This window comes from Pseudomonas sp. ANT_H12B, assembly GCF_008369325.1.
Taxonomy (GTDB): Bacteria; Pseudomonadota; Gammaproteobacteria; order Pseudomonadales; family Pseudomonadaceae; genus Aquipseudomonas.
Window position 1 is genome coordinate 1 of sequence record NZ_VOBI01000015.1, and the last position, 57671, is coordinate 57671.

Annotated in this window: 46 protein-coding genes, 1 tRNA gene, 2 pseudogenes and 1 riboswitch (1 of these 50 running past the window's edge); of the genes and pseudogenes, 33 read left to right on the forward strand and 16 right to left on the reverse strand. The window is 59.5% G+C overall.

Annotated elements, in window-relative coordinates:
* From FQ185_RS31130 to FQ185_RS21210, 5 genes are all read left to right on the forward strand, one after another.
* The coding region (locus tag FQ185_RS31130) for an IS3 family transposase (RefSeq protein ID WP_346243103.1) at positions 1-76 on the forward strand (76 nt) is incomplete at its 5' end.
* An 89-nt stretch (positions 77-165) separates the two neighbouring features.
* A riboswitch (cobalamin riboswitch) is annotated at positions 166-378 on the forward strand.
* 98 nt (positions 379-476) lie between these two features.
* Positions 477-1550, forward strand: a complete 1074-nt coding sequence (cobW, locus tag FQ185_RS21195) for a cobalamin biosynthesis protein CobW (protein ID WP_149419124.1) — start codon at positions 477-479, stop codon at positions 1548-1550.
* Positions 1551-1553: 3 nt separating this feature from the next.
* A complete protein-coding gene (gene cobN, locus FQ185_RS21200) occupies positions 1554-5420 on the forward strand; it encodes a cobaltochelatase subunit CobN (protein ID WP_149419125.1) in 3867 nt (1288 codons plus the stop codon).
* 69 nt (positions 5421-5489) lie between these two features.
* Positions 5490-6497 carry an ATP-binding protein gene (locus FQ185_RS21205; protein ID WP_149419126.1) on the forward strand — a complete coding sequence of 336 codons (1008 nt, stop codon included), beginning with the start codon at positions 5490-5492 and terminating at the stop codon, positions 6495-6497.
* A 101-nt stretch (positions 6498-6598) separates the two neighbouring features.
* On the forward strand, positions 6599-7162 hold the full coding sequence (locus FQ185_RS21210; protein WP_306108880.1) for a VWA domain-containing protein: 564 nt from the start codon (positions 6599-6601) through the stop codon (positions 7160-7162).
* 220 nt (positions 7163-7382) lie between these two features.
* Here FQ185_RS21210 and FQ185_RS21215 read toward each other — a convergent pair whose 3' ends face one another.
* On the reverse strand, positions 7383-8924 hold the full coding sequence (locus FQ185_RS21215) for an MFS transporter (RefSeq protein WP_149419128.1): 1542 nt from the start codon (positions 8922-8924) through the stop codon (positions 7383-7385).
* 165 nt (positions 8925-9089) lie between these two features.
* On the opposite strand from FQ185_RS21215, the gene FQ185_RS21220 reads away from it, so the two are divergent.
* Positions 9090-9956 (forward strand): LysR family transcriptional regulator, encoded by an 867-nt coding sequence (locus tag FQ185_RS21220; RefSeq protein WP_149419129.1) that lies wholly within the window; start codon positions 9090-9092, stop codon positions 9954-9956.
* A gap of 403 nt (positions 9957-10359) precedes the next feature.
* Complete coding sequence (locus tag FQ185_RS21225) at positions 10360-11919, forward strand: TerC family protein (RefSeq protein WP_149419130.1); 1560 nt, start codon at positions 10360-10362, stop codon at positions 11917-11919.
* Between the two features lie 130 nt (positions 11920-12049).
* On the opposite strand, the gene FQ185_RS21230 is transcribed toward FQ185_RS21225, so the two are convergent.
* On the reverse strand, positions 12050-12481 hold the full coding sequence (locus FQ185_RS21230; protein ID WP_149419131.1) for a co-chaperone YbbN: 432 nt from the start codon (positions 12479-12481) through the stop codon (positions 12050-12052).
* Positions 12482-12825: 344 nt separating this feature from the next.
* Here FQ185_RS21230 and FQ185_RS21235 point away from each other — a divergent pair, with 344 nt between their 5' ends.
* The 8 genes from FQ185_RS21235 (at position 12826) to FQ185_RS21270 (ending at position 19602) form a co-directional block, all read left to right on the forward strand.
* Positions 12826-13674, forward strand: coding sequence for a transporter substrate-binding domain-containing protein (locus FQ185_RS21235; RefSeq protein WP_149419132.1), 849 nt, complete (start codon positions 12826-12828; stop codon positions 13672-13674).
* 52 nt (positions 13675-13726) lie between these two features.
* Entirely contained in the window at positions 13727-14389 is a 663-nt protein-coding gene (locus FQ185_RS21240) for an amino acid ABC transporter permease (RefSeq protein ID WP_109636084.1), read from the forward strand.
* A 9-nt stretch (positions 14390-14398) separates the two neighbouring features.
* The gene (locus tag FQ185_RS21245; protein ID WP_149419133.1) at positions 14399-15061 is read left to right on the forward strand and encodes an amino acid ABC transporter permease; all 663 of its coding nucleotides are present in this window, start codon (positions 14399-14401) and stop codon (positions 15059-15061) included.
* Positions 15058-15864: an amino acid ABC transporter ATP-binding protein gene (locus FQ185_RS21250; protein WP_149419134.1), complete on the forward strand. Its 807-nt coding sequence runs from the start codon at positions 15058-15060 to the stop codon at positions 15862-15864. Before FQ185_RS21245 ends, FQ185_RS21250 begins: the two co-directional genes overlap by 4 nt.
* 30 nt (positions 15865-15894) lie before the next feature.
* Entirely contained in the window at positions 15895-16284 is a 390-nt protein-coding gene (locus FQ185_RS21255; protein ID WP_149419135.1) for a RidA family protein, read from the forward strand.
* Positions 16285-16506: 222 nt separating this feature from the next.
* A complete protein-coding gene (locus FQ185_RS21260; protein WP_149419136.1) occupies positions 16507-17271 on the forward strand; it encodes an IclR family transcriptional regulator in 765 nt (254 codons plus the stop codon).
* Positions 17272-17311: 40 nt separating this feature from the next.
* Entirely contained in the window at positions 17312-18529 is a 1218-nt protein-coding gene (locus FQ185_RS21265; RefSeq protein WP_149419137.1) for an amino acid deaminase, read from the forward strand.
* A 140-nt stretch (positions 18530-18669) separates the two neighbouring features.
* Positions 18670-19602: a sugar kinase gene (locus FQ185_RS21270; protein ID WP_149419138.1), complete on the forward strand. Its 933-nt coding sequence runs from the start codon at positions 18670-18672 to the stop codon at positions 19600-19602.
* A gap of 140 nt (positions 19603-19742) precedes the next feature.
* Here FQ185_RS21270 and FQ185_RS21275 read toward each other — a convergent pair whose 3' ends face one another.
* Entirely contained in the window at positions 19743-20018 is a 276-nt protein-coding gene (locus FQ185_RS21275; protein ID WP_149419139.1) for a peptidylprolyl isomerase, read from the reverse strand.
* A 55-nt stretch (positions 20019-20073) separates the two neighbouring features.
* Positions 20074-22611: a PAS domain S-box protein gene (locus tag FQ185_RS21280; RefSeq protein WP_149419140.1), complete on the reverse strand. Its 2538-nt coding sequence runs from the start codon at positions 22609-22611 to the stop codon at positions 20074-20076.
* 121 nt (positions 22612-22732) lie between these two features.
* Between FQ185_RS21280 and FQ185_RS21285 the strand changes: the two genes are divergently transcribed.
* Complete coding sequence (locus FQ185_RS21285; protein ID WP_149419141.1) at positions 22733-23842, forward strand: PilT/PilU family type 4a pilus ATPase; 1110 nt, start codon at positions 22733-22735, stop codon at positions 23840-23842.
* 112 nt (positions 23843-23954) lie between these two features.
* Here the strand turns inward: FQ185_RS21285 and FQ185_RS21290 are convergent, their stop codons facing one another.
* From FQ185_RS21290 to FQ185_RS21335, 10 genes are all read right to left on the reverse strand, one after another.
* Positions 23955-25910, reverse strand: a complete 1956-nt coding sequence (locus FQ185_RS21290; protein ID WP_149419142.1) for an acetoacetate--CoA ligase — start codon at positions 25908-25910, stop codon at positions 23955-23957.
* 148 nt (positions 25911-26058) lie between these two features.
* Positions 26059-26832: a 3-hydroxybutyrate dehydrogenase gene (gene hbdH, locus FQ185_RS21295; protein WP_149419143.1), complete on the reverse strand. Its 774-nt coding sequence runs from the start codon at positions 26830-26832 to the stop codon at positions 26059-26061.
* Between the two features lie 7 nt (positions 26833-26839).
* Positions 26840-28231 (reverse strand): GntP family permease, encoded by a 1392-nt coding sequence (locus FQ185_RS21300; protein ID WP_149419144.1) that lies wholly within the window; start codon positions 28229-28231, stop codon positions 26840-26842.
* A 309-nt stretch (positions 28232-28540) separates the two neighbouring features.
* Positions 28541-29956: a sigma-54-dependent Fis family transcriptional regulator gene (locus FQ185_RS21305; protein WP_149419145.1), complete on the reverse strand. Its 1416-nt coding sequence runs from the start codon at positions 29954-29956 to the stop codon at positions 28541-28543.
* A 109-nt stretch (positions 29957-30065) separates the two neighbouring features.
* Positions 30066-31640: an ABC transporter ATP-binding protein gene (locus tag FQ185_RS21310; protein WP_149419146.1), complete on the reverse strand. Its 1575-nt coding sequence runs from the start codon at positions 31638-31640 to the stop codon at positions 30066-30068.
* 14 nt (positions 31641-31654) lie between these two features.
* Positions 31655-32677, reverse strand: a complete 1023-nt coding sequence (locus tag FQ185_RS21315; protein ID WP_149419147.1) for an ABC transporter permease — start codon at positions 32675-32677, stop codon at positions 31655-31657.
* Complete coding sequence (locus tag FQ185_RS21320) at positions 32677-33738, reverse strand: microcin C ABC transporter permease YejB (RefSeq protein WP_149419148.1); 1062 nt, start codon at positions 33736-33738, stop codon at positions 32677-32679. Before FQ185_RS21320 ends, FQ185_RS21315 begins: the two co-directional genes overlap by 1 nt.
* A complete protein-coding gene (locus FQ185_RS21325; RefSeq protein WP_149419149.1) occupies positions 33738-35606 on the reverse strand; it encodes an extracellular solute-binding protein in 1869 nt (622 codons plus the stop codon). The genes FQ185_RS21320 and FQ185_RS21325 overlap by 1 nt, the downstream gene beginning before the upstream one ends.
* Before the next feature lie 135 nt (positions 35607-35741).
* Positions 35742-36023, reverse strand: coding sequence for a peptidylprolyl isomerase (locus FQ185_RS21330; RefSeq protein WP_149419150.1), 282 nt, complete (start codon positions 36021-36023; stop codon positions 35742-35744).
* A gap of 108 nt (positions 36024-36131) precedes the next feature.
* Complete coding sequence (locus tag FQ185_RS21335; protein ID WP_149419151.1) at positions 36132-37013, reverse strand: triacylglycerol lipase; 882 nt, start codon at positions 37011-37013, stop codon at positions 36132-36134.
* Positions 37014-37350: 337 nt separating this feature from the next.
* Here FQ185_RS21335 and FQ185_RS21340 point away from each other — a divergent pair, with 337 nt between their 5' ends.
* Positions 37351-38397, forward strand: coding sequence for a hypothetical protein (locus FQ185_RS21340; protein ID WP_149419152.1), 1047 nt, complete (start codon positions 37351-37353; stop codon positions 38395-38397).
* A gap of 62 nt (positions 38398-38459) precedes the next feature.
* Here the strand turns inward: FQ185_RS21340 and FQ185_RS21345 are convergent, their stop codons facing one another.
* Positions 38460-39548, reverse strand: a complete 1089-nt coding sequence (locus tag FQ185_RS21345) for a 3-deoxy-7-phosphoheptulonate synthase (protein WP_149419153.1) — start codon at positions 39546-39548, stop codon at positions 38460-38462.
* 680 nt (positions 39549-40228) lie between these two features.
* Between FQ185_RS21345 and FQ185_RS21350 the strand changes: the two are divergent.
* The 8 genes and pseudogenes from FQ185_RS21350 to FQ185_RS21385 form a co-directional block, all read left to right on the forward strand.
* Positions 40229-40584: pseudogene (locus FQ185_RS21350) on the forward strand (nitrilase-related carbon-nitrogen hydrolase); the annotation flags it as partial.
* A complete protein-coding gene (locus FQ185_RS21355) occupies positions 40584-41027 on the forward strand; it encodes an N-acetyltransferase (protein ID WP_149419154.1) in 444 nt (147 codons plus the stop codon). The pseudogene FQ185_RS21350 and the gene FQ185_RS21355, both read left to right, overlap by 1 nt.
* A 127-nt stretch (positions 41028-41154) precedes the next feature.
* Positions 41155-41796, forward strand: coding sequence for a UvrY/SirA/GacA family response regulator transcription factor (uvrY, locus tag FQ185_RS21360; protein WP_008015884.1), 642 nt, complete (start codon positions 41155-41157; stop codon positions 41794-41796).
* Between the two features lie 2 nt (positions 41797-41798).
* The gene (gene uvrC, locus FQ185_RS21365) at positions 41799-43622 is read left to right on the forward strand and encodes an excinuclease ABC subunit UvrC (RefSeq protein ID WP_149419155.1); all 1824 of its coding nucleotides are present in this window, start codon (positions 41799-41801) and stop codon (positions 43620-43622) included.
* Between the two features lie 32 nt (positions 43623-43654).
* A complete protein-coding gene (pgsA, locus tag FQ185_RS21370) occupies positions 43655-44215 on the forward strand; it encodes a CDP-diacylglycerol--glycerol-3-phosphate 3-phosphatidyltransferase (RefSeq protein ID WP_149419156.1) in 561 nt (186 codons plus the stop codon).
* A 63-nt stretch (positions 44216-44278) separates the two neighbouring features.
* A tRNA-Gly gene (locus FQ185_RS21375) sits at positions 44279-44354 on the forward strand.
* A gap of 224 nt (positions 44355-44578) precedes the next feature.
* The gene (locus FQ185_RS21380; RefSeq protein WP_149419157.1) at positions 44579-45676 is read left to right on the forward strand and encodes a carboxynorspermidine decarboxylase; all 1098 of its coding nucleotides are present in this window, start codon (positions 44579-44581) and stop codon (positions 45674-45676) included.
* Positions 45677-45703: 27 nt separating this feature from the next.
* Positions 45704-46948, forward strand: coding sequence for a saccharopine dehydrogenase family protein (locus FQ185_RS21385; protein ID WP_149419158.1), 1245 nt, complete (start codon positions 45704-45706; stop codon positions 46946-46948).
* Positions 46949-47036: 88 nt separating this feature from the next.
* Here FQ185_RS21385 and FQ185_RS21390 read toward each other — a convergent pair.
* A pseudogene (locus tag FQ185_RS21390) lies at positions 47037-47592 on the reverse strand (D-glutamate cyclase family protein); the annotation flags it as partial.
* A 402-nt stretch (positions 47593-47994) separates the two neighbouring features.
* Between FQ185_RS21390 and nirB the strand changes: the two are divergent.
* The 8 genes from nirB to nosZ form a co-directional block, all read left to right on the forward strand.
* Positions 47995-50556: a nitrite reductase large subunit NirB gene (nirB, locus tag FQ185_RS21395; RefSeq protein WP_149419159.1), complete on the forward strand. Its 2562-nt coding sequence runs from the start codon at positions 47995-47997 to the stop codon at positions 50554-50556.
* Entirely contained in the window at positions 50556-50933 is a 378-nt protein-coding gene (gene nirD, locus FQ185_RS21400; RefSeq protein ID WP_149419160.1) for a nitrite reductase small subunit NirD, read from the forward strand. Before nirB ends, nirD begins: the two co-directional genes overlap by 1 nt.
* Positions 50934-50973: 40 nt before the next feature.
* A complete protein-coding gene (locus tag FQ185_RS21405; protein ID WP_149419161.1) occupies positions 50974-51414 on the forward strand; it encodes a CBS domain-containing protein in 441 nt (146 codons plus the stop codon).
* A gap of 237 nt (positions 51415-51651) precedes the next feature.
* Entirely contained in the window at positions 51652-52095 is a 444-nt protein-coding gene (locus FQ185_RS21410; protein ID WP_149419162.1) for a CopD family copper resistance protein, read from the forward strand.
* Between the two features lie 116 nt (positions 52096-52211).
* Complete coding sequence (locus tag FQ185_RS21415) at positions 52212-53555, forward strand: coproporphyrinogen III oxidase (RefSeq protein ID WP_149419163.1); 1344 nt, start codon at positions 52212-52214, stop codon at positions 53553-53555.
* 22 nt (positions 53556-53577) lie between these two features.
* Positions 53578-54966 carry an oxygen-independent coproporphyrinogen III oxidase gene (gene hemN, locus FQ185_RS21420; protein WP_149419164.1) on the forward strand — a complete coding sequence of 463 codons (1389 nt, stop codon included), beginning with the start codon at positions 53578-53580 and terminating at the stop codon, positions 54964-54966.
* 216 nt (positions 54967-55182) lie between these two features.
* Complete coding sequence (nosR, locus tag FQ185_RS21425; RefSeq protein WP_178113573.1) at positions 55183-57363, forward strand: transcriptional regulator NosR; 2181 nt, start codon at positions 55183-55185, stop codon at positions 57361-57363.
* 56 nt (positions 57364-57419) lie between these two features.
* Positions 57420-57671, forward strand: the beginning of a protein-coding gene (nosZ, locus tag FQ185_RS21430; RefSeq protein WP_149419166.1) for a TAT-dependent nitrous-oxide reductase. Its footprint extends 1668 nt past the window's final position; the window shows 252 of its 1920 coding nt (coding positions 1-252); it begins with the start codon at positions 57420-57422; its stop codon lies off the right edge, out of view.

Here is a 57671-nt window from a genome sequence, read left to right on the forward strand (position 1 = left end):
CAATCACTCGCGTATCAGACTGAAGCTAAACGGCCTGAGTCCTGTTGAATACAGAACTCAGGCCGCTCAGGCATAGATGGGTAAACGTCCAACTTTGTGGGGTCAGTTCAGAGCGTGGGAACGATCAAGAACTCAGGTGAACATTGACCCGCCCCGAGACGATGCGTAGCCTTGCGCTTTCGAGGTTCTTCGGCGTTTGCCGAAGCTAAGAAGGGAACGCGGTCGATGCCGCGGCTGCCCCCGCAACTGTGAACGGTCATGTTCGCTGCCATGCCACTGCACACCCTGTCCATCGGGTCGCGGGAAGGCGCAGCAAACGCCAGTCGAACGACAGGCAAACCGTCAGCCAGGAGACCTGCCTCGACACAGATTCTCACTACAACCGGGCGGGGTGATCCGGAGGCGGAACTCTTGCGCGCGCATCCGTCGCAGCGATTGTCGTCCCGTATGCCCGCCACCTTGCCAAAGGGCATCCGATGAAAACACTGGCCAAACTCCCCGTCACCATCGTTACCGGCTTCCTCGGCTCGGGCAAAACCACGTTGCTGCGCCACATGCTCGACAACGCTCAGGGCCGTCGCATTGCGGTGATCGTCAATGAATTCGGCGAGCTGGGCATCGATGGCGAAATCCTCAAACAGTGCTCCATCGGCTGCACTGAAGAAGAAGCCAATGGTCGCGTCTACGAACTGGCCAACGGCTGCCTGTGCTGCACCGTTCAGGAAGAATTCTTCCCGGTGATGCGCGAACTGGTCGCCCGTCGCGGCGACCTCGACCACATCCTCATCGAAACTTCTGGTTTGGCGCTGCCAAAGCCTTTGGTTCAAGCCTTCCAGTGGCCGGAAATCCGCAGCGCCTGCACCGTTGACGCGGTGATCACCGTAGTCGACAGCCCGGCCGTTGCCGCGGGCACCTTCGCCGCGTTTCCGGATCAAGTGGATGCCCAGCGCAAACTCGACCCGAACCTGGACCACGAATCGCCGCTGCACGAACTGTTCGCCGACCAACTGGCCAGCGCCGACCTGGTGATCCTCAACAAGGCCGACCTGATCAGCCCGGAAGACCTGGCCCGCGTGCGCCTGGAAGTCGCCGAAGAACTGCCGCCAGCGGTCAAAGTCATCGAAGCCAGCAGTGGTCGCGTGCCGCTGGACGTGCTGATCGGCCTCGGCGCTGGTTCCGAAGAACACATCGACAGCCGTCACAGTCATCACGATCACCACCATGATGGTGAAGACGGCCATCACGATGAGCATGACCACGATGCCTTCGACTCCATCTCCATCGAACTGCCGCAAGCCGACGAAAGCCTGCTGCTGGACGCGTTGACCCAACTGGTCGTGCAACACGGCATTCTGCGCGTCAAAGGCTTCGCGGCGATTCCGAATAAGCCAATGCGCTTGCTGATCCAGGGCGTGGGCACGCGTTTCGACAAGCATTTCGACCGTCAGTGGGGCGTCGATGAAGCGCGTACCACTCGTCTGGTGCTGATCGGCCAGGAACTGGACGCCGCTCGGCTCGAAGCGCAATTGCGCGCCGCGCTCAGCGTTTAAGCCATGCACCTGCTCAGGACCCAGCCCGGCGGTTTCGTGTCGGATGACAACATCGCCGACCTTGGACAAACCCCCGCCGAGCTGGTGATCCTGTGCAGCGGCGATTCCAGCCTGGCGCTGCTCGCCGAAGCCGCGCAGCAGTTGCCCGACGACTATCCGAGCGTGCGCCTGGCCAATCCGATGCAGGTGCAAAATCATGCGTCGGTCGATTTATACGTCGATGAAGTGTTGCGTCACGCCAAAGTGATCCTGATCTCGCTGCACGGCGGCATCGCTTATTGGCGTTACGGCGTTGAGCAGCTGGTGCAGCTGTCGGAACGCGGTGTGCGGTTGATTCTGGTGCCCGGCGATGATCGCCCGGACCCGGAACTCAGTGATCTGAGCACCGTGCCCCCCGAAGATCGCGACCGGCTCTGGCAGTTTTTGCGTCAGGGCGGGATGGGCAATGCCCTGGACTTTTTCCGTTGCCTGGCCAGTCGTTGGCTGGATCGCGACTATTCGTGGGCCGAGCCACAAACCCTGCCACGCACAGCGATTTACCATCCGCACAAAAGCCCCGCTGAACTGAAAGATTGGCAAGCCGACTGGCATGCCGATCAACCGGTGGCAGCGGTGCTGTTTTACCGCTCGCATTTGCAGGCGGCCAACACCGCTTTCATCGATGTTTTCTGCCAGCGTCTGCAGGCGGCGGGGTTGAACCCGTTGCCGATTGCCGTGGCCAGTTTGAAAGAGCCCGGCTGCCTTGCGGTGGTCGAGGACTTGCTGGATGAAACCTGCGCCTCGGTGATTCTCAACACCACCGGCTTCGCCCAATCGAGCCCCGAAACGCCGCATCTGCGACCGTTTCGCCGCAATATCCCGGTAATCCAGGCGATTTGCGCCCAGGACAACGAGCCCGGCTGGCGTGCCAGTGAGCAAGGCCTCGGTCCGCGTGATCTGGCGATGCACATTGCGTTGCCAGAACTGGACGGGCGAATCATCAGCCGGCCGATCAGCTTCAAGGACCTGGCCTGGCGCAGCGAGCGCAGCCAGTCCGATGTGGTGTGTTATCGCGCGCAACCCGAGCGTATGGATTTTGTCGCGGAACTGGCGCGGCGCTGGATCGATCTGGCGCGGGTGCCCAACGCTGAAAAACGCATCGCTTTGATCCTTGCCAACTACCCGACTCGCGATGGTCGCATCGGCAACGGTGTCGGCCTCGACACACCGGCCGCTGCGCTGAATATCCTTCGAGCGCTGCACACCGAAGGTTATCCGCTGCCGGCTGAGCTGCCGGGCAGCGGCACCGCGTTGATCCAGCAATTGCTCGGTGGCGTCAGCAACGACCTCGACACCCTCGATCAGCGCCCCTGCCAGCAAAGCCTGGCAATGGGCGACTACCTGCTGATGTTCAACGCCTTGCCCCAAGCTAATCGCGAAGCCGTGCTGGAACGCTGGGGCGCACCTGAAAGCGACCCAATGTTCCGCGGTGGACGAATGATGATCGCCGGGCTGCGTTTCGGCCTGACCTTCGTCGGCATTCAACCGGCGCGTGGTTATCAGGTTGACCCAAGCGCGGTCTATCACGACCCGGATCTGGTGCCGCCGCATGGCTATCTCGCGTTCTACTTCTGGTTGCGCAACACCTACGGCGCTCACGGGGTGATCCACGTCGGCAAGCACGGCAACCTCGAATGGTTGCCGGGCAAAGGCGTCGGGCTTTCGCAGAATTGCTGGCCGGACGCATTGCTCGGGCCGCTGCCGAACATCTATCCGTTCATCGTCAACGATCCGGGGGAGGGCGCCCAGGCCAAGCGTCGCACGCAAGCGGTGATCATCGATCACCTGATGCCGCCGCTGACGCGCGCCGAAACCTATGGGCCGCTGCGCAATCTTGAGTTGTTGGCCGACGAATATTACGAAGCCCAATTGCTCGATCCGCGCCGCGCCCGAGAGTTGCAGCGCGACATCCTGCAACTGGTGCGCGACTCACATATCGACCGCGAACTGCAACTGGATGAAACACTCGACAGTGACGCTGATGCGGCGATCTGGCTGCCGCGTCTGGATACGTACCTGTGTGACTTGAAGGAGTCGCAGATTCGCGACGGCCTGCATGTGTTTGGCGAATCGCCGACCGGGCGTTTGCGCATCGACACCTTGCTGGCACTGCTGCGCATTCCCCGTGGTGATGGCCGTGGTGCGCAATCGAGTTTGCTGCGGGCTTTGGCCAAGGCGTTTGCGTTGGGCTTCGATCCGCTGGATTGTGCGCTGGCCGAGCCGTGGACCGGACCTCGACCGGTGGAACTGCAAACCCTCAACGATGAAGTCTGGCGCACTGCCGGTGACACACGCGAACGACTGGAACTGTTTGCCGCTCAACTGATCTCGCAGACGTTGAACGCGCCTCAAACCTGGCCCGAACCCTGTGGGAGCGAGCTTGCTCACGAAGGCGGAGTGTCAGTCGACATTGATTTTCCTGACCCTCCGCTATCGCGAGCAAGTTGGCTCCCACAGGAGGTGTGTTGGTTCGACGTCCGCGCCATCCTCGACAGCCTGCGCGAAGTGGTCGCGCCACGGCTGGACGCCTGCGGCCCGGCGGAAATGCGCGGTCTGCTTGACGCCCTCAACGGTCGTTTCGTCCCCGCAGGCCCTAGCGGCGCGCCGAGTCGCGGTCGTCTGGACGTACTGCCGACCGGGCGCAACTTCTATTCGGTGGACGTGCGCAACCTGCCGACCACCACCGCGTGGCGCATCGGTTTTCAGTCGGCGAACCTGATTCTTGAGCGGCATTTGCAGGACCACGGCGATCACCTGCGCCAGCTCGGCTTGTCGGTCTGGGGCACAGCGACCATGCGCACCGGCGGCGACGATATTGCTCAGGCCATGGCATTGATGGGCGTGCGGCCGGTCTGGGCCACCGGCAGTCAGCGGGTCGACGATTTTGAAATCTTGCCGCTGAGCCTGCTCGACCGTCCGCGAGTGGACGTGACGTTGCGAGTGTCCGGATTCTTTCGCGATGCCTTTGCCAACCTGATCCGCCTGTTCGACGCCGCCGTGCAAGCAGTCGCCGCGCTGGACGAGCCGGACGATCTCAACCCGTTGGCCGCCAAAGTCCGCGCCGAGTGTGAAACGCTGTTGCAATCGGGTCTCGATGAAGACGCGGCCCGGCGTCAGGCGGGGTGGCGAATCTTCGGTGCCAAGCCCGGTGCTTATGGCGCGGGTGTGCAGGGCGCCATTGATGGTCGTCTGTGGCAAAGCCGCGAGGATCTGGCCGAGGTCTATCTGAACTGGGGCGGCTACGCTTACGGCGGATCGGACGAAGGCACCGCCGCCCGCGAGCAATTCGCCCAGCGCCTGAGCCAGGTTCAAGCGGTGCTGCAAAACCAGGACAACCGCGAGCACGACTTGCTCGATTCCAACGACTATTACCAGTTCCAGGGTGGCATGCTCGCCGCCGTGGAAAGCCTCAGCGGCGAAGCAGCGGCCAGTTACCATGGCGATCATAGTCAGCCGGACTTGCCGAAGATCCGTACCCTGAAAGAAGAGTTGAACCGGGTGATCCGTTCCCGGGCGGCCAACCCGAAGTGGATCGACGGGGTCAAGCGTCATGGCTACAAAGGTGCGTTCGAACTGGCGGCCACGGTCGATAACCTGTTCGCCTTCGACGCCACCACGCAGTTGATCGACGATCACCAGTACGCGTTGCTGGCCGATGCCTATTTGCTGGACCCGGCGACGCGGGATTTTGTTCGCGAGCATAATCCGCATGCGTTGCGCGATATGACTGAGCGGATGCTCGAAGCACAGCAGCGCGGGATGTGGAAGGAACCGGGTGAGTATCGCGAGGCGCTGGAGAATTTGTTGTTGGATATAGAAGAAGACAGCTAACCGGATCGTTCCCACGCAGAGCGTGGGAACGATCAACGATCACATTACCGACCACAAACGAGACCCGACATGACCGACACCCCGCATTTCCCGCTCTCCGCCGTGGTCGGCGCCGACGACTTGAAACTCGCCCTGTACCTGACCGCCATCGACCCGAAGATCGGCGGCGTGCTGATCGAAGGCCCGCGCGGCATGGCCAAATCAACCCTGGCCCGCGGCCTCGCAGACTTGCTCGCCAGCGGTCAATTCGTCACCTTGCCCTTGGGCGCTACCGAAGAACGACTGGTCGGCACGCTCGACCTGGACGCCGCCCTGAGCGAAGGGCGAGCGCAATTTTCCCCTGGCGTACTGGCCAAGGCTGACGGTGGCGTGCTCTACGTCGATGAAGTGAACTTGCTGCCCGATCACCTCGTCGACTTGCTGCTCGACGTGGCTGCCAGCGGCACCAACCTGATCGAACGCGACGGCATTTCCCATCGGCACTCGGCGAAGTTCGTGCTGATCGGCACCATGAACCCGGAAGAGGGCGAGCTGCGTCCGCAACTGCTCGACCGCTTTGGTCTGAATGTCGCCCTCAGCGGCCACACCGCACCGGTCGAGCGCGGCCAGATCATCCGTCGGCGACTGGATTTCGACAGCGATCCCCAACGCTTCTGCGCCGAATGGGAGTACCAGCAGCAGTCGCTGCGCGAGCGTTGCCAACAGGCGCGCGGTGCACTGGCGAGCATCCCTCTCGACGATCAAGCGCTGGCGCAGATTACCGAGCGCTGCTTTGCTGCTGGCGTCGATGGGTTACGGGCCGATCTGGTCTGGTTACGTGCGGCTCGCGCCCATGCAGCGTGGCGAGGGGCGAGCGCCATCAGTGAAGAGGATATCGACGCCGTTGCGGAGTTCGCCTTGCGTCATCGCCGCCGCGAACATTCGCCACCGACGCCGCAACAATCTCAGGCACCGCAACAGCCGTCCACCCAAAAACCCAACCCCGGCGAAGGCCAGGGCCAATGGGGCGAAATGCCCGCTCAGCCGCTGCCGGTCGGTACCCGACGCGAAGTACCGAGCTGGCCAAAAAAGCCCTAGGCATTCGCCCTCGATCTGACGCGGGGGCGAATGCCAGACCCCGCGCCGGACGACTGGACAACGGCAAGCAGGGCAAGCGTCACGCCGCACGCAGCGGCTCGATCAATTGGCCCGGCACGTTACTCAACGGTCGCCCGCGTTTGCGTGATGACGTGCTGTTTCACCTGCGTACCCGTTCGCCCCATGAACTGTGGCTGGTGATCGTCGACGCTTCCGCATCGACTCGCCGCCATCAGGCATTGAGCGATGCCAAGGGCCTGCTGGCGCAACTGTTCGACGACGCCTACCGCCAGCGCGCACGCCTGGCCTTGCTGACCGCCAGTGGAAATGTGCCGATGTGGCAGGTGCAAGGGTTGAAGGCTTCTGCCGGTTTGCGCGACTGGCTCAATGGCTTGGGCGCCGGTGGCGGCACTCCGTTGCTGGCGGCGCTGGGTGAGGCGGGGCGATGGCTGACGGCAAGGCGCAAGCGCTTTCTGGCGGAGCAGCAAAGGTTGTTGTTGGTGACCGATGGACGACTGAAAGAGTGGCCGACGTTGCCGGCGCTTGATTGTCCAGGGCTGGTCATCGACATCGAGCGCGGTCCGGTTCGCCTCGGGCGCAGCAAGGTGCTGGCTGGGCAACTGCAGTCCGAGTATCGACATATCGACGAACTGCTTCCGGGTTGAGCGGTGGGTTGCTTGTGCGGGCCTCATCGCGGGCAAGCCCGCTCCCACAGTGTCATGTGTCGAACACCGATACTGAGTAAACAAACTAACTCTGTGGGAGCGGGATTGCCCGCGATAGCAATATGTCAGGCACCATCAATGCTGGATGTCAGTCCGCCTTCGTGAGCAAACCCTGCAGATCATCAGTGCGCGCAACAGGCCGGTTTCACGCTGGAAGAGCTCAAGCATGAGTCCTGAGAGCAGCAGGCCCGGGGGCAGGAATCGGATTGCGCATCAACGTGCCCACCACCCATGCACCCAACAAGGCCAGTAAACCCGCGACCAACAGCAACAGGCTGAAGCCGCCGACGAAAGCCTGCCGAGCCAGCGGTTCAACCAGCGAGCGCGCGGTTTCCGGCAGCAAGCTCATCGCGGCCGTCATGTCACCGGCCACCACCCGCGAGGCGATGTTCTGGGTTTGGTCGAGCCATTGCGCACTCTGTGCCGACAGGCTGGTGCGCAACAACTGTTCGGTATGGCTGGACAGCAACGCACCAAACACACCGATGGCCAGCACAATGGCGCTGAAGCGCATGGTGGTGCTCATGCCTGAAGCCATGCCGGTGCGCTCACGTGGCACGCAGGCCATGATGTTCTTTTGCGTGTCGCCATTGAGCAGCCCGGCTCCGGCGCCGGTCACGGCAATCGCCAGGGCGAAGGGCAGGTAACCGCCGCTGCTGACCGCCCAGGCACTGAGCAGATTGCCGCTACCCACCAGGGTCAGACCGGCGGCCATGATCGTTGCCGGCGCAAATCGGCTGGCCAGGCGTACGCCGATGCGCGGGCAAATCAGCATGGTCAGGGCGAACGGCAACATTCCCAGGCCCGACGCAATGGCCGAGAAACCCAGGCCGTTTTGCAGGTAGAACGGCAGCAGGGTCATCATCACCTGAGCACAACCGGCGTAGGCGAACATCCCCAGCAGGGCGCCGATGAAGCGCGGGTGTTTGAATAATTGCAGGTCGACCATCGGCCGCTGCTGCATCCGTTCAATTACCACGAACAGCCCCAGCAACAGGGCACCGCCGAGGAGTCGGGCGTAGGTCAGCGGGTTGCTCCAGCCGATCCGGTTGGCCTCGATCAGGCCCCAGATCAGGCACAGCAAACTCGCACTGAAGGCCAGGCTGCCCCAAGGGTCGAGACGTGCAGATTGGGTGTCCCGGGACTCTGGCACCGCGCGCCAGACCATCGCCATCAGGAACAGGCCTACCGGCAAATTGAGGTAGAAAATCCAGCGCCATCCCATGTATTCGGTGATCAGCCCGCCGACCGTCGGCGCGGCGGTCATCGCCACCCCCATGCAGGCGCCCCAAAACGCCCAAGCCTTGGCCCGTTCGACTTCATCGTGAAAGGTATGACCGATGGAGGCTAGCGCCGATGTCAGCAGCAACGCGGCGCCGACACCCTTGATCGCCCGTGCAATATCGAGGAACAACGCGGTGGGCGCCGCCCCGCAGCCGATAGACGCAAGGATAAAAATGCTCAAGCCCCAGAGCAGCGTTTTCTGCCGGCCAAAGCGGTCGGCAATGCTTCCCGCCGGCAGCAATAGCGCAGCGAAGGCCAGCATGTAAGCACTGACCACCCATTCGATGTCGGCAAAATTGGCGCCCAGATCCCGGGCGATCGTCGGCAGCGTGACCGCGACGATGTTGGTGTCGAGGACGATCAGCGAGCAGACGCCGCTGGCCGTCAGCAGTGTCAGACGAGGACTGACCCGGCTCATGGGGTAATTGCCTTTTGGGCAAGATGATCGACTGCACGGTCGATAAGGCGTTTGACGTACATGGCACTGGCTCTCTACTGTGATTGCCGAGTGAGCTTATCGCGACCGATTGGAGGCTTCGTTAGCCAACAACCGGGATTTCATTACCTTTGAGCTAATACAGCGATGGACATACGGCATTTCCGCTACTTTCTGGCCGTTGCCCGGCAAGGCAACTTCACCCGCGCCGCCGAACAACTGGGTATCGCACCGCCGACCTTGACTCGACAGATCCAGGACATGGAGAACGAACTCGGCACGCGATTGTTCGTGCGCCAGACACGTGAAGTCAGCCTGACCGAGGCCGGCGCCGCATTGGTGATCGAAGCCGAAGCGACAGTGCGGCAATTTGAATACGCGCAGTACAATGCCCAGCGTGCCGGGCGCGGGGATATCGGTCATATCGAACTGGGTTACGTGGCCTCGGCGGTGTACTCGGGCGTGCTGCAAAAACAGGTGCAGGCCTTCAGTCGCGTGTGTCCCGACGTCAGCCTGAATGTTCGGGAAAGCCCCATGGCGTCATTGCCGGCAATGGTGGTCGAAGGTCGATTCGACATTGGTTATGTCCGCTCACCGATGACCTTTCCCGAGGGGCTGGAGGCCATTCGCCTGGACGCAGAAGGTTTTGTGCTGGCGCTGTCGAGCGAGTCCTGGCTGTGTCGTTTGCCGGAGATCAGCCCGGAGCATCTGAGAAGCGAAACATTCATCCTGCCGGAACAAATCAGCGGCACGTTGCAAGTCGCTGCCGAGGGAGGGTTTGCACCGAAATTGGGTGCGCAACCGGGCGGATTGGTGGCGGTAATTGCGCTGGTTTCGTTGGGGCAGGGCGTGGCGGTGGTGCCGGAGTCGGTGGTCGGGCATGTCGGTTTACCCAGCGTCTTGTACCGATCGATCAAGGGTTGTGAAGCGAGTTCGTGGTTGTCGTTGATCTATCGGCGGTTCGAGAAATCAGCAGCGGTGTCGCGGTATATCGAGCAGGTCAGAAAAGGCTAGAAGCAAAAGCTTCACGAGCAGGATCGCTCCCACAGTGAACGTCCTTTTGTCACAGATTTAGTGAGCATCGAAAATCCATCGTGGGAGCGAGCCTGCTCGCGAAAGCGCTCCCGCGAACAGCGACTCTCCTTAGGTTCTACAGATTTTGTAATGATTTTCGACTGTAGGAATTGTCGCGTTCGACTGTACGATCCAAGTCCTTTTTCCTTTCAGGACTTGCATGAACACCCTTCTGGAGCCTCCCGGTTATCCTTTCCCCTCGCGCTACCGCGCAGCCTTGATGCACGCGAAACATCCGGTCTTCCGAGTTCTGAGCGTCTTTGACATTGCACTTCCACGGCCTCTGCGCCGCGCCTTGCCGTGCCCGGCATTCTGAATTCACTGAAGAGATTGAGACGTTTTTATGGAATGGTTAGCTGACCCCACCGCGTGGCTGGGCTTGTTGACGTTGATTGTGCTGGAGTTGGTGCTGGGCATCGACAACCTGGTGTTTATCGCGATCCTCGCGGACAAATTACCGCCCGAGCAGCGCGACCGTGCGCGGATCATCGGTTTGTCCCTGGCGTTGATCATGCGCCTGGGCTTGCTGGCGAGTATTTCCTGGCTGGTGACGCTGACACAGCCGCTGTTCGAGGTGTTCGACAAGAGCTTCTCCGGCCGTGACCTGATCATGCTGTTCGGTGGTGTGTTCCTGTTGTTCAAGGCCACCATGGAATTGCACGAACGACTCGAAGGGCATGTCGGGCAGCGCTCGACCAACGCGGCTTACGCACTGTTCTGGCCTATCGTGGCGCAGATCGTGGTGCTCGATGCGGTGTTCTCCCTGGACGCGGTGATTACCGCCGTGGGCATGGTCGATGAGCTGGCGGTGATGATGATCGCGGTGATTATTTCCATCGGCCTGATGATCGTCGCCAGCAAGCCGCTGACCCGTTTCGTCAACGCGCACCCGACGGTGATCATGCTCTGTCTGGGCTTTCTGATGATGATCGGCTTCGCGCTGACCGCTGAAGGCCTTGGCTTCCACATTCCGAAGGGCTACCTGTACGCGGCCATCGGCTTCTCGATCCTGATCGAGGTGTTCAACCAGATTGCCCGGGCGAGGCGCAAACGATCGATGCAGGGCCTGCGGCCAATGCGTGAGCGCACGGCTCATGCGGTGATGCGTTTGCTCGGTGGGCGCAAGCTGGCGGTGGAAGAAGTCGGCGAGGACATTGCCGACATGCTGGACAACGGTGAAGCGCCGGGCGAGGCGCTGTTCGACCGCCGTGAGCGGGTGATGATCAGCGGCGTGTTGCAACTGGCTGAGCGACCGATCCGCAGCTTGATGACCGTGCGTGCCGACGTCGATCACATCGACCTGTCCGACGGTGTCGAAGCCATTCGTACGCGACTGATGCATTCGTCCTACTCGCGCCTGCCGCTGATTCGCGATGGCGCGGTGGATGAGCCACTGGGCTTCGTGCACAAGAAGGAGTTGTTGAAGGAATACCTGGCCGGCAACCAGCCTGGTCTTGAACACCTGGCGCGCAAGACCATCAACTTGCTGGACAGTTACACGATCCTCAATGCCCTGGAACAGATGCGCAAGGCGTCGACCCACATTGCGTTTGTGGTCAACGAATTCGGCGACTTCGTGGGCATATTGACCATGACCGACATTCTGGAGTCGATTGCCGGCGAGTTACCAGACGCCAGCGAAATCGAAGGCCCGGATGTGGTCGAGGAGACGGGCGGGTTCATGGTCAATGGTGCGTTGAACCTGGCCCGGGTTCGGCAGCGGACCGGGTTCGCTGCAGAACCTACCGACGACTATCAGACCCTGGCCGGGTTGGTGGTGAGCTTGCTGGATCGTCTGCCGATGATCGGTGACAGTCATGAGTGGGAAGGTTGGCGGATGACGGTGGTGGCGGTTGAAGAGCGGCGGGTGAAGCGGGTGTTGCTGGCGCGGATCGACGGGTGATTATTCGCTGAATTCAAGGGCCCCTTCGCGGGCAGGCTCGCTCCACCGTTGACCGTGTTGTCCAGACAGGCACTGTTCTAATGTGGGAGCGAGCCTGCTCGCGAAAGCTTTTACCCAGACAAAGGACAACTCAAACCCTGCCCACCTGACGCGCCCGAGACACGGTGCACAGAGTACGCAGGGTTTGTCGCAACCATGTCAGATCATGCTGCGGTTTGCGCGCGATGTGCTTGGGTCGGAGCCTGCCAATGTGGCTGGCGAAGTCTTCCTCCAGCGTTTCCTGAGTGCCAATCCCCTTGAGCTTTTTCAACAATTTCCCATTCTTGTAAAACAGCACGGTCGGCGTGCCGGTGACATCCGGATGCCGGGGCGATTCGCTGGTGTTCAGCATGTAGATTTGCGCGTGATGCCGATACGGCTCGGCGATCTGGCGGAAAATCGGTCCGGCCATTTCGCAGGCATAACAATGTTGATCGCCGAAATACAAGATCACGGGGCGCCAGGTTTTCAGGGCCTTGCGGTAGACCGGGGCCAGCGTTGAATGGGCGGTCATCGAGCTCATTGAAATCTCCTTTTTCACTCGCGCATCGTGGGTGTGTTGACGTTAAGGGAGAGGGGGCGGCCGGTCTACTGTCAGAAATTACAGGTACCGCGCTGCTTCATTTTGAATCGCTACCCTTTCAAATGTGGTGCAAGTACCCGTTCGTTGTGGCCCACGGTAGCGGTTCTCGCGTTGTGCGTGAGGTAACAGGTCTGTCTGTGCTTTACGCATCTTATTGATTCACCTTGCTTTTCAATCTCACCAACATTCCTCCCGCATCCTGTGGCACACTTTCTGCTGTCTATTCCGTTGTTACATACCAAGTTCCGGTATAGCGGAATAAACATCACCCTGGAGTGCTTGCCATGCATCGCCGACCTTCCTTGTTCAAAGCGTGTGTTTTTCTTTTCGCGGCTTCGGCCGCTGCCGTGGGTGTGGCCCAGGCGGCGGACAATAAGCTCGATAGCGTGCTGGCCCGCGGGAAATTGATCGTGGGCACGGGCAGTACCAATGCGCCTTGGCACTTCCAGGGAGCGGACGGCAAGTTGCAGGGGTTTGATATCGACATCGGGCGGATGGTGGCCAAAGGGTTGTTCAACGACCCGACGAAGGTCGAGTTTGTGGTGCAGTCCTCCGATGCGCGGATCCCCAACCTGCTGACCGACAAGGTCGACATGAGCTGTCAGTTCATCACCGTGACCGCCAGCCGTGCCCAGCAAGTGGCGTTCACGCTGCCGTACTACCGCGAAGGTGTCGGCCTGCTGCTGCCGGCGAACAGCAAGTACAAGGAAATCGAAGACCTCAAAGCTGCCAACGACAGCGTGACCGTGGCGGTGCTGCAGAACGTGTACGCCGAGGAATTGGTGCATCAGGCGCTGCCTAAAGCCAAGGTCGATCAGTACGACAGCGTTGATCTGATGTACCAGGCCGTGAACTCCGGCCGTGCCGACGCCGCAGCCACCGATCAGTCGTCGGTGAAATACCTGATGGTGCAGAACCCGGGTCGCTATCGCAGCCCGACCTACGCCTGGAGCCCACAGACCTACGCATGTGCTGTCAAACGCGGCGATCAGGACTGGCTGAACTTCGTCAACACCACCCTGCATGAAGCCATGACCGGCGTTGAGTTCCCGACCTACGCCGCGTCGTTCAAGCAATGGTTCGGTGTCGATCTGCCGACACCAGCGATTGGTTTCCCCGTCGAATTCAAATGATCCCGTGAGAGCGGGGCGGTTCTAAATCGCCTCGTTCAAGGTACTGCTGACCATGAACTATCAGTTGAACTTTGCCGCCGTGTGGCGCGATTTCGACACCTTGCTGGCGGGGCTCGGTCTGGGCCTTGAGCTGGCGTTGGTGTCGATCGCCATCGGTTGCGTGATCGGCCTGATGATGGCGTTTGCTTTGCTCTCAAAGCACCGCGCGTTGCGGGTGCTGGCGTCGGTGTATGTGACGGTAATCCGTAATACGCCGATTCTGGTGTTGATTCTGTTGATCTACTTCGCCTTGCCGAGCCTTGGGATTCGTCTGGACAAGATTCCCTCGTTCATCATTACCCTGTCGCTGTATGCCGGGGCGTACCTGACTGAAGTGTTCCGTGGCGGGCTGTTGAGCATTCCCAAGGGCCAGCGTGAAGCCGGCCTGGCCATCGGGCTTGGTGAGTGGCAGGTCAAGGCGTACGTCACCGTGCCGGTGATGCTGCGCAATGTGCTGCCGGCCCTGTCGAACAACTTCATTTCGCTGTTCAAGGACACCTCGCTGGCGGCGGCGATTGCCGTGCCGGAGCTGACCTATTACGCGCGCAAGATCAATGTCGAGAGCTACCGGGTGATTGAAACCTGGATGGTGACCACAGCGCTCTATGTTGCGGCCTGTTACCTCATTGCCATGATGCTGCGTTACCTCGAGCAGCGTCTGGCGATTCGCCGATAGGAGGCCCCCATGTACGAATCCCCCAGTTGGTTGCATGAGTTATGGATTGCCCGGGAAGTGCTGTGGCAAGGCTTTTTGACCAGTGTGCAGGTCTCGGCGTTGGCCATTCTGCTGGGCACGATGGTCGGTATTGTCGCCGGCCTGGTACTGACCTACGGCAAGTTCTGGATGCGCGCACCGTTTCGGTTTTACGTCGACATCATTCGCGGCACGCCGGTGTTTGTCTTGGTGTTGGCCTGCTTCTATATGGCGCCGGCGCTGGGCTGGCAGATCAGTGCATTTCAGGCCGGTGCGTTGGGGCTGACGCTGTTTTGCGGCTCGCACGTCGCCGAGATCGTGCGCGGCGCGTTGCAAGCGCTGCCCGGTGGTCAGATGGAAGCGAGCAAGGCGATTGGTCTGACGTTCTTTCAGTCTTTGGGATACGTGTTGTTGCCTCAGGCGTTGCGGCAGATCTTGCCAACGTGGGTCAACTCATCCACCGAGATCGTCAAGGCCTCGACGTTATTGTCGGTGATCGGTGTGGCCGAGTTGTTGCTCAGCACGCAGCAGATCATTGCCCGGACCTTCATGACCCTGGAGTTTTACCTGTTCGCCGGATTTCTGTTTTTCGTCATCAACTACGCCATCGAATTACTCGGCCGGCACATTGAAAAGCGGGTGGCCTTGCCATGACTCAATCTCAGCTCTCTAACGCAAAAGACGCTCAAAACGATCAGCCCCTGCTGGACATTCGCGGGTTGCACAAAAAATACGGCCAGCTCGAAGTGCTCAAAGGCGTCGACCTGACCATGCAGCGCGGCAATGTCGTGACGCTGATCGGCTCCAGCGGCTCGGGCAAGACCACGCTGCTGCGTTGCGTGAACATGCTCGAAGAGTTCCAGGGCGGGCAGATCATGCTCGATGGCGAGTCCATCGGTTATGACGAGGTCAACGGCAAGCGCGTGCGTCACCCGGAAAAAGTCATCGCCCGGCACCGCGCCATGACCGGCATGGCGTTCCAGCAGTTCAACCTGTTTCCGCACCTCACGGCGTTGCAGAACGTGACCCTCGGTTTGCTCAAGGTCAAAAAGCTGCACAAGGATGAAGCGGTGGCCCTGGCGGAAAAATGGCTGGAGCGGGTCGGCTTGCTGGATCGCCGCGATCACTTCCCCGGTCAGTTGTCCGGCGGTCAGCAGCAGCGTGTGGCGATTGCCCGGGCGATTGCGATGAACCCGAGCCTGATGCTGTTCGACGAAGTCACTTCAGCCCTTGATCCGGAACTGGTGGGCGAAGTGTTGAGCGTGATCAAAGGCCTGGCCGAGGACGGCATGACCATGCTGCTGGTGACCCACGAAATGCGTTTTGCGTTTGAAGTCTCGGACAAGATCGTTTTCATGAATCAGGGGCGGATCGAAGAGCAGGGGCCACCCAAGGAACTGTTCGAACGCCCGCAATCGCCGCGTCTGGCGGAATTTCTCAAGAACACGCGTTTTTAATCATTCCATTTTCAATCGGGAGAAACACTCATGAGCATTACTCGTTACGGCGCCGGTAGCACCGCCGGTGGCGGCCAGCCCCGTCCTTTCGCCCGCGCCGTTGAAGCCGATGGCTGGCTGCACGTGTCCGGCCAGGTGCCGGCGGTGGATGGCGAGATCATTGCCGGTGGCATCGTCGAGCAGACTCACCAGACCATGAAAAACCTGATCGCGATTCTCGAAGAGGCCGGTTACGGCCTGGAAGATGTGGTGCGCACCGGTGTATGGCTGGAAGACCCGCGGGATTTCTGGAGTTTTAACAAGGTGTTTTCCGAGTATTTCAAAAGCGAACACGCACCGGCCCGGGCCTGTGTGCAGGCGAACATGATGGTCGATTGCAAGGTCGAGATCGACTGCGTCGCGTACAAGAAAAAAGTTTGAGATTTGCGGTGAGCTGAAGTGCGCCCTCACCCTAACCCTCTCCCGGAGGGAGAGGGGACTGATATGTATCGATGCATATTTTGATGTCAGTCAGATGTTTATGCATCGATACGGTCAGGCTCCCTCTCCCTCCGGGAGAGGGCAGGGGTGAGGGCTGGATCTGACTGACACGACGAGAACGGCCAGTTACCATCCCGGTGAATTTGAAAGGGAACCACTGAAATGACCGAAGACACCATCAAGCGCCGGGCTCGCGGTCTGGACCGGGCGTTCGATATTCTCGATTTCCTCAAGGAGATCGGCCAGCCCCTGCGCCCGAACGAAATCGCCAGTGGCATCGGAAGCCCGAAATCCACGGTCTACGAGCTGGTCGCCTCATTGCTGGAACGACGGATTCTGGAGCCCGTGGGCAAGGACGGTCACGTTTATCTCGGCCGTCAGCTGTACTTCCTCGGGCAGGCGCACTTGCGTCATTTCGACCTGACCCGCGAGGCCGATCACGCCTTGCAGGAGATCGTCAGCCAGACCCGTGAAACCGCCCAGATGTGCCTGCTCAACGGGCGCAAGTACACCGTTGCACTGATGAAAGAGGGCGAGCGGCATTTCCGCATTTCTTCGGACATCGGCGAGAACGCACCGATTCCCTGGACCGCGTCCGGGCGCTTGCTGCTGACGCATCTGAGCGATCAGCAAATCATCGATCTGATCGACCACGACGACTTCATCCTGCCGGGCGGCGAACGCTTGCCGCTGGAGCAGTTTCTCCAGGAAATCCGTCAGGCCGGTATCGATGGGTTCTTCTCCTTCGATAGCGTCGCCGATACCTTCACCCATTGCTTCGCCGCGCCGGTCAAAGACCTCAACGGTGTGGCCATTGCGACCCTGTGCATCGTCGCCCCACGGGCCGATGCCAAGAACAATTACAACGACTATCGCCGGGTGCTGATCGACAGCGCCAACAGCCTCGCCCGGCGTATAAACGAATAAACAGCGGCTGCCTGCGGCCGCGAATGTGAGGAGTTCGAACATGTCATCTGCCAAAAATACTGCCGTCGTGGAAAAGGGCTTTGCCCACACTGGCGCCAACCTGGTGCGCGACGTCAGCCTGCCCGCGCTGGTGCTGCATCGCGAGGCACTGGAACACAACATTCGCTGGATGCAGGCTTTTGTCAGCAACAGCGGCGCCGAACTAGCGCCCCACGGTAAAACCAGCATGACCCCCGCGCTGTTTCGCCGCCAACTCGATGCCGGTGCCTGGGGCATCACCCTGGCCAGCGCCACCCAGACCCGTGCGGCTTACGCCCATGGTGTGCACCGGGTGTTGATGGCCAACCAATTGGTCGGTACGCCGAACATGGCGCTGATCGCCGACCTGCTGGCAGACCCGGCTTTCGACTTCCATTGCATGGTCGATCACCCGGACAACGTCGCTGACCTCGGCGCGTATTTCGCCTCTCGTGGTGTGCGCTTGAACGTGATGATCGAGTACGGCGTGGTTGGCGGTCGTTGCGGTTGCCGCACGGAAGAGGAAGTGGTTGCCCTGGCCAAGGCCATCGCGGGGCAACCGGCGTTGGCGCTGACCGGCATCGAAGGTTACGAAGGGGTGATCCACGGTGATCACGCGGTCACCGGCATCTGCGAGTTCGCCGCCTCCTTGGTGCGCTTGGCCGTGCAGTTGCAGGACAGCGGTGCGTTCGCCATTGCCAAACCGATCATCACCGCCTCGGGCTCGGCCTGGTATGACTTGATTGCCGAATCCTTCGAAGCACAGAACGCCAGTGGTCGCTTCCTCAGCGTTCTGCGTCCCGGCAGTTATGTGGCGCACGACCATGGCATCTACAAAGAGGCGCAATGCTGCGTGCTCGACCGTCGCAGCGATCTGCACGAAGGCCTGCGCCCGGCGCTGGAAGTCTGGGCTCATGTGCAGTCGTTGCCAGAGCCGGGGTTTGCGGTGATCGCCCTGGGTAAACGCGACGTGGCCTACGACGCCGGTTTGCCGGTGCCGTTGCTGCGTTACAAGGCCGGCGTGGTGCCGGCGATTGGCGATGATGTCAGCGCTTGCAAGGTGACGGCGGTGATGGACCAGCATGCATTCATGACGGTAGCGCCGGGGGTTGAGTTGCGAGTGGGGGACATTATTTCCTTTGGTACTTCGCACCCGTGCCTGACGTTCGACAAGTGGCGTATCGGGTGTCTGGTGGATGAGCAGCTGAATGTCATCGAAACCATGGAAACCTGTTTCTAAGGCTTGAGAGCGCGGCGCGGCCATCGCGGGCAAGCCCGCTCCCACAGGGATCTCGTGAACACTGAAGATTCAATGTGGGAGCGCGCTTGCCCGCGATGGCGGCCGCCCAGACAACGTCGACACCAGAGATCCCAACATCGATGAACACCATCAGCACCCTCGGCCCCAACACCCCGCGCATCGCTCTGATCGGCGAGTGCATGATCGAGTTGCAGCAGCGCGCCGATGGCGCTCTGCAACAGAGCTTCGGCGGCGATACCCTGAACACGGCGGTCTACCTGTCCCGGGAATTGGCCGATGGCGGCACGGTGGATTACGTCACCGCCCTGGGTGATGACAGTTTCAGCGATGCGATGTGTCAGCGCTGGGCTGCCGAAAACATCGGGCTGGGCATGGTCCAGCGCTTGCCCGGCCGATTGCCTGGTTTGTATTGCATCCAGACCGATGCTGCCGGCGAGCGACGCTTTCTCTACTGGCGCAACGAAGCGGCAGTCCGCGATTGCTTCACCACCCCGGCCGCCGCGCCGATCCTGGCGGCGCTGCCGGATTACGACGTGCTTTATTTCAGCGGCATCACCCTGGCGGTGCTCGGCGTACAAGGTCGGGAGAAGTTGCTGGAAACCCTGATCGAAGCCCGACAGCGGGATGCGCAGATCGTGTTCGACAACAACTATCGGCCACGTTTGTGGGCATCGATCGAGGAGGCACGGGCGGCCTATCGCAGCGTTCTGTCCTATGTCGACCTGGCGTTGCTGACGGTCGATGACGAGCAGGCGTTGTTTGGTTTTTCTGGTTGCGAGGCGGTGTTTGCGGCGTACGAGCAGATTGGCACGCCCGAGGTGGTGCTTAAACGTGGTGCCGAGGCGTGCTTGATTCGTTGTGGCGGCGAATCCTTCGAAGTACCGGCACAGAAGGTCGAGCGGGTGGTGGATACCACGGCGGCAGGGGATTCGTTTAGTGCGGCGTATTTGGCCAGTCGGCTGAAGGGTGGCAGCCCGGTGGAAGCGGCCGAGGCGGGGCATCGGTTGGCGAGTCGGGTGATTCAGGTTCCTGGAGCACTGATCCCGAAGTAAAGGCTGAATGGCCGCTGGCTGTGCCATCGGATCGCGGGCAAGCCCGCTCCCACAGGATTTGTGTGTTGATCGCGAAAGTGTGTACGACACAAAACTTGTGGGAGCGGGCTTGCTCGTGAAGGGGCCCGAAAGCCAACCGATCAATCCCGGTAAAACACCTGCACCAAGTGATAACCAAATTTGCTCTTGATCGGACCATGCACAACCCGCAGCGGTTTTTTGAAGATCACCGCATCGATCACGCCGACCATCTGCCCCGGCCGTACTTCACCCAGGTCGCCCCCGCGCTTGCCGGACGGGCAGGTGGAGTATTTCTTGGCCAGCACATCGAAGGCCTCGCCCTTGGCGATGCGTTGTTTGAGCTGCTCGGCTTCGTCCGAGGTTTTCACCAGAATATGGCGGGCTTGAGCTTTCATTGGGGCAGGTACCTTGCAACGGTGGTGACAGCGGGGCGCGCGATTATGCCTTAACTCACTCGGGTTGGCCGATCATCGTGCGAATCTTGTTAGCCAGCAGGTCGATGGAAAAGGGCTTGGCCACCATGTCCATGCCTTCCTCCAGAAAGCCCTGGCGTTCGGCGGCTTTCTCCGCATAACCGGTCATGAACAGCACCTTGAGGCCCGGCCGGTGCTGACGAGCAATTTCTGCCAGTTGTCGACCGTTCATCCCCGGCAATCCGACATCGGTCACCAACAGATCCACCCGCAGGTCCGATTCCAGCAAGGGCAGGGCGGTTTTCGCGTCTTCGGCTTCATGGGCGTGATAGCCCAGCTCGTTCAGCAGGTCGAGCACCAACATTCGCACCGCCGGATCGTCTTCCACCAACACCACGGTTTCACCGGCAATCGCTGCTGGCGGCTCACTGGTGACCGGTAACAAGGTATTTTCCGGCTCCGAGACGAACAGTCGAGGCAGGTATAGGCGAACGCTGGTGCCCTGGCCCGGCAAGCTATAAAGGCTGACGTGTCCACCCGACTGCTGGGCAAAACCGTAGATCATCGACAAGCCGAGGCCGGTGCCCTGGCCGATGGGTTTGGTGGTAAAGAACGGATCGAAGGCCTTGGCCAGCACTGACGGCGACATGCCGATACCGTCGTCGCTGACGGCAATCATTACATAATCCCCGGCCTTGACCTGTTCCAGGGTCGTGATGTCACTGCCGTCGAGGTAAATGTTGGCGGTTTCGATCAGCAACTCGCCGCCATCGGGCATGGCGTCCCGGGCGTTGATCACCAGGTTGAGCAGAGCGTTTTCCAGTTGACTGACGTCGGTGCTGACCGGCCACACTTCATCGGCCAATTGCAGTTTGAGCTCGATGTGGTCGCCTTTGGTCCGGCTGAGCAAATCTTCCAGAGAGTGGATCAGCTCGTTGGCGTTCAGCGGCTTGCGATCCAGCGACTGACGCCTTGAGAACGCCAGCAGGCGATGGGTCAGGGCGGCGGCGCGGTTGGCCGAGGACACCGCCGCCTCGGTGAAACGACCGATTTCGGCGGTGCGCCCATCGGCAATGTAGCGTTGCATCAAGTCGAGGCTGCCGATGATGCCGGTGAGCATATTGTTGAAGTCGTGGGCGATGCCGCCGGTGAGCTGGCCCACCGCTTCCATTTTCTGCGCGTGCCGCAACGCTTCTTCGGCGCGCTCGCGTTCGACCATCTCGTTTTGCAGGCGCTGGTTGGCTTCGGCCAGTTGCTGGGTGCGCGCGACGACCCGTTCCTCAAGGGTTTCATTGAGATTGCGCAGGGCTTCTTCAGTCTGTTTGCGTTCGGTTTCGTCGATCACAAAAATGTAGAAACCATTCACTGCACCATCGGCACCGTGGCGCGGCAGGTAATTCATCAAGGCCTGGCGGCTGCTGCCGTCACGGTGCGCGGCGCTGATGCTGAAACAGCAGGGCCTACCGGACAGGGCTTCGCCGATGTATTCGGCGCGCAGGGCGTAGGCTTCATCGCCCAGCACTTCACGGATGGTCCGGCCATAGAGTTCCTGGGGCGTCAGGCCGTACCAGTCGAGGTAGGCGGCATTGTTCAGGCGAAAACGTTCCTCGCTGTCCACGTAGCTGATCAGGATCGGCATGGCGTTGATGATCAATTGCAGCTCGGTCTGACTCTGGCGCAGGGCCTGCTCGGTGAGTTTGCGTTCGGTCAGGTCCAGGGCCGCGCCAAGAAAGCGGATCGGCCGGCCGTGGTGATCCTTGTAGCAACGGCCGCGGGCAAACACCCAGCGCAGTTGGCCGTCAGGTTGCAGCAAACGATATTCCTCGGCGTACTCGGTGCCGTTAGTGATGGAGTGTTTGATGCCGCGCGCGACCATGGCGCGGTCTTCCGGGTGCACTGCATAGAGGTAGTCGCTGATGGGTAACTGACTGGCGAGTAAGGGGTCGACGCCATGTAATTGAGCGAAGTGGGTGTCGGCGATGAAGCGGTCTTCGCTGATGTCCCAGTCCCAGGTGCCGACAGCATCGGTGGCAGCGAGTGCCAGTTGCAGGCGCTCCTCGGTTTCGTGCTGGGCCTTGAGGCTGGCGGCCGAGCGCTGTTCGAGTTCGAGGGCGATGCGTCGGCGTTCGTTGGTTTCAATGGCGGTGACCAGAATTCCGGCGACCTGGGCGCTTTCATCGCGGATCGGGCTGTAGGTCAGGTCCAGCCAGAAGTCCGAATCACCGTCATCGCGCTGCAACGTGAAGCGCTGTTCGCTGTAGGTTCGCACTTGGCCTTGTAGGACGGCGCTGTAAATCGGGTCGGTAAAGTCTTGGAGTTCTGGCCAGATCTGGTGCGTCGGCTGTCCGAAAGCACCTGGATGCTTGCTGCCGGCCAACAGGGCGAAGCCATCGTTGTAGATCTGCGTGAGCTGCGGGCCCCACAGCAGTAACATCGGCATCGGTGAATGAATCACGATGTCCACGGCGGTTCGCAGGCTCTGTGGCCAGGTACTGGCAGCGCCTAGCGGGCTGCGTGTCCAGTCGATTCTGGCAATCAAGGCCTGTGCATCGCTGCCGGTCGGTGATGCATTCATCAAAATGTCCTGCACTTAAGTCGGTGTGGCGGCGTCTACTATCCTTGCAAGGTGGTAGACGCTAGGTGACCCGCGTTGGGTCATATTTTTTTCATTGAATGCTTCGCGGGTGCTTTTTGCCATGGAAATCGATGTGCTGTTGAGGCTCCTGGCTAATCAGGGTGGCTCCGATCTTTACCTTTCTACCGGTGCGCCACCCTGTGCGCGGGTCGACGGTGTACTCAAACCCCTGGCTGATCAGCCTCTCAAGCCGGGAGAAATCTCGGCCATCGCCGAGTCCGTCATGGACGCCGAGCAGCGTCTGGAGTTTGAGCGGGAACTGGAGATGAACCTGGCGATCTCCTTGATCGGGGTCGGGCGCTTCCGGGTCAACATCTTCAAGCAACGCAACGATGTGTCAATCGTGGCACGCAACATCAAGCTCGACATTCCGCGCTTCGAAGACCTCAATTTGCCGGCGGTGTTGCTCGAAACGGTGATGCTCAAACAAGGGCTGATGCTGTTCACCGGTGCCACCGACTCGGGCAAGTCGACCTCACTGGCCGCCTTGATCGACTACCGCAACCGCCACAGCAGTGGACATATCATCACCATTGAAGACCCGGTCGAGTTCCTCCATCGGCACAAGAAGTCGATCATCAACCAGCGCGAGGTGGGCGTCGATACCCGCAGTTTTCATGCCGCATTGAAAAATACCCTGCGCCAGGCACCGGACGTGGTGCTGATCGGTGAAATTCGTGACCGCGAGACCATGGAACACGCGTTGGCGTTTGCCGATACCGGTCATCTGGTGATCTCCACCCTGCATGCTCACAACGCCCATCAGGCGCTGGACCGGATTATCAACTTCTTCCCCGAAGAGCGCCGGGCTCAGTTGCTCCATGACCTGGGCAACAACCTCAAGGCTTTTGTTTCCCAGCGTTTGGTGCGCACCCGCGACGGTCAGCGACGGGCGGCGGTGGAAGTGATGTTGGGCACGCCGACGATTGGCGATCTGATCCGGCGCAATGAGTTTTCCGAACTCAAGGGGATCATGGAGAAGTCGGTGGAGCTGGGGATGCAGACGTTCGACTGTGCGCTTTACGCACTGGTCGTCGAAGGGGTGATTGAAGAGGATGAGGCGTTGAAACATGCGGACTCGGTGAACAACCTCCGACTGCGGCTGAAACTGCACGCCGAAGCATCACCCGGCCCCCACGCACCACCTGGCGAATGGGGATTGATGGATTGAAATAGATTCAATGAGGGAGCGGGCTTGCTCGCGAAGGCGGTGTATCAGCCGACATCGATATTGACTGACCCGGCGCTTTCGCGAGCAAGCCCGCTCCCACACTTGATCTCCGTCAATCAAGGAGTTCTGGGCGGTTTCGGAATTGCTCCAATGCCTCGGGGTTGGCCAAGGCGTCGGTATTTTTCACCTTCTGCCCATGCACCACATTCCTCACCGCCAATTCGACCACCTTGCCGCTTATCGTGCGCGGAATGTCCGTCACTGCGACAATCTTCGCTGGCACATGCCTTGGCGTGGTATTGGCGCGAATGGCCTGGCGAATCTGCTGTTCAAGTCCTTCGTCCAGTTCGACCCCGTCACGCAAACGGACGAACAGCACCACCCGCACGTCATCCAGCCATTGCTGACCGATGGCCACGCTGTCGAGCACCTGCGGGACTTTCTCCACCTGACGGTAGATTTCCGCCGTGCCGATTCGCACGCCGCCAGGGTTGAGTACTGCGTCGGAACGCCCGTGGATCATCATCGCGCCGTGGGGCAGTTGTTCGGCGTAATCGCCTTGAGCCCAGACACCGGGGAACTGGCTGAAGTAGGACGCGTGCAGTTTTTCTCCGGTGGGGTCGTTCCACAGGCCAATGGGCATCGCCGGGAAGTGTCGCGTGCAGACCAGTTCGCCTTTTTCGCCAATGACCGGAACACCTGCGTCATTCCAGACCTCGACGGCCATGCCCAGACTTTTGCCCTGTATTTCCCCTCGTCGTACCGGCTGCAACGGGTTGCCGTTCACAAAGCACGAAACGATGTCGGTACCGCCGGACATCGAGGCCAGGCACAGGTCAGTCTTGAGGTCGCGGTAGACGTAGTCGTAACTCTGGGGCGACAACGCAGAACCGGTGCATAACAGAATTTTCAGACTGCCAAGATCATGGCTTTGCCGAGGCTTCACGCCAGTGTTTTCCAGGGTCGCGAGGTACTTGGGGCTGGTGCCGAAGACGCTGATGCGCTCGTCGTCAATCAGGTCGATCAAACGCTCGGGACCGGGATGAAACGGCGAGCCGTCATACAGCACCACGGCGCTGTCCACGGCCAGGGCCGAGACCAGCCAGTTCCACATCATCCAGCCGCACGTGGTGTAGTAGAACAAACGGTCGCCGGGGCCGAGATCGCCATGCAGGCCATGTTCCTTGACGTGTTGCAGCAGCACGCCGCCGGTGCTGTGAATGATGCATTTGGGCACGCCGGTGGTGCCACTGGAATAGAGGATGTACAGCGGATGAGCAAAGGGCACCGGAACGAAATCCGGTTCGCCGCCAACGTCGTAGAAATCATCCCACAGCGTTACGTTGGCCACGGTGCGCAAATCTACGATGTGCGCCTGCGGCCGTGCGTAAGGCACGACGATCAGCTGCTGCAAGGATGGCAGGCGTTCGAGGATTTCATTGACCTTGGCTGTCTGGTCGATCTCTTTGCCGGCATAGCGATAACCGGCGCAGGTGAGCAGCACCTTCGGCTCGATCTGACCGAAACGGTCGATCACCCCTTGAGTGCCGAAGTCCGGCGAAGAACAGGACCAGATTGCCCCCAGGCTGGTGGTGGCGAGCATGGCTACCAGGGTTTGCCAGGTGTTGGGCATGCACGCGGCCACCCGGTCGCCAACGCCGACGCCCGCCGCTTTCAAACTGTTCTGGAAACCCGCGACATGCTCCGCCAGTTCCCCCCAGCTAAGCTGTTCGCGCTGACCGCTTTCACCGATGGCAACCACCGCCACGGCATCGTCGCGACGGCGCAGCAAGTGCTCGGCGAAGTTCAGGGTCGCGCCGGGGAACCACTGGGCGCTGGGCATTGTTGGGCCTTCCGCCAGCACCGAATCCGGTTGGTCGTGAAAGCGGATGTCGAAGAAATCGACGATGGCCTGCCAGAAGTCCTCGCGCTGATCAATGGACCATTGATGCAGGGCAGGGTAGTCGTCGACGTGAAGATGGTGCCGCTGATTGATGAAGCGCCGAAAGGCCTCCATACGGGTCTTGCTGATGCGCTCGGCGCTGGGTTGCCAGAGGATGTCGGACATGGCTTGCCTCTTCTTCTATCTTCAGATCCATTCGCGGGCAAGCCACGTTCCCACAAGGTTTGTGTAGAACCCTAATCCGGCGCCAACCACAAAAATGTGTGGGAGCGTGGCTTGCCCGCGATGAACGATAACGCGGTCCAGCGTCAGATCACTGCGCCAACCACCCACCATCAATATTCCACGCCGCGCCACGCACCTGGCTACCGGCTTCGCTGCACAGAAACAGCACCAGTTCGCCCAATTGTGGCGGCGTCACAAACTCCAGCGAAGGCTGCTTCTCGGCCAGCAAATCATGCTGCGCCTGCTGCGGGTCGGTGCCCTTGGCGATGCGGTCATCAATTTGCTTCTGCACCAACGGCGTCAACACCCAACCCGGACAGATGGCGTTGCAGGTGACATTGCTGGTGGCCGTTTCCAGACCCACAACCTTGGTCAAACCGATGACTCCATGCTTGGCTGCTACGTAAGCCGCCTTGCCGACCGACCCGACCTGGCCATGCACGGACGCGATGTTGATGATCCGGCCCCAGCCCTTTGCGCGCATGCCCGGCAAGCTCAGACGGGTGCTGTGGAATACCGAGGACAGGTTGACCGCAATGATCGAATCCCAGCGCTCCACCGGGAAGTCTTCCACTGATGCAACGTGCTGGATGCCGGCGTTGTTAACCAGAATGTCGATGCCGCCGAATTCACGCTCGGCGTAGGCGATCATCTCGGCGATCTGTTCAGGGTTGCTGACGTCGGCGGGATGATGGCCGACTTTGCCGCCAAACTGTTCGATTTCGGCAATCACCCTTGAGGCATCGCCAAACCCGTTGAGGACTACGTTGGCCCCGGCCTTGGCCAGGCTGAGGGCTATCCCTAAGCCGATTCCGCTGGTGGAACCGGTGACCAGTGCAGTCTTGCCCGAAAGAGTCGTCATGAATACCTCACACAATGCCAGTGGCGTAGAAAGTACCGATCACTACAAAAACCGCCAGGGTCTTGATCAGCGTAATACAGAAAATGTCTTTGTAGGCCTCGCGGTGGGTCAGGCCGGTGACGGCCAGCAAGGTGATCACCGCGCCGTTGTGCGGCAGGGTGTCCATGCCGCCGCTGGCCATCGCGGCCACCCGGTGCAGCACTTCCAGTGGAATGTTTGCCGCATGGGCTGCTGCGATGAAGTCATTGGCCATGGCCGCCAGTGCAATGCTCATACCGCCCGACGCGGAGCCGGTGATACCGGCCAGCAGGGTCACGGTAATCGCTTCGTTGACCAGCGGATTGGGAATGCTCTTGAGCCAGTCGGCCAGCACCAGAAAGCCTGGCAAAGAGGCGATCACCGCACCAAATCCGTATTCCGATGCTGTGTTCATTGCCGCCAGAAGCGAACCGCTGACTGCACTTCTACTGCCTTCGGCCAACTTGCCGCGAATCGCCTGGAAGCCGAATACCAGCACCATGATGATGCCGACCAGCAAGGCTGCCTGAACCGCCCAGATCGCCGTCAGTTTGGCGATTTCGGTGGTCACCGGTGCAGCCATGCCCGGCAGCGCGAGGCTGTGGGTCTTGCCGTACCACTGTGGAATCCACTGGGTAAACAGCAGGTTCATGATGCCTACAGCCAGCAGCGGCGACAGTGCGATCCACGGATTCGGCAGTTTGATGTCGGTAGCGGTTTCCGGTTCGTTGCGCAACTCGGTGCCATAGCCTTCACCGGCGCGCTGAGCCTTGTTGCGTTGGCGCTGGAGAAACAGCATGCCGGCGCAGACCACGAAGATCGAGCCGATCAGGCCCAGCCAGGGCGCGGCCCAGGCGGTGGTGTTGAAGAAGGTGCTGGGGATGATGTTCTGGATTTGCGGGGTGCCGGGTAGGGCGTCCATGGTGAACGAGAATGCACCCAGGGCGATGGTCGCCGGGATCAGGCGTTTGGGGATGTTGCTCTGGCGGAACATTTCGGCGGCAAATGGATAGACCGCGAACACCACGACGAACAACGACACGCCGCCATAAGTGAGCAGGGCGCAGACGAGCACGATCACCAGCATGGCCTGACGGGTGCCGAGCAGACGAATTGCTGCGGCGACGATAGAGCGCGAGAAGCCGGACAACTCGATCAGCTTGCCGAACACTGCACCGAGCAGGAACACCGGGAAATACAGTTTGATGAAGCCGACCATTTTCTCCATGAACACCCCGGTGAAGGCAGGGGCGACGGCAGAAGGGTCGGTGAGCAGAACGGCGCCGAGGGCGGCAATCGGGGCAAAGAGAATAACGCTGTAGCCACGGTAAGCAGCCAGCATCAGCAGCGTGAGGGCTGCCAAGGCAATGATCACACTCATGGTGTGTCTCCTGGATTTGTTATTTTTGTAAGGTGGAACTTTTGTGGGAGAGGGCTATAGCGGGTTTCGTGCCACAACGTTAACTCGTTGAAATATAAGGATATATATCGGATTTTGGAGTTGAGTTTGAACTTCGTGTCTCCATGTGGAGATATTTATTGGCCGGGCTGACTTCATCTGCGGGCAAATCCGCTCCCACAGTTGACCGAATTCTTCCGGTCGATCCCGTAAACCTGTGGGAACGGGCTTGCCCGCGATGAGCGCGAAGCGCTCCAAAGACATGGTCTACTAATGGAGATTCATGTCTCGTTATAGAGACTCGGCAATTCCCAACGCCACCATCTTCTTGTACAGCGTCGACCGCCCCAGCCCCAACCGCGCCGCGGCTTCAATCACCTTGCCGCCACATTGCGCCAGGGCAGATTCAATCACCTGCCGATCAAACCGCTCCCGAGCCTCACTGAAAGTTTCATGCGCAACCGGCTCGACGCTCAAGGGCGCCACGCGCTCCACGGGTGTGAACGTACCAATCGCCGCACGGATATCCGCTGCGTTCAGCATCACGTCATCACTGAGCAATGCCGCCCGTTCCAGGACATTGCGCAATTCACGAATATTCCCCGGCCAGGCATGTTGACCCAGCAGATCCAGTGCTTCGCGGTTCAGTTCGTGTTGGCTGCGCAATTCCTCAAGAATCGCTTCACTAAGGGCGGGCAAGTCGTCGAGTCGGTCACGCAGCGGCGGGACCTGGATCGGCAGCACGTTGAGACGGTAATACAAATCGGCACGAAACTCGCCACGTTTGATCGCCGCTTCCAGGTCCGTCGAGGTCGCGGCAATTACCCGCACATCGCTCTGGATCACTTCGTTTGAGCCCACCGGCTCGAATTCTTTTTCCTGCAGCACCCGTAGCAGTTTGCTTTGCAGTGGCAACGGCATGTCGCCGATTTCATCGAGGAACAACGTACCGCCCTGGGCGATTTGCAGCTTGCCGGCGCGGCCCTTGCGATCGGCGCCGGTAAACGCGCCAGGGGCGGTCCCGAAGAACTCTGCTTCCAGCAGCGACTCCGGAATCGCCGCGCTGTTGATGCTGACAAACGCTTTGTGTGCGCGCGGCGACGCACCGTGAATGGCTTGGGCCAGCAGCTCCTTGCCAGTACCGGTTTCACCCAGCAACAACACCGGCGACTCGGTACTGGCACTGCGCCGGGCGCGGCGTTTGACTTCGAGGCTGGCGGCGCTGGTGCCGATAAAATGGGCGAAGTTGTACTTGGTCTGACGCGCCCGCAACAACGAGCGGGTGGACGCCAGTTCTGCCTGCATGCTCATGTAGCGCTTGAGCATCGGCGAGAGGCTGCGCAATTCGTCGAACAGCGCAAACCCGATGGCGCCGATCACCACGCCGGCGTCGTCGTGAATTGGCAGACGCATGACCACCAGCGGTTCTTTGGGGGTGTCCTGCATGTCGAGCAAAATCGGCCGGCCGGTGCGCACCACCTCACGCAACAGACTGCCAGGGATCACGCTTTCGCAGGCCTTGCCGATTGCCACTTCCGCCGATTCAAGGCCGAAGCGCCGGGCATAACGCTCATTCATCCAGACGATGTTGGCGTCGCGATCGACAATCACCGTGCCTTCACTCGACTGCTCAATGATCTCGAACAACGAACGGATTGCCAGCAGGCGCACGCGCTGGTAGTCCTTGAGGCTTTCGGTGGTGTTCATAAATGTTGATCCTGATGATGTATTGCCTGTGCGGGCCCCTTCGCGAGCAGGCTGCATTTCAAATGTGGGAGCGAGCCTGCTCGCGAAGGCCGCGCCCCGGTTCAAAGGCCTACCCCGGATGCGCCGCCGCCAACAGCTCTTTGGTATACGGATGCTGCGGTGAATCGAACACGTCGTGGCTGGCGCCGCTTTCCACCACTTTGCCGTCCTTGATCACGATCATGTCGTGGGCCAGGGCGCGTACCACCGCCAGGTCATGACTGATAAACAGATACGTCAGGCCGTGCTTTTCCTGAAGCTGACGCAGCAGGGCGACCACTTGTTTTTGCACCGTGCGATCCAGCGCCGAGGTCGGTTCATCCAGCAGGATCAGTGCCGGTTTCAGCACCAGCGCCCGGGCGATGGCGATGCGTTGGCGTTGGCCACCGGAGAACTCGTGGGGATAGCGATGTCGGCTTTGCGGGTCGAGGCCGACTTCTTCCAGAGCCCGGATCACTTCGGCTTTGCATTCGTCAGCGCTTAACTGGCTATGCACCTCAAGGCCTTCACTGATGATCTGCGCCACGGACATACGCGGGCTGAGGCTGCCGAAGGGGTCCTGGAACACCACCTGCATTTTCTTGCGCCACGGCCGCAGCTGCTTTTGCGTCAGGCCATCCAGTGCTTCACCTTGAAAGCGAATGCTACCTTCGGAGTCGAGCAGGCGCAGGATCGCCTGGCCCAGCGTTGACTTGCCGGAACCGGATTCACCGACAATGCCCAGCGTCTTGCCACGCTGAATATTCAGGCTGATACCGTCCACGGCCTTCAGATAAGTCTTGCGCTGAAACAGCCCGCCACCGAGCGCGAACTGCACCCGTAAATTATCCACTTCCAGCACGTTCTCGCGCTCGTCCCGGGGCAGGGCTTCGCCTTCCGGCTCGGCGTTCAACAATACGCAACTGTAAGGATGTTTCGGTTCGGTGAAGAGTGTCTCGCAGGGCGCTTGCTCGACAATTTCCCCAGCCTTCATCACGCACACTCGCTGGGCAATGCTGCGCACCAGATTGAGGTCGTGACTGATCAGCAACAGCGACATGCCGAGGCGCTGTTGCAGGGATTTGAGCAGCAGCAGGATCTTGCGTTGCACCGTGACGTCGAGCGCCGTGGTGGGTTCGTCGGCGACCAGCAACTCCGGCTCGCAGGCCAGGGCCATGGCAATCATCACCCGTTGTCGCTGGCCACCGGACAATTGATGTGGATAGGCCTTGAGGCGCTCCTGGGGTTTCTTGATACCGACCAGATGCAGCAACTCAAGAATCCGTGCTTGTGCCGCTTTGCCGGCCAGTCCCTTGTGCAGCAGCAGGGTTTCACCGATCTGCTTTTCGATGCTGTGCAGCGGATTGAGGGAGGTCATCGGCTCCTGGAAAATCATCGCGATCCGGTTGCCGCGCAACTCGCGTAGCACCTTGGCGTCGGCGCCCACCAGTTCCTTTGCGCGATAACGAATGCTGCCCGTGGTTTCGGTGCCGATCTCAGGCAGCAGTTGCAGGATTGAGTGGGCTGTCACCGATTTACCGGAACCAGACTCGCCCACCAGCGCCAGGCATTCGCCGGGGCGGATGTCCAGGCACACATTGCGCACCACGGTCTGACCACTGAAGGCCACGCTGAGGTCACGGATTTCGATCAGGTTGTTACTCATATCAGCAGCCCGCTTCAAGATCGTGGATCGAAGGCATCACGCAATGCCTCGCCGATAAACACCAGTAAAGAAAGAATCAGCGCCAGGGTGAAAAACGCCGTCAGACCCAGCCATGGCGCTTGCAGGTTCTGCTTGCCCTGGCCGATCAGTTCGCCCAGTGATGCACTGCCGGCAGGCATGCCGAACCCCAGGAAATCCAGGGCCGTGAGGGTCGAAATCGCCCCGGTCAAAATGAACGGCAGATAACTCAAGGTCGCATTCATCGCGTTGGGCAGGATGTGCCGCACGATGACTTTGCGGTCGGTCAGGCCCAGTGCTCGCGCCGCTTTGACGTATTCCAGATTGCGCCCGCGCAGGAACTCGGCACGCACCACGTCCACCAGGGCGAGCCAGGAAAACAGGGCCATGATCCCCAGCAACCACCAGAAATTCGGTTCGACGAAACCCGACAGGATGATCAGCAGATACAGCACCGGCAGCCCCGACCAGACCTCCAACAGCCGTTGACCGATCAGATCGACCCAACCGCCGTAATAGCCTTGCAGGGCGCCGGCAGCGATACCGATCAGTGCGCTGATAAAGGTCAGCATCAAGGCAAACAGGATCGACACTCTCGCACCGAAAATCACTCGAGCCAGCACATCCCGGGCCTGATCGTCGGTGCCCAGCCAGTTGACCTTCGTCGGTGGGCTCGGTGCCGGTTGATTGAGGTCGTAGTTCGGCGTGTCGTCGCTGAACGGAATCGGCGGGAACAGCATCCAGCCACCGTCCTTGTGAATCAGCTTCTTTACGTAGTCGCTGCGGTAGTCCGCCTGGAACGGCAGCTGCCCACCGAACTCCTGCTCGGTATGACGCTTCAATGCCGGGAAGTACAGCGAGCCCTGATAACTGACGATCAGCGGTTTGTCGTTGGCGATCAGCTCGCCACCGAGGGTCAGCAGGAACAGGCCGACAAACAACCACAGCGACCACCAGCCGCGGCGGTTTTTCTTGAAGCGTTCGAAACGACGGCGACCTAACGGCGAGAGCTTGAGCATCAGGCGTTCCTCGCGGCGAAGTCGATACGCGGGTCGACCAGGGTGTAGCAGAGGTCGCCGACGAGTTTTATCAAGAGGCCAAACAGCGTGAAAATGAACAGCGAGCCGAACACCACCGGATAGTCCCTTGAAACCGCGGCTTCGTAACTCATGCGACCCAAACCATCAAGGGAGAAAATCACTTCGATCAGCAGCGAACCCGCGAAAAATACGCTGATGAATGCCTGGGGAACTCCGGAGACCACCAGCAGCATGGCGTTGCGAAACACGTGCCCGTAAAGCACCCGGCGTTCGCTCAAACCCTTGGCGCGGGCGGTGACCACGTATTGGCGAGTGATCTCGTTAAGGAAAGAGTTCTTGGTCAGGATGGTCAGTGTGGCAAACCCGCCGACCACCAGTGCCGTCACTGGCAACACCAGGTGCCAGAAGTAATCGGCGATTTTGCCCACGGTCGATAGCGATTCGAAGTTGTCCGAGACCAGCCCGCGCACCGGGAACCAGTTCAGCGACGTACCCCCGGCGAAGACCACGATCAGGAACATCGCGAACAGGAACGCTGGCATGGCATAGCCGATGATGATTGCCGTGCTGCTCCAGATGTCGAAGTGGCTGCCGTGATGCACGGCTTTGCGAATGCCCAACGGAATCGATACCAGATAAGTGATCAGCGTGGCCCAGAGCCCGAGGGAAATGGTCACCGGCATTTTTTCCAGGATCAGGTCGGTGACCGTGGCGCCGCGGAAAAAGCTCTTGCCGAAGTCGAGCCGGGCGTAGCTCTTGAGCATCAGCCACAGGCGTTCCGGGGCGGGCTTATCAAAGCCATATTGCTTTTCGATCTCTTTGATCAGCTGCGGGTCGAGCCCGCGGCTGGCACGCGAACTGCCATGCATGGTTTCGCTGGAAACGCCGCCGACACTCGCGCCGCCGATGCCTTGCAAATGCGCGATGGCCTGTTCCACCGGCCCACCCGGCGCGGCCTGGACGATAATGAAGTTGACCAGAAGAGTGATCACCAGCGTCGGAATGATCAGCAGCAAGCGCCGCAGTAGGTAAGCCCACATCAATGCGGCCCTCCGGGTTTGCCACGCCTGATGAGTTCGGCGGTCATCTGTTGGTTGGTCAGGGGAGTGGAACTCACCTCCCACCAACTTTCGATGGCTTCGTCATTGCTCGCTTGCACTGAGGGAATGCCGAAGCGGTTCCACCACACGGTCGAGCTGCCTGGCGGGTAATAGTTGGGAATCCAGTAGTAGTTCCATTGCAGCACCCGGTCCAGAGCGTGGGCATAACGCAGCATGTCAGCCTGGGTGTTGGCGCGGACCAGGCCGCTGACCAGCGTATCGACAGCCGGGTTCTTCAGCACCATGTAATTGTTCGAGCCCGGATCGTTGGCCGCCGCCGAACCGAAGTAGTTGTGCAGCTCATTGCCCGGAGATGTGGTGACGGGGTAGCCGGTGACGATCATGTCGTAGTCGCGAGACATCAGGCGGTTGACGTACTGGGACGAGTCGATGCGGCGAATATTCAGATCGATACCGATCTGCTTCAGCGTGCGCTTGTAAGGAAGCAGCAGTCGGTCCATGCCATTCTGGCTGACCAGGAAGGTGAAACTCAGCGGTTGACCATCGGCGTTCACCAGTTGATCGCCTTTGGGTTTCCAGCCTGCCTGATCGAGCAAGTCGAGGGCCTGCAACTGTTTGTCGCGGATCACGCCGCTGCCATCGGTTTTCGGCGCTTCGAAGACTTTGGTGAACACCTCGTCGGGGATCTGCCCGCGCAGGGGTTCGAGAATCGCCAGCTCACCGGCATCCGGCAACTGTCGAGCGGCGAGGTCGGTGTTGGAAAAGAAACTCTGCTGGCGGATGTACAGGTCGCGCATCATCTGCCGGTTGCTCCACTCGAAATCCCAGAGCATGACCAGGGCCTGGCGCACCCGGCGGTCCTGGAATATAGGGTTTTGCAGGTTGAAGACGAACCCTTGGGCCGATTGCGGCGCCTCTTTCGCCAGGTGGGACTTTTGCAGGCGACCGTCGCTCAGGGCCGGGCTGTCGTAGCCGATGGAGTAGCCGGTGGCGGAAAATTCGCGGTTATAGTCGTAGGCGCCGCCACGCAAAACCTGGCGCGCAACGTCGGTATCGCCGAAGTACTCGATGCTGAAGTGATCGAAATTGTAGAGGCCACGGCTGACCGGTAAATCCTTGCCCCACCAGTCGGCGTTGCGCTCGAAGGTGATGCTGCGCCCGGAGTCGACCTTGCCCACTTTATACGGGCCGCTGCCGAGTGGCGCCTCGTAACCGCCGCCATCGGCGAAATCGCGGGTCTTCCACCAATGCTCGGGAAACACCGGCAAGGTCGCGATATCCAGCGGCAGGGTACGGTTTTCGTTGTTCTTGAAGTCGAAACGAATGGTCCGCGGCGACTCCACCTCGACGCCTTTGACGTCGGCGAATTGCGTGCGATAGCGCAGGCTGCCCTGGGTCATCAGCAGGTCAAAGGTGTAGCGCACATCTTCGGCGGTGATCGGCTTGCCATCGGCAAAACGGGCTTTGGGGTTGAGGTAGAACCGCAGGGACAGGCCATCGTCCGAGCGCTCCATTTTCTGCGCCACCAAGCCATACACTGTGTAAGGTTCGTCCAGCGAACGCTGGGCGAGGGGCGAGTAGAGCAGGCCGTCGATCTGCGTGACGCCGATGCCCTTGTCGATGTACGGCAAGATGTGATCGAAGTGACCGATTTCGACGGCTGAGCGACGCATCGTGCCGCCCTTGGGGGCTTGCGGGTTGGTGTAGGCGAAATGACTGAAGCCGGCAGGGTATTTTGCCGGTTCGCCGTACACGGTCAACGCATGTTGCGGTGCTGCATTCACACCGGTGACGCTCAACAACAGGGTCACGGCAGTGAATAACAAAGTAGGGAACGCCAGTCGCATTGTCAGCCTTAGAGCCGGGTGGTCAATAACCGCAATTTGTACGCTAGCGGCGCGTCCCTCGCCAGCCGTATCACGTAACCGAAACACAACGGCCCACCAAAAGGCGGGCCGTTGTGCAGAAAACTTAAAGGTTGATCAGTCCTGACGGCTGGTCACTTCCAGCAAGTGGTAACCGAACTGGGTCTTGACCGGGCCTTGCACCACGTTGATCGGTGCGCTGAAGACCACGGTGTCGAATTCCTTGACCATCTGGCCCGGACCGAACGAACCCAGGTCACCGCCCTGGCGGCTGGACGGGCAAGTGGAGTTGGCTTTGGCGACTTCGGCGAAATCAGCGCCGCCTTCGATTTGGGCTTTCAATTCGTTGCACTTGTCTTCGGTGGCAACGAGGATGTGACGGGCAGTGGCTTTAGCCATGGTGAAATACTCCTTTCAATGTTCAGTAAAGTGCGGAGCCTACCGGATTCAGTGGTCTATTTCTTCTCAAAGTTCCGTCCCGTATTGTGCAAGTGCACATGGCGTTCCTTATAGACCGGCCTTTTTCAAACGTTCGGCGTGTTGCACATACAGGTCGATCGGGTCGACGCCTTTTCGGATCCGACCGGCTGTCTGGTTGATGCTGTCCAGATGATCCAGCGGATAGTCGGAACGGATCACTTTGCCCAGATGGGAACTGAAGCGCCCGACCATGCCGTCGTTCTGATCGGCTTCAGTGGTGAAGTACCGGGAAAACGCGCGGCAGAACCCATGCAAAGGATCGAGTGCATTGAGCCCTTCATCAAGGATGCTCCCCTGCAAAGTACCGCTCCAGGAGTAATAGCGGACACCGTTGACCAGTTCGCGACCCTTGCCGCCCCAGGTTTTCGGCAACCCCTGGGGGTACTTGTCGTTGAACGCACCCACGCCTTCGGTGGTCAGGGCATTCAATGCCGCAATGGCGTTCTGTGGCAGATGACGGTCGCCACTGAGCACCGACAGAAAGTCTGCGAACAAGGTGGCGACCGTTTCGGCCACATGTTCCGGCAGGCGTCCGGGCGTCAGGGCCTTGCGCAGAAAATCGGCCAACTCCGAGCCGTGATTGGGGCCGCTGACGGATGTCACCGAAGCGATTTCCTGTGGTGCGATCGCAGCAGCATAACGTGCAGCCAGTGCACCCTGACTGTGCCCGATCAGGTTGACTTTGCTCGCCCCTGTTCCTTCCAGTACCCGCTCGATCTGCGCCAGCAGTTGGTCACCCCGTGCTTCGTTGCTATGGGTAGCCGACAGCTGTGGGATGAATACCCTTGCGCCAGCACTTCGCAGCGCGTGCTTGATATCTTGAAAGAACTCGAATTTACCGATGCGATCGAAGCCGAATAGCCCGTGGACCAGCAGAATTGGATAGTGAGTGCTTGCATTCCGTTGCATGTTGGTACCTTTCGCTGAAGTTTGGGGATGTGCTTGAGGCCTCACTCTAAAACACTCCAGCATTGATGCGATGTATGAAGAAGCCGCTGTAACCTGATGAAAACGGAATAGAAAAAGTACGAAATTTCCGATGTGGGCGAGGCCTTGTTCGGAATATCCGGACATCTTTTCGTCGAGTCCTAAGCGCTACTGATCAATGGCCTACCTGGCGAACGTCGTTTGTCCGCGCGCCCAAAAGGATTCACCCGACATCGCGGATCATCCTCTTGAGGTTCAATAGGCTTCATTCGGTGCCGTCTTTCCGGGCGGCGTTTATTCCAAGGAATGGAGCGTATGAATGACCACTCATGAAGCACACACCCAAAACTTTGTAGAGCAATCGAGGCCCGTGCTGGAGCCAGCTGAAAACGCTGTGCTGGATCCCTCTGAAAGAAAAGCCATCATCAAACTCGCGCCTTATCCGGGAATGGCGTGCGGAGACAAATTGCTCTTGTCCTGGATCGGGCTGGACGTCGAAGGACTTGCTTACAAACATGAAGTGACGCGTTTTATCAGCGAGGGGCAGGTCGACAAGGAAATTGTCTTTACCGTGGCGAGCGCGCATATCGCTGCACTCGACGGTGGTTCGCTTGAGGTTTATTACACCCTCACGAGTGCGCGATTGCCTGCACCAGTGAAGTCCCGACATTTACAGCTGGACGTCGGCGATGCCAGGCCCGATTTGCTGCCTGCAATTGCGAACGATGCGGTAGGTGCCACGCTGGACCCCGAGAGGGTAATTGAAGGGGCGCTTGTAACGATCAGGCCTTATGCCCGGATGGCACCTGGAGACAGGGTCTTGCTGTCCTGGGCGGGTGTCACGCCCCAGGCGAGTTTCAATGACACCTTGGAGGTTGAGTCCTTTTCGGTGGGCGGTGAACTGTCATTTTGGGTCAGTCCCGACTGTATTGCCCCCAACCTCGGGTCCACGGTGACCATCAGTTATTGCGTCGTACAAGAGGGAGAAGCCCCGCGTTATTCGCAGGCTACGCAGTTGTTGATTGGTGCTCTGGTGAGAGGGCCGCTTTTACCTCCCGTTGTTCTGGAGGCCGATGAAGGCTGGCTGGATCTGCAAGAGGCCATTGATGGTGTCACCATCGTTATCAATGACGCCCAGGCTGAAGAGGGCGAACTGGTCTATCTGAAATGTGACGGGATTAATTTCAATCACCGTGATGACCGCGAGATATCGAGAGAAATGGCCGGTGAGCCGCTGGTGTTTATCGTTCCCTACAGGTTTTGGCGCGGACATCAGGATTTGACCGTTCGGGTGTCCTACTCGGTCGAACGCCTTGATGATGTCAGTCAGAAGTCCGAAGTGACTCTGGTGCAGGTGCAGTCTTAGAACGCACGCTTGCCGGTAGTCGCCGTCCAGTCTTCGATTGAAGACTGGACGGCGGTAGAGGGTCAGCCTTGCTGTTTAATTTTGTTTTGAGTTCGCAGTCGATCCGCTGCCAGGCGCAACAATTGTTCCGTCCCGTTCCAGCCCAGGCAGCCGTCGGTGACGGACACGCCATAACGCAGTGATGGGCTTAGTGGCTGGCAACCTTCGAACAAATGGCTCTCGATCATCATGCCGATCAGTGATCGGTCACCTTGCAGGCGCTGTTCAAGCACATCGTTGAACACCGTAGGCTGACGCAGCGGGTCTTTGCCGCTGTTGGCGTGGCTGCAGTCGACCATGATCCGGGCCGAGATTTTCAGTCTGGTCAAATCACTGCGCACCCGGGCGACGCTGTCGCGGTCGTAGTTCGGCCCACGATGACCGCCACGCAATACCAGGTGTGTGTCCGCATTGCCCGGGGTTTGAATGATCGCGGGGTGCCCCTGGCTATCCACACCGAAGTGGCGATGGGGATGGGCCGCGGAGCGCATGGCGTCGCTGGCAACGCCGACGCCGCCATCGGTGCCATTCTTGAAGCCGACCGGCATGCTCAGGCCACTGGCCATTTCCCGATGGATCTGCGACTCGGTGGTGCGGGCGCCAATGGCCACCCAACTCAGCAGGTCGTCGAAGTAACCAGCCGCCATTGGTTGCAGCAGTTCGGTCGCAATCGGCAAGCCCAGTCGGAGCATTTCGCGCATCAGCTCGCGGGACAGGGTCAGGCCGCCGGCCAAGTCATCGCTGCCATCCAGATGCGGATCGTACGCCAGGCCTTTCCAGCCGACCGTGGTACGGGGCTTTTCGACGTAGGCGCGCATCACCAGCAGCATCTCATCGCTGACTTCAGCGGCCAGGTGGGCAAGGTTGCCAGCGTATTCAAGGGCAGATTGTGGATCGTGGATCGAGCAAGGGCCGACGATGACCAGCAGACGGGGGTCTTCACCGTTGAGGATCGCGCGAACCGCTTGGCGATGGGCAGCGACTTGCTGGCTCAGGGCATTGGTGAGCGGCAGTTGCTGCTTGAGTTGTAATGAGCTGGGCAGACGCAGGGTCAGCGCTTCATTGGCAGGACTCAGGGTGGACAGTGGCAGAGCAGAGGCGGACGAGTTCATATTCAGGCTTCCTGGGCTGGCGGCGGGGTCGTTCCCGCGCGCTCGGCCCTACTGGGGTGTTCGACAATTGGCCGGATTGGCTGCGTGTGTGTGCTTGCCACCTTTGGGTGACCGATCGGAGGCGGCAGGCTGTCCCGAGCGGAAGCTGGTAAATCGCCATGCGGTAAAACTGTCGTAACGGTAATAGGTGGCATAGTTCATGTCGTGAATCCTCGAGTTGTCTGGTGTGACGCTGAATATATGCAGGGCTGAAAAAACAAAACCCCCGGTCGGGAAGCCGACCGGGGGTTGAGAATTCTCTGGTGGCGACCCGTTTCAAAGTGGGCGCCGTGTAGGTATCAGGCGCGCCAGTGGCTAAACCAATACCCAAAATAAAAGTTGACCGGAGCACAAGCGTCGCTCACCCGGGCAGCCGCAACCGAACGCAGTGCGCTGGCGGAATGAAGCTGTGAGAGGGCGTTGAACATGGTCTGTCTCCGATGAATGCACCGAGCTTACTAGAGGCCGGCACACGGATTCAATCAGAAAATGCTATCGACCACGGACGGCGTTTTCTATTGCTTGAGTGCGCAGAGGGTTGTGACACACTCGCAGCTCAGACAAAAATACGACATCACAGGGATTAAGCATGAGGCCACTGACTATCGCCGCGGCTCAATCGATCTCCATTGCGGGTGATGATAGGTGCCGATATTGTCGCGTTGGCGGTGTGTGCTGATTTCTCTCACGCCAGCCATGCAGCCGCGACGGCGCAGCAGGGGGCCGATCTTTATGTCGCGGGCGTGCTGATCACGGAAAACGGCTACGCCCCGGATACTGCACTGTGCAAGGTTATGCCAGCACCCATTCGATGGTAGTCCTGATGGCGAACCATGGCGGTGCGACAGGTGGATGGGAGTCCGCAGGACGTAGCGCCATCTGGGCGTCGGACGGTTCGCTGATAGCGGCCGCCCCCGGCAATGGCAACCTGTTGGTCGTTGCTCGCCGCAATGCTGACGGCTGGAAGGGGCAAATAGTCGATGTCGTGGAGGTTTGATGGAGTTTGAATTACGTCCAGCTACGCTCCGGGACCTGGACTTCGCGCGCGATTTAACCTGTAAAACCATGCTCCGTTACTACATCCAGCACAATCTGCTGTGGCAGGACGAGGCCTTCGATGTGGCCTGGGCGGGGCGCGAAAACTGGTTGATTGTGCGTGATGAGATGCTGCTGGGGTATGTGAGCCTGAGTCGAGACGCAAGGGCTTTGTACATCCGTGAGTTGCACGTGCTTGAGACGTTTCAGGGGCAGGGCGCCGGTTCCTGGGCGATCGATCAGGTATTTGCCATGGCGTGCAAGGAACGACGCCCGGCGTTGCGGTTGACGGTTTTTGAAAATAATCCGGCAAAAGCGTTATACGAGAGAAAGGGCCTGAGGGTGGTCGGCGCAGACGAGTGTTTCCTGAGAATGCAGCGCGATGTCGATGACGCGTATCGCTGAAACACGCTTGAGACAAGCCTTTCAAGATGTATTGAAACTTTTTATATGACGCTTGCCGCTAGGTCTGACAGTCGCTTTTTGCTAAGGTGTCCGGCAACCCAATAAGATCATATCGCGAGGTGTCTGCTTGATTAGGGTGCTAGTAGTCGATGACCATGATCTCGTTCGTACAGGCATTACACGAATGCTGGCTGACATCGATGGCCTACAAGTAGTCGGCCAGGCTGAGTCAGGGGAAGAGTCCCTGCTCAAGGCGCGTGAGTTGAAACCCGATGTGGTGCTGATGGACGTCAAGATGCCCGGTATCGGCGGTCTTGAAGCCACACGCAAATTATTGCGCAGTCATCCGGACATCAAAGTCGTCGCGGTCACTGTGTGCGAGGAAGATCCGTTTCCTACAAGACTGTTGCAGGCGGGGGCCGCAGGTTACCTGACCAAAGGCGCCGGGCTGCCGGAAATGGTCCAGGCAATTCGCCTGGTGTTCGCCGGGCAACGCTACATCAGTCCGCAGATTGCGCAGCAACTGGCGATCAAATCCTTCCAGCCGACCAACGATTCGCCCTTCGACGCCTTGTCGGAGCGGGAAATCCAGATCGCGTTGATGATTGTCGGCTGTCAAAAGGTCCAAATCATTTCCGACAAGCTGTGCCTGTCGCCAAAAACCGTGAACACCTATCGTTATCGCATCTTCGAAAAGCTTTCGATCAGCAGCGATGTTGAGTTGACACTGTTGGCGGTTCGTCACGGCATGGTCGATGCCAGCCTCTGAAAATGACTGAAGTCTTCGATCCAAGCGCGTTTCTGTCGACGGTCAGTGGGCGTCCCGGTGTGTATCGCATGTTCGACAGCGATGCACGCCTGCTCTACGTCGGCAAGGCCAAGAACCTCAAGAGTCGCCTGTCGAGTTACTTTCGCAAATCTGGTCTTGCGCCCAAGACCGCTGCGCTGGTGGCTCGTATCGCTCAGGTCGAAACAACGATTACGGCCAATGAAACCGAAGCCTTGTTGCTTGAGCAGACGCTGATCAAGGAATGGCGTCCGCCCTACAACATCCTTCTGCGCGACGACAAATCCTACCCTTACGTCTTTCTCTCTGATGGCCAGTTCCCGCGCCTGAGCATTCATCGCGGTGCGAAAAAGGCCAAGGGCAAATATTTCGGTCCTTACCCCAGCGCCGGTGCGATTCGCGAAAGCCTGAGTCTGTTGCAGAAGACCTTTTTCGTTCGTCAATGCGAAGACAGCTATTACAAGAACCGCACGCGTCCTTGTTTGCAGTATCAGATCAAACGCTGCAAGGCGCCCTGTGTCGGTCTGGTGGAACCCGAGGTATATGCCGAAGATGTGCGGCACTCGGTGATGTTCCTTGAGGGGCGCAGCAATGCGCTGACGGATGAGTTGTCCGCCGGTATGGAAGAGGCGGCGATCAACCTCGAGTTTGAACGTGCCGCCGAATTGCGCGACCAGATCTCGTTGCTGCGCCGAGTCCAGGATCAGCAGAGCATGGAAGGCGGGACGGGCGATGTCGATGTCATTGCGGCGTTCATCAACCCGGGCGGTGCCTGCGTGCACTTGATCAGCGTGCGCGGTGGCCGGGTGTTGGGAAGCAAGAATTTCTTCCCTCAAGTGGGTATTGAAGAAGACGTTTCCGAAGTCATGGCGGCGTTTCTCGGCCAATACTTCATCACTAGTCCCGAACGCGACTTGCCGAGCGAACTCATCGTCAACGTGGTTCACGAAGACTTCCCGACCTTGATCACGGCCATTGAAGAGCTGCGCGGTCGCGAATTGACCATCAGTCATCGCGTACGCGGTACGCGAGCACGCTGGCAGCAATTGGCGGTCACCAATGCCGAGCAGGCCCTGGGTGCACGCCTGGCCAACCGGCAACATGTTGCGGCACGTTTCGACGCCCTGGCAGAAGTCCTGAAACTGGACGAGCCACCTCAGCGTCTGGAGTGCTACGACATCAGTCACTCCAGCGGCGAAGCGACTGTGGCCTCCTGCGTGGTATTTGGCCCCGAAGGCCCGATCAAGTCCGACTACCGACGCTACAACATTGAAGGCGTCACCCCAGGCGATGACTACGCCGCGATGCACCAGGCCCTGACCCGACGCTTCAGCAAGCTGAAGGACGGGGAGGGTAAGTTACCGGATATTTTGCTGGTGGACGGCGGCAAGGGCCAGCTATCCATGGCCCGAGACGTGCTCAATGAACTGGCGGTACCCGACCTGATTCTGCTGGGCGTGGCCAAGGGCGCGACGCGCAAGGCCGGTTTCGAAACCTTGTATCTCAACGATGCCGCCCACGAATTCACCTTGCGCGGCGATTCCCCCGCGCTGCATTTGATCCAGCAGATACGCGACGAAGCTCACCGTTTCGCGATTACCGGACACCGCGCTCGTCGTGGAAAAACTCGCCGAACGTCTACGCTTGAGGGCGTAGCTGGTGTCGGGCCGACACGTCGCCGCGATTTGTTGAAACATTTTGGTGGATTGCAGGAGCTGTCTCGTGCCAGCATCGACGAGATCGCCAAAGCACCCGGGATCAGTAAAAAGCTCGCAGAGTTGATTTATGCAAATCTGCACAGCGAGTAGAATGCCACCTCACCTCGTAGCCAGTTGTGCCGATGAATATCCCTAATCTGATTACCGTTCTACGCGTCCTGCTCATACCGATCTTCATTTTACTGTTCTACCTGCCTTACCAGTGGAGCTACCTGGCGTCCGCGTCAGTCTTCGCATTTGCCGCCGCGACAGACTGGCTGGACGGGTATCTGGCCCGCCGTCTGGAGCAAAGTACGCCGTTCGGGGCTTTTCTCGATCCCGTCGCGGACAAGCTGATGGTCGCCGTTGCGCTGGTATTGCTGGTGCAAGAACACGGCAACCTGTGGCTCACACTGCCGGCCGCGGTGATCATTGGCCGCGAGATTGTCGTCTCGGCACTTCGCGAATGGATGGCCGAACTCGGCGCCCGCGCTCACGTCGCGGTGTCGAACCTGGGCAAATGGAAAACCGCCGCGCAAATGCTGGCGCTGGTGATCCTGCTGGCCAATCCGTCGGACTTTACGTTCTGGGTTTTAGTGGGTTACGCCTTGCTGCTGATATCCGCAGGCCTGACATTGTGGTCCATGGTCCAATACTTGCGGGCTGCCTGGCCGCATCTGAAGACCGATACGGAAAAGAAATAAAGCTTTTTTGAATCAAAGGGTTGACGGGGCATCTGGATTCGATAGAATGCGCCACACCAAGACGCGGGAATAGCTCAGTTGGTAGAGCACGACCTTGCCAAGGTCGGGGTCGCGAGTTCGAGTCTCGTTTCCCGCTCCAAGCATTGAAAAATGGATCTCTGAAAAGAGGTCCATTTTTTTTGGCCCAAAGAAAAGGATATCTTTAGGCCTGCGCGGCAGCGGCAGCAGCGATGCTGTCGACATCATCCAACTGGGTAGAGTCACCAGACAATCAGGTAACTGCGCTTTCTGCTCTTTCGATATGCAGTAAGTGAAGGCACAATGCGCATCCTTTTTTTGGCTGGCCTTGCCGGAGGCCTCGAAATGATCAAAACGCCGTATTACCTCATCGATAAACAGAAGCTGCTGGCGAACATGCAGAAGATCGCTTATGTGCGCGAACAGTCCGGGGCCAAGGCCCTGCTGGCACTCAAGTGCTTCGCCACCTGGTCGGTGTTCGATCTGATGCAGCAGTACATGGACGGCACCACCTCGTCGTCCCTCTACGAGCTCAAGCTTGGTCGACAGAAGTTCGCTGGCGAAACCCACGCCTATAGCGTGGCCTGGGCCGATGACGAGATCGAGGAGATGCTCGACAACTGCGACAAGATCATCTTCAACTCCATCGGCCAGCTCCAGCGCTACACCGAGGCGTCCGCAGGCAAAGTGCGCGGTCTGCGAGTCAATCCGCAGGTGAGCAGCTCGGATTATCTGCTGGCCGACCCGGCGCGTCCGTTCAGCCGTCTGGGCGAGTGGGACCCGGAAAAGATCGAGCAGGTCATCGGGCAGATTTCTGGCTTCATGTTCCACAACAACTGCGAGAACGGCGACTTCGGCCTGTTCGATCAGATGCTGTGCACAATTGAAGAGCGATTCGGTCATCTGCTGCACAAGGTCGAGTGGGTCAGTCTCGGTGGCGGCATCCACTTCACCGGTGAGGACTACGCGCTGGACGAATTTTGCGCGCGCCTCAAGGCGTTCTCGCAAAAATACGGTGTGCAGGTCTATCTTGAGCCGGGCGAAGCCGCCATCACGCAGAGCGCGTCGCTGGAAGTCACCGTGCTCGACACTCTCTACAACGGCAAGCATCTGGCGGTAGTGGACAGCTCAATCGAAGCCCATATGCTCGATCTGCTGATTTATCGCCTGAATGCCAAGCTGGCACCCAGCGAGGGCGAGCATACCTACATGGTCTGCGGCAAATCCTGCCTGGCCGGTGACATTTTCGGTGAGTATCAATTTGGTCGTCCGCTGGCCATCGGCGACCGGCTGTCGTTCGTCGATGCTGCTGGTTACACCATGGTCAAGAAGAATTGGTTCAATGGCCTGAAGATGCCGTCCATCGTAGTGAAACAACTCGATGGTAGTGTCGAGGTGGTTCGCGAGTTCGGTTACAACGACTACATGACCAGCCTTTCGTAAGCTGGCTAAGAAGGAGAGAGAGAAAAATTGAAGAAGAACGTACTAATCATTGGTGCAGGAGGTGTCGCCAAGGTGGTGGCCCACAAGTGCGCGCAGCACAACGATGAACTCGGTCGTATTGCTATCGCGTCGCGCAACATCTCCAAATGCCAGGCCATCATCGACAGCGTCAAAGCCAAGGGCAGCCTCAAGCAGCCCGCCGACATCAAGGCCTTCTCGCTGAATGCTCTGGACGTCGAGGCGACCAAAGCCCTGATCCGCGAAACCGGATCGCAGATCGTCATCAACGTCGGTTCTGCCTTTCTCAACATGTCGGTGCTGCGTGCCTGCATCGATACCGGCGTGGCCTATCTGGACACCGCCATTCACGAAGAACCGGGCAAAGTCTGCGAGACGCCGCCCTGGTACGGCAACTACGAGTGGAATCACCTCGAGGAATGCCAGCAGAAGAACATCACCGCCATTCTCGGCGTGGGCTTCGACCCCGGTGTGGTCAATGCCTATGCAGCACTGGCGAAGCAAGAATATTTCGACAGCATTGATTCGATCGACATTCTCGACGTCAATGCCGGTTCCCACGGCAAGTATTTCGCCACCAATTTCGACCCGGAAATCAATTTCCGCGAGTTCACCGGACAGGTGTGGAGCTGGCAGAACAGTCAGTGGACCAGCAACACCATGTTCGAAGTCAAACGCACCGACGACCTTCCGGTCGTTGGGTCGCAGAACCTGTACCTGACCGGCCACGATGAAGTGCACTCGCTGTCGAAAAACCTCAACGTGCCCAACGTGCGTTTCTGGATGAGCTTCGGCGAGCACTACATCAATGTGTTCACTGTACTCAGGAACCTGGGCCTGCTCTCCGAGCAACCGGTCAAGACCGCCGAAGGCCTGGAAGTCGTGCCGCTGAAAGTGGTCAAGGCCGTACTGCCTGATCCGAGCTCACTGGCTCCCGGCTACACCGGCAAGACCTGCATCGGCGATCTGGTCAAGGGCACCAAGGATGGGCAGCCGCGCGAGGTGTTCATCTACAACGTCGCCGACCATGAAGACGCCTTCGCAGAAACCGACAGCCAGGGCATTTCCTATACCGCTGGTGTTCCGCCTGTGGCGGCAGCCTTGCTGGTTGCCCGTGGCGAGTGGGACGTGCAGCGTATGGTCAATGTCGAAGAGCTGCCGGCCGAACCGTTCCTCAAGGCACTGGATGTGATGGGCCTGCCGACCCGCATCAAGGATGAGAACGGAGATCGTCCCTGGAACAGTAACGTCTGAAACGCGTTTGCCGCTCCAGGATTCACAAAAAACGTCACTCAATGAGTGGCGTTTTTTTGTGCGTAACGCTCAAGCTCCATCCACGCCTTTACAAAGCACCATTGCACAAGTCCGTCGCCAGCATGCAGCCGGGAGCGGGGTGATGCACAGTGGCGGACGTGAAGCCTGTACCACCGATTGAGGCGTCACACCGCACGCCCAGAACACCGGTATTTCGTCAGCTTCGATGGGGACGGCATCGCCGTAGTCCGGGTGCCTCAGCGAATGGATGCCGATCAGCGACGGATCACCGATGTGTATGGGCGCGCCGGGGACGTTGGGCATGCGCGCGGTAATCTGAATCGCCTGAATCGCGGCTGCGGCTGTCATCGGCCGCAGGCTTACCACCAGCTTGCCACCCAGGCGAGCGGTAGGGCGCGTGTCGATGTTGGTCTGCGCCCCAGATCGATGTGCCTGAAGGCGATACCGGCATCCAGCAGCGGTTGTTCGAAGGAGAACGAGCAGCCAATAGCGAAGGCCACCAGGTCATCCTGCCAAAGATGCTCGATATCCAGCGGTTCGTCGCTCAGCTCGCCATCGCGATAGACCCTGTAGCGAGGCACATCATGGCGAATATCAATGGCTGCGCCCAGATTGCGGAAATGCTTTGGCGCAAGGCAAGAGGGTCACGCTGTTGTAGTTGTGCGAAGGACACCTTCGTGCACTTTTATAAAGCCTTGGGACGAACCTGTGCACTATGCGAAGGCAAACGCCGGGCTTTCATCGGCTCCTGAGCCATGTTTTTTGGCCTGAAGCATTGCAAATAGCCGTCTGGCACAAAGTCTGCAAGACACTGTTCAGGCCCACCGCGAACGCAGTCGAGTGGGCAGCCCCCTCGGTCAACGACGATCGATTGGCCGCACAGGTCGTGGGCAACATCGGTGGATCAGGCATAGACGTCTGGTTTCAACACCGCAAAAGAACAGGCAAAGACGCCTGGAACCGAAAGGTTTCAGGCGTTTTTTTTTGCTTTTTGAACCGTGATGGGCTTTAGCCGGGTGCTTCTTATGAATTCCAATGTTGCCACGTTGAACAAGCTGCAAACGCTGATTGTGATCGGCAATGGCATGGTCGGGCATCATTGTGTCGAACAGCTGATCGAACGCGGTGCCCTCGATCACTATCGCCTGCACGTCTTCAGCGAGGAGCCGATGCGTGCCTACGACCGCGTGCATCTTTCCGAGTACTTCTCGGGTCGCGATGCCGAGTCGCTGGCTCTGGGTGACGCGTCTGTTTACCAGACGTCAGGCGTGACGCTGCACTTGGGTGTGCCGGTGCTGGAAATCGACCGCATCCGTCGCCAGGTGATCACCTCGCAAGGCTGCCTCCCTTACGACAAATTGGTGTTGGCCACCGGGTCCTATCCGTTTGTGCCGCCGATAGAAGGTGCCGAGGGTGACTCGCGCCTGGTCTATCGCACCCTTGAAGACCTCGACGCCATTCGTGCAGCGGCCGCCAACGCCCGGCGCGGTGTGGTGGTGGGCGGCGGCTTGCTCGGTCTGGAAGCCGCCAACGCGCTGAAGAGCCTGGGCCTGGAAGCCCACGTGGTTGAATTCGCCCCGCGCCTGATGCCGGTGCAGCTGGACGATCTGGGTGGCCGTGCACTGAAGGCGCAAATCGAGCGGCTGGGCGTCAGTGTGCATTTGTCACGCGGGACTCAATCGATCAGCGCGGGCGAGGATTACCGGTACCGGATGAATTTCGGCAATGACGAGTTCCTGGAGACCGACCTGATCGTGTTCTCCGCCGGCATCCGTGCGCAGGATGCACTGGCCCGTCAATGCTCGCTGGAAGTCGGCCCGCGCGGCGGCGTGGTGATTGACGACCAATGCCTGAGCAGCGATCCGAACATCTATGCCATCGGCGAATGTGCCGCGTGGAATGGCAGCATCTTTGGTCTGGTCGCGCCGGGTTACCAGATGGCCCGTGGCGTTGCCGCACAGCTGTGCAATGAGGCTGCCGAGCCGTTCCTGGGCGCGGACATGTCGACCAAGTTGAAGTTGCTGGGGGTCGATGTCGGTTCCATTGGCGACGCTCACGGCAACACGCCGGGCGCGCGCAGTTATCAGTTCATCGATGAGACGACGGCCAGCTATCGCCGCCTGGTGGTGGATGCCACGGGCAAACATGTGCTCGGTGCAGTGCTGATCGGTGACAACAGCTATTACGACACGCTGCTGCAATACATGCAGAACGCGATTGCGCTGCCGGCGGAACCCGCCAGCCTGATTCTGCCGTCATCCGAAGGCGCGCCGACCCTCGGGCCGGGTGCGTTGCCCGAAGCGGCCACGGTGTGCTCGTGCCACAACGTCACCAAGGGGTCCATTTGCTCGGCCATCGACGGCGGCTGCACCGACCTCGGCCTGCTCAAATCGCAGACCAAAGCCTGCACCGGTTGCGGTGGTTGTGCCGGGCTGCTCAAGCAGGTCTTCGAGCATGAGTTGATTGCCCGTGGCGTCAGCGTCGACAAGAGCCTGTGCGAGCACTTCGCCTATACCCGTCAGGAACTCTATGCGCTGGTGCGCGTAGAAGGGGTGATCACCTTCGAAGAACTGCTGGCCAAACATGGCCGTGGTCACACCGGTTGCGACGTGTGCAAACCAGCGGTGGGCTCGATTCTCGCTTCGTGCTGGAACCAGCCGATCATGGACGCCTCGCTGGTGCCGCTGCAGGACACCAACGACACCTTCATGGCCAACATGCAAAAAAACGGCACCTATTCGGTGGTGCCGCGCATCCCCGGTGGCGAGATCACCGCCGACAAACTGATCGCGATTGGTGTGGTGGCGAAGAAATACGACCTCTACACCAAAATTACCGGCGGCCAGCGTATCGACCTGTTCGGTGCGCAGTTGCATGAGTTGCCGGACATCTGGGCTGAACTGATTGCAGCCGGTTTCGAAACCGGACACGCCTACGGCAAATCGACCCGCACGGTGAAGTCTTGCGTCGGCAGCACCTGGTGCCGTTACGGCGTGCAAGACAGCGTGCAAATGGCCCTGACCATCGAGGACCGATACAAGGGCTTGCGCTCACCGCACAAACTCAAATTCGCGGTGTCCGGTTGCACCCGCGAGTGCGCCGAGGCCCAGAGCAAAGACGTTGGCGTGATCGCCACCGAGAAAGGCTGGAACCTTTACATCGCCGGCAATGGCGGCATGCGTCCACGTCACGCCGAGCTGTTCGCGACCGACCTCGACGATGAAACCCTGATCCGTTACATCGACCGCTTCCTGATGTTCTACATCCGCACCGCCGACAAATTGCAGCGCACCTCAGTCTGGCGCGAAAGCCTGGAGGGCGGTCTGGACTACCTCAAGGACGTGATCATCAACGACAGCCTCGGGCTGGGCGCGGAGCTTGAATCGCAGATGCAGTTGGTGGTCGACCGCTATGAGTGCGAATGGGCCAACGCCCTCAAAGACCCGGAAAAACTCAAACGCTTCCGCACCTTCGTCAACGATAAACGCCCGGACCCGGACATCCACTTTGTCCAGGAACGCGGTCAGCGACGTCCGATCATGGCGGCCGAACTCAACCTTATCCCTGTTATCGAGGAGATTGCCTGATGAGCCAGTCCAACACCCAACGCGTCGATTCCCTGGAAAACACCGATGTCTGGCAAACGGTGTGCGAGCAACAGGATCTGGTCAGCAACTCCGGCGTCGTCGTCTGGCTCGATGGCGAGCAAGTGGCGCTGTTTTACCTGCCGGGTGTTCATGGCAAGACTCTCTACGCCATCGACAACCATGACCCGCAATCCGGGGCGAATGTCATCGGTCGCGGGTTGGTTGGCAACATCAAGGGCGATCTGGTCGTGGCATCACCGATCTACAAACAGCATTTCCGTCTTGAGGACGGCCGTTGCCTGGAGTACCCGCAACAGCGTCTGCGTGTCTGGCCCGTGCGTTTGAACGCTGGTGTGGTGGAAGTCGGGGTGGCTTGAGCCTGTTCAACAGCATCGCGTATCCGCTTCGGAGGCATTTATGAAAACAGCCGCACAATTGCTGAAACTCAAGGTCGTGCAAAACCGTCAGGTGCACAGCATCGCGCCTGATGAAATGGTGCTTGACGCTCTGAGGATAATGGCCGAGAAGAACGTCGGCGCGCTGCCTGTCATCGAGAACGGGCAGGTGGTCGGGGTGATCAGCGAGCGCGACTATGCACGCAAGGTCGTGTTGCAGGGACGCTCCTCGGTTGGGACGCCGGTGCGCGACATCATGAGCGCGCCCGTGGTGACTGCTGACAGTCAGCAGAGCATCGAGCGTTGCATGGCGGTTATGACTGACAGTCATCTGCGTCACCTGCCGGTGGTGGATGGTGGTGAGTTGATTGGGCTGTTATCGATTGGGGATCTGGTCAAGGAAGCTATCGTTGAACAGGCTGATTTGATTCGGCAGCTGGAGCATTACATTCGCGGGCACTAGACCGGTCGGCGCCACTAAGGTTGGGGGACATATCCATTTCTGCGGCCACGGCTGCTTAGGGTTCCGCCGTTACCACAAAAACGGATATGCACACGAGCCTGGCGGTTTTACGGCTTTCTTGATCGGTATCAACCGCATAACCAGGCGGTCTCTGTAATCTCCAGAGACCGACAGCCAGTGCGCTCACCCCCAATGTACGCCGTAGCGCGGGTTGCCTTGACCCAAGGCGAAAATTCCATGATCTATCCGCTGATTCTGACCTTGCACCTGTTTGCCGCCCTGATCTTCATCGGTACGGTGTTCTTCGAAGTTCTGTTCCTGGAAAGCATCCGCAAACAGCTACCCGCCAGGGTGATGCTGCTGGTGGAGCAGGGTATCGGTCGCCGGGCCCGCTCGCTGATGCCGTGGGTGCTGCTGGTGTTGTTCGGCGCGGGGCTGGGCATGGTCTGGCTGCGTTACTTGCCCGCCCTGGCCTCACCACTGACTTCATCGTTCGGCACATTGCTGGCGTTGAAAATCGCAGTGGCCATGAGCGTCCTGCTGCATTTCCTCGGTGCCATGTTCTTGTTCAAAAGCGGCCGAATGAGCCCGCGATACCTGCACTTCATCCATGCCAGCCTGTTCTGCCACATGATCGTTATCGTGCTGCTGGCCAAGGGAATGTTCTACCTGACGTGGTAATCGGGGTTGACCGGTGGTCCGTTGTGCAGACACTTCGCTTGCGCTTGATGCAAATCAAGGCGCATTGATGGTTAAACCCGGAGACTGAAAGTCCGCAGCCAGTCTCGGAGACCGTCATGCTCGATTTACTTCACAACCCAGGCGAGATCGCCCGGTGCGATCAAGGCGTGCTTGACCCTAACTGTCATGCCGACACGCAAAAATTTCATGACGGTATTGGCTCTCTGGACCTGCTTCGTGCATTGCGCGTCAGCCGCCAGAAGTGCCGTCCACTGTCCCTGAACGTGCAACTGCCTTCCAGCCTCAAGCCGTCTTCCTGTGCCCCGCGCGATATCGCCGGCGAGCACAACGGTATCGAGCAGTACCTTCAGCACCTTGAGCGAGAAATCGACCTCGTCGGTTGTCACCTGGGAGCAGCGCAACGGGTCGAGCAGTTTCATCTGGGCGGCGGAACACCCACGCCTGCCCATCTGGAGCGGCTGATGAGTCATCTGCGTGGCCGATTCAACTTTCTTGAACATGAAGGCGGCGACTACAGCGTCGAGATAGACCTTCACCACACCGATTGGTCGACCATGAGGTTGCTGCGCGACCAGGGTTTCAACCACGTCAGCATCGGCGTTCCGGATATCGACGCCGACTGCGATATGTCGCAGGACTGCTACCAGAACCCGGCGCCGATCCAGTCGCTCATGGATGCTGCGCGCACCTTTGGCTTTCGATCCATCAACGTTGATCTGGGCTTTGGCCATGCCTGGCAGACGCCAGACAGCTTTGCGCTTAAGCTGGCGACCATTATCGAGTTGGAGCCGGACCGGCTCATGGTGTTCGACTATGCCCGGCCACCACGGCGCTATCGGCCGGTGCTCGGTGACAAAGTCAGAGCGCTGTGCGGCCAGGACGATAAAGGCGCGATGCGCCAGATCTGCTTTGATCAACTGCTTTGCGCGGGTTATCACTACATCGGTCTGGGGCAGTTTGTCCGGCCCGATGATGATTTGGCGGTCGCCCAGGAGCGAGGCCGGTTGCGCCGTAGCTGTGAGGGTTTCTCCCGTCACGGCTATTGCGATCATGTCGGGTTCGGCTTGGGCGCGATCAGCCAGATCGACGATTTGTACACGCAAAACACCGACGAGATTAAACGCTATCAACAGCAGCTGGACATGCGGCAACTGCCGACGTGTCGAGGCTGGCGCTTCGAGGCGGGGGATCAGATCAGGCAAATGGTCATGGAGCGTCTGGCCTGTGATCAGGAACTGGATATCCGCGCTATCGAGAGGCGCTATGGTCTGGTTTTTCCAAAGTACTTCTCCGCCGCCTGGCCGTTGCTGGAGCAATTGAGTCGGGATGGGTTGATTGAATTGTCAGACCGTTTCATCAGCATCCTTCCTGCCGGTCGGCCGCAAGTGGATGCCATCTGCAACCTGTTTGAAAAGGATTTGGGTGCCGCGAGGCATTAACCCACTTGCGAGTTGATTAATCATGAAGCCTGCTTTCGATTTCAATCGCGCCCTGGTCGAAAAGTACGACCGTCCAGGGCCGCGCTATACCTCTTACCCAACGGCGCCGCAGTTTCATCAAGCGTTTGCTGTTGACGACTACCAGCGTGCCGCCCGCGACAGCAATCAGGCGAGCGCGCCGAAACCTCTGTCGGTGTATATCCACATTCCGTTTTGCAAAAGCCTTTGTTACTACTGCGCCTGCAACAAAATCATTACCCAGAAAACCCATCGCGCCGTCGAGTACTTGACGTACCTCAAGCGTGAAATCGCGATGCAGGCTGCGTTGTTCGACAGCACACGCAAACTCACGCAACTGCACTTGGGCGGGGGTACGCCGACCTATTTGACCAGCGAACAGCTGGCAGACCTGATGGACTGCCTGCATCAGGCGTTCGACATGGACGACAGCGACGATCATGAGTTTTCCATCGAAGTCGACCCGCGCACCATCAGCACCGAGCAAATCCAGTCGCTGCGCCAGTTGGGGTTCAATCGCCTGAGCTTCGGCGTGCAGGACTTCGACCCCGACGTACAAGCGGCGGTCAACCGGCAACAAAGCGAAGAACAGATCTATGCACTGGTCGCTGCGGCGCGAGACGCGCAATTCAAGTCGGTCAGCGTTGACCTGATCTATGGCTTGCCACTGCAAACCGTGAAGAGTTTCGATGTCACCCTCGGCAAGATCATCGCGCTGCGTCCGGACCGGATTGCCGCCTACAGCTATGCCCATTTGCCGGAACTGGTGCGCGCGCAACGGCTGATCCGTCCAGCCGACATGCCGCCACCGGAGCGCAAACTGGAATTGCTCGAATTGACCATCCGCCGTCTGACCGAGGCCGGTTATGTCTACATCGGCATGGATCATTTTGCCTTGCCGGAGGATGAACTGACGCTGGCCCGTACCAACGGCACCCTGCAACGCAATTTTCAGGGTTACTCCACCCATGCCGACTGCGACTTGATCGGCCTCGGGGTGTCTTCGATCGGCAAGGTCGGTGACAGCTACAGTCAGAGCGTCAAAGCGCTTTCGCAGTACTACGCCCGTATCGATCAAGGCTTGTTGCCGGTGCATCGGGGTTACCGATTGAATGCCGACGATCTGCTGCGCCGCGAGGTGATCAGTGACCTGATGTGCCATGGCCGGATCGAATTCGGCAAGTTCGAGGCGCTTCATGGCATCTGCTTTACCGAGTATTTTGCCGATGCACTCGCGCAACTGGACGAGCATGTGCGCGATGGACTGCTGCAGATTCACGAAGGTGAGCTGGTCTTGTTGCCCCAAGGGCATCTGATGATGCGCAGTGCGGCGATGGCGTTTGACGCCTATCTGGGTGGCGAACAAAAAGGCCAGTTTTCACGCACGGTCTGAGACCCGGAAGCCTAATGCCTATCAGTCAAGAAATTGCAGGCAAAACACGCTCTTTAGCAACTGGCGAAGCCTGCTGCTACAAGGTTTGCGTGTGGCTTGGCTGATCGGCATTACCCTGGAGTTTGTCTTTCGGGCTGATTTCTTTGATTTCAATCAAGGGCAGGGGGGGCAACGCGCCCTAACATGACCGCAAGCCCATTAGAAATCAGCGAGCCCATGACAATCCATCAGCCTTCGATACACGGCAACCTGCGCGCCTGGGGCGTCGGGCTGGTGGTCATGCTGACGCTGATGCTCGCCACCTTCGACGCGGTGCAAGCCAAGCAGTACGGCGACATCGAGCAGCAGCGCATCGAGAAAACCTTCCCTCAGACCGATTCCGTTTCCGCCCCCGAAGGCCCGTTCAAGGTGCGCACGCTGTCCGCCGCCGGCAAGGTCATCGGTTATGTGTTCCAGAGCCTGGACGTGGTGGATATTCCGGCCTACTCAGGCAAACCGATCAACACCCAGGTGATCCTCGACACTGCCGGCATGATTCAGGATGCCTATGTGCTGGAACACCACGAGCCGATTCTGCTGATTGGTATTCCTGAGGAAAAACTTCACGGCTTCAGCGCCAAGTACAAGGGCGTCAAGGTCAGCCAGCGGGTCGTCGTCGGCCATTCCAGTGACCCGAATGCAGTCACCGTCGATGCCATCGCCGGCGCAACCGTCACCGCCATGGTGGTCAACGAGGTCATCATGCGCGCCGCCCATGAGGTGGCCGTATCGCTCAAGCTGATCGAAGACACGGCCGGTGTGGCACGCAAGCCCGCCACCGTACGGCTGGACTTTTTCGAGCCCGCGACTTGGGAGCAACTGACCGGCAACGGCGCCATCCGCCGGTTGAACCTGACCCGTGGCCAGGTTGACGTCGCCTTCAAAGGCACCGAAGCCGAAGGCATCGACAACGCCAGTGCCGATCAGGTTGATGAGACCTTTATCGAGCTGTACACCGCCGACTTGAACCCGCCGACCATCGGCCGCGCGCTGCTGGGCGACAACCAATATCGTTTCCTCATGCAAGACCTCAAGCCTGGTGAGCAAGCCATCGCGGTGCTGGGGCGCGGGCTATTTTCCTATAAAGGCTCGGGTTATGTGCGCGGCGGGATTTTCGATCGGGTGCAGTTGCGCCAGTTCGGCAACGTCATCAGCTTTCGCGACATGGACCACCAGCGGCTCTCGGATGTGTTCGCCAAAGGCATGCCCGAGTTCACTGAGATGTCGATTTTCATTGTGCGCGAACCGGCGAAGTTCGATCCGGGATCGCCCTGGTCCCTGGAGTTATTGGTACGTCGCCAGACCGGCCCGGTCAGCGGCACGTTCAGCAGCTTCGAACTGGCCTATCAATTGCCCGAGCCCTACCTTGAGCGACCACTGCCCAGCGCCGAAGAACTGGCCGCCATCGAGGAAGCCGGTCGGCCGATGTGGTTGACCATCTGGTATCAGAAACACTTCCAGATCGGCGTGCTCGGGGCTGCGTTGCTGCTGCTGACGGCCATCCTGTTCCTGCAAGACAAGTTCACCCGCCGGCCGCATTTTCTGCACTGGCTGCGTCGCGGTTATCTGGTCTTTACCGTGGTGTTTATCGGCTGGTATGCGCTGGGGCAGCTGTCGGTGGTCAATGTCCTGACCTTTGCCCATGCGCTGTTCGATCAGTTCCGCTGGGAGCTGTTTCTCACCGACCCGCTGATCTTCATGCTCTGGGTCTTCACCGCAGCGAGCATTCTGTTGTGGGGCCGCGGCGTGTTCTGCGGCTGGCTGTGTCCGTTCGGTGCCTTGCAAGAGTTGATCAACGAGGCCGCACGCAAACTGAAAATCCCTCAGTACGAACTGCCGTTCGCGGTGCATGAGCGGCTGTGGGCGATCAAATACATCATTTTGCTGCTGCTCTTTGGCATCTCCCTGGAGTCGATGTCCACCGCCGAGCTGTTCGCCGAAGTGGAACCGTTCAAGACCGCCATCACCCTCAGGTTCGATCGCCAGTGGTGGTTCGTGCTCTACGCGGTGGCGCTGCTGGTCATCAACCTCTTCACGCGCAAAGTCTATTGCCGCTACATCTGCCCCCTGGGCGCGGCGCTGGCAATTCCGAGCAAATTTCGCCTGTTCGACTGGCTCAAACGCCGCAAGGACTGCGGCACGCCCTGCCAATTGTGCGCCAAGGAATGCGAGATCCAGGCGATTCATCCCGATGGCCGGATCAATGCCAACGAGTGCCACTACTGCCTCGATTGCCAGATGACTTACCAGAACGACCACAAATGCCCGCCGCTGATCAACAAGCGCAAAAAACGCGGCAAATCGGCACCTGCTGCTGTGCAACTGATCCCTGTCGTGGAAGTAACCGCTCTGGAATGAACCCCGCGAGCGTACGTACGCAGTGACCGTTTTTATCCCTTCAAGGAATACACCTCATGAACGACACAGAATCCAAAAAAGTAGCTGAAGTGCCGGAACCGTCCGGCCTCAGCCGCCGCGGTTTCCTTGGCACCAGTGCAGTGACCGGCGCGGTACTGGCCGGCGCCACGGCCCTTGGTGGCGCAGTGTTCACCCGTGAGACCTGGGCGGCTGCGGCCAAGGACGCGCAATCGAAAACCCACGTCGGGCCGGGCGAGCTGGACGAATACTACGGTTTCTGGAGCGGCGGCCATCAGGGCGAAGTGCGG

Coding starts and splice junctions, on each gene's coding strand:
- uvrC (WP_149419155.1), top strand. CDS start 41,799: ATGACTGAAGTCTTCGATCCAAGCGCGTTTCTGTCGACGGTCAGTGGG.
- FQ185_RS21215 (WP_149419128.1), bottom strand. CDS start 8,924: ATGAGCCGGGTCAGTCCTCGTCTGACACTGCTGACGGCCAGCGGCGTC.
- FQ185_RS21345 (WP_149419153.1), bottom strand. CDS start 39,548: ATGAACTCGTCCGCCTCTGCTCTGCCACTGTCCACCCTGAGTCCTGCC.
- pgsA (WP_149419156.1), top strand. CDS start 43,655: ATGAATATCCCTAATCTGATTACCGTTCTACGCGTCCTGCTCATACCG.
- FQ185_RS21330 (WP_149419150.1), bottom strand. CDS start 36,023: ATGGCTAAAGCCACTGCCCGTCACATCCTCGTTGCCACCGAAGACAAG.
- FQ185_RS21280 (WP_149419140.1), bottom strand. CDS start 22,611: ATGAATGCATCACCGACCGGCAGCGATGCACAGGCCTTGATTGCCAGA.
- hbdH (WP_149419143.1), bottom strand. CDS start 26,832: ATGACGACTCTTTCGGGCAAGACTGCACTGGTCACCGGTTCCACCAGC.
- FQ185_RS21225 (WP_149419130.1), top strand. CDS start 10,360: ATGGAATGGTTAGCTGACCCCACCGCGTGGCTGGGCTTGTTGACGTTG.
- FQ185_RS21245 (WP_149419133.1), top strand. CDS start 14,399: ATGTACGAATCCCCCAGTTGGTTGCATGAGTTATGGATTGCCCGGGAA.
- FQ185_RS21270 (WP_149419138.1), top strand. CDS start 18,670: ATGAACACCATCAGCACCCTCGGCCCCAACACCCCGCGCATCGCTCTG.
- FQ185_RS21335 (WP_149419151.1), bottom strand. CDS start 37,013: ATGCAACGGAATGCAAGCACTCACTATCCAATTCTGCTGGTCCACGGG.
- cobN (WP_149419125.1), top strand. CDS start 1,554: ATGCACCTGCTCAGGACCCAGCCCGGCGGTTTCGTGTCGGATGACAAC.
- FQ185_RS21285 (WP_149419141.1), top strand. CDS start 22,733: ATGGAAATCGATGTGCTGTTGAGGCTCCTGGCTAATCAGGGTGGCTCC.
- FQ185_RS21290 (WP_149419142.1), bottom strand. CDS start 25,910: ATGTCCGACATCCTCTGGCAACCCAGCGCCGAGCGCATCAGCAAGACC.
- FQ185_RS21300 (WP_149419144.1), bottom strand. CDS start 28,231: ATGAGTGTGATCATTGCCTTGGCAGCCCTCACGCTGCTGATGCTGGCT.
- FQ185_RS21310 (WP_149419146.1), bottom strand. CDS start 31,640: ATGAGTAACAACCTGATCGAAATCCGTGACCTCAGCGTGGCCTTCAGT.
- FQ185_RS21305 (WP_149419145.1), bottom strand. CDS start 29,956: ATGAACACCACCGAAAGCCTCAAGGACTACCAGCGCGTGCGCCTGCTG.
- nirD (WP_149419160.1), top strand. CDS start 50,556: ATGAGCCAGTCCAACACCCAACGCGTCGATTCCCTGGAAAACACCGAT.
- FQ185_RS21230 (WP_149419131.1), bottom strand. CDS start 12,481: ATGAGCTCGATGACCGCCCATTCAACGCTGGCCCCGGTCTACCGCAAG.
- FQ185_RS21415 (WP_149419163.1), top strand. CDS start 52,212: ATGCTCGATTTACTTCACAACCCAGGCGAGATCGCCCGGTGCGATCAA.
- cobW (WP_149419124.1), top strand. CDS start 477: ATGAAAACACTGGCCAAACTCCCCGTCACCATCGTTACCGGCTTCCTC.
- FQ185_RS21410 (WP_149419162.1), top strand. CDS start 51,652: ATGATCTATCCGCTGATTCTGACCTTGCACCTGTTTGCCGCCCTGATC.
- FQ185_RS21235 (WP_149419132.1), top strand. CDS start 12,826: ATGCATCGCCGACCTTCCTTGTTCAAAGCGTGTGTTTTTCTTTTCGCG.
- FQ185_RS21275 (WP_149419139.1), bottom strand. CDS start 20,018: ATGAAAGCTCAAGCCCGCCATATTCTGGTGAAAACCTCGGACGAAGCC.
- FQ185_RS21240 (WP_109636084.1), top strand. CDS start 13,727: ATGAACTATCAGTTGAACTTTGCCGCCGTGTGGCGCGATTTCGACACC.
- nosR (WP_178113573.1), top strand. CDS start 55,183: ATGACAATCCATCAGCCTTCGATACACGGCAACCTGCGCGCCTGGGGC.
- FQ185_RS21315 (WP_149419147.1), bottom strand. CDS start 32,677: ATGCTCAAGCTCTCGCCGTTAGGTCGCCGTCGTTTCGAACGCTTCAAG.
- FQ185_RS21355 (WP_149419154.1), top strand. CDS start 40,584: ATGGAGTTTGAATTACGTCCAGCTACGCTCCGGGACCTGGACTTCGCG.
- FQ185_RS21320 (WP_149419148.1), bottom strand. CDS start 33,738: ATGTGGGCTTACCTACTGCGGCGCTTGCTGCTGATCATTCCGACGCTG.
- FQ185_RS21255 (WP_149419135.1), top strand. CDS start 15,895: ATGAGCATTACTCGTTACGGCGCCGGTAGCACCGCCGGTGGCGGCCAG.
- FQ185_RS21250 (WP_149419134.1), top strand. CDS start 15,058: ATGACTCAATCTCAGCTCTCTAACGCAAAAGACGCTCAAAACGATCAG.
- FQ185_RS21340 (WP_149419152.1), top strand. CDS start 37,351: ATGACCACTCATGAAGCACACACCCAAAACTTTGTAGAGCAATCGAGG.
- hemN (WP_149419164.1), top strand. CDS start 53,578: ATGAAGCCTGCTTTCGATTTCAATCGCGCCCTGGTCGAAAAGTACGAC.
- nirB (WP_149419159.1), top strand. CDS start 47,995: ATGAATTCCAATGTTGCCACGTTGAACAAGCTGCAAACGCTGATTGTG.
- FQ185_RS21220 (WP_149419129.1), top strand. CDS start 9,090: ATGGACATACGGCATTTCCGCTACTTTCTGGCCGTTGCCCGGCAAGGC.
- FQ185_RS21265 (WP_149419137.1), top strand. CDS start 17,312: ATGTCATCTGCCAAAAATACTGCCGTCGTGGAAAAGGGCTTTGCCCAC.
- FQ185_RS21325 (WP_149419149.1), bottom strand. CDS start 35,606: ATGCGACTGGCGTTCCCTACTTTGTTATTCACTGCCGTGACCCTGTTG.
- FQ185_RS21260 (WP_149419136.1), top strand. CDS start 16,507: ATGACCGAAGACACCATCAAGCGCCGGGCTCGCGGTCTGGACCGGGCG.
- FQ185_RS21205 (WP_149419126.1), top strand. CDS start 5,490: ATGACCGACACCCCGCATTTCCCGCTCTCCGCCGTGGTCGGCGCCGAC.
- FQ185_RS21380 (WP_149419157.1), top strand. CDS start 44,579: ATGATCAAAACGCCGTATTACCTCATCGATAAACAGAAGCTGCTGGCG.
- FQ185_RS21405 (WP_149419161.1), top strand. CDS start 50,974: ATGAAAACAGCCGCACAATTGCTGAAACTCAAGGTCGTGCAAAACCGT.